This is a genomic window from Phenylobacterium sp., from assembly GCF_004297125.1.
Classification (GTDB): domain Bacteria; phylum Pseudomonadota; class Alphaproteobacteria; order Caulobacterales; family Caulobacteraceae; genus Phenylobacterium.
The window spans coordinates 168203-221971 of record NZ_SCVD01000025.1 but is presented as its reverse complement, the minus strand read 5'-3'; the positions used below and the strand labels follow the sequence as shown (position 1 = coordinate 221971).

The 53769-nt window shown below is 69.7% G+C and carries 56 protein-coding genes and 1 tRNA gene (2 of these 57 only partly in view); 31 read left to right on the top strand and 26 right to left on the bottom strand.

All coding sequences use genetic code 11. The annotated features are described in order from the left end of the window. Together EPO51_RS18725 and EPO51_RS18720 are read left to right on the top strand one after the other, a co-directional pair. Window positions 1-31, top strand: the 3' end of a protein-coding gene (locus EPO51_RS18725; protein WP_293353329.1) for a BON domain-containing protein. The gene continues 1040 nt to the left of window position 1, outside the view; 31 of the gene's 1071 nt are visible here — the last part of the coding sequence; its start codon lies beyond the left edge, outside the window; the stop codon is at window positions 29-31. Window positions 32-204: 173 nt separating this feature from the next. Further along, complete coding sequence (locus tag EPO51_RS18720) at window positions 205-750, top strand: two pore domain potassium channel family protein (RefSeq protein ID WP_293353327.1); 546 nt, start codon at window positions 205-207, stop codon at window positions 748-750. Here the strand turns inward: EPO51_RS18720 and msrB are convergent. After that, window positions 642-1139: a peptide-methionine (R)-S-oxide reductase MsrB gene (gene msrB / locus EPO51_RS18715; protein ID WP_293353325.1), complete on the bottom strand. Its 498-nt coding sequence runs from the start codon at window positions 1137-1139 to the stop codon at window positions 642-644. The two genes, EPO51_RS18720 and msrB, sit on opposite strands and share 109 nt — an antisense overlap. A 69-nt stretch (window positions 1140-1208) precedes the next feature. On the opposite strand from msrB, the gene EPO51_RS18710 reads away from it, so the two are divergent. Beyond that, a complete protein-coding gene (locus EPO51_RS18710; protein WP_293353323.1) occupies window positions 1209-3185 on the top strand; it encodes an acetyl-CoA carboxylase biotin carboxylase subunit in 1977 nt (658 codons plus the stop codon). 22 nt (window positions 3186-3207) lie between these two features. Next, entirely contained in the window at window positions 3208-3600 is a 393-nt protein-coding gene (locus EPO51_RS18705; RefSeq protein WP_293353321.1) for a DUF805 domain-containing protein, read from the top strand. On the opposite strand, the gene lipB is transcribed toward EPO51_RS18705, so the two are convergent. After that, window positions 3564-4316, bottom strand: coding sequence for a lipoyl(octanoyl) transferase LipB (gene lipB, locus EPO51_RS18700; RefSeq protein WP_293353320.1), 753 nt, complete (start codon window positions 4314-4316; stop codon window positions 3564-3566). The genes EPO51_RS18705 and lipB overlap by 37 nt on opposite strands. A 68-nt stretch (window positions 4317-4384) precedes the next feature. On the opposite strand from lipB, the gene EPO51_RS18695 reads away from it, so the two are divergent. The 6 genes from EPO51_RS18695 (at window position 4385) to EPO51_RS18670 (ending at window position 9321) form a co-directional block, all read left to right on the top strand. After that, window positions 4385-4636: a FliM/FliN family flagellar motor switch protein gene (locus EPO51_RS18695; protein WP_293353318.1), complete on the top strand. Its 252-nt coding sequence runs from the start codon at window positions 4385-4387 to the stop codon at window positions 4634-4636. Between the two features lie 51 nt (window positions 4637-4687). Next, a tRNA-Leu gene (locus tag EPO51_RS18690) sits at window positions 4688-4772 on the top strand. 158 nt (window positions 4773-4930) lie between these two features. Beyond that, on the top strand, window positions 4931-6346 hold the full coding sequence (gene mgtE / locus EPO51_RS18685; protein ID WP_293353316.1) for a magnesium transporter: 1416 nt from the start codon (window positions 4931-4933) through the stop codon (window positions 6344-6346). Between the two features lie 70 nt (window positions 6347-6416). Beyond that, a complete protein-coding gene (locus EPO51_RS18680; protein ID WP_293353314.1) occupies window positions 6417-7703 on the top strand; it encodes a lysozyme in 1287 nt (428 codons plus the stop codon). 41 nt (window positions 7704-7744) lie between these two features. Beyond that, window positions 7745-8911: an isovaleryl-CoA dehydrogenase gene (locus EPO51_RS18675; protein WP_293353312.1), complete on the top strand. Its 1167-nt coding sequence runs from the start codon at window positions 7745-7747 to the stop codon at window positions 8909-8911. Between the two features lie 62 nt (window positions 8912-8973). Next, window positions 8974-9321, top strand: a complete 348-nt coding sequence (locus EPO51_RS18670; protein ID WP_293353310.1) for a DUF3574 domain-containing protein — start codon at window positions 8974-8976, stop codon at window positions 9319-9321. 6 nt (window positions 9322-9327) lie between these two features. On the opposite strand, the gene EPO51_RS18665 is transcribed toward EPO51_RS18670, so the two are convergent. The 3 genes from EPO51_RS18665 to EPO51_RS18655 form a co-directional block, all read right to left on the bottom strand. Next, entirely contained in the window at window positions 9328-10137 is an 810-nt protein-coding gene (locus tag EPO51_RS18665; RefSeq protein WP_293353308.1) for a helix-turn-helix domain-containing protein, read from the bottom strand. Window positions 10138-10204: 67 nt separating this feature from the next. Next, complete coding sequence (locus EPO51_RS18660; RefSeq protein WP_293353306.1) at window positions 10205-10468, bottom strand: hypothetical protein; 264 nt, start codon at window positions 10466-10468, stop codon at window positions 10205-10207. Further along, window positions 10465-10740, bottom strand: coding sequence for a hypothetical protein (locus EPO51_RS18655; protein WP_293353304.1), 276 nt, complete (start codon window positions 10738-10740; stop codon window positions 10465-10467). The genes EPO51_RS18660 and EPO51_RS18655 overlap by 4 nt, the downstream gene beginning before the upstream one ends. 210 nt (window positions 10741-10950) lie before the next feature. On the opposite strand from EPO51_RS18655, the gene EPO51_RS18650 reads away from it, so the two are divergent. Further along, window positions 10951-11106, top strand: coding sequence for a hypothetical protein (locus EPO51_RS18650; protein WP_293353302.1), 156 nt, complete (start codon window positions 10951-10953; stop codon window positions 11104-11106). 215 nt (window positions 11107-11321) lie between these two features. On the opposite strand, the gene EPO51_RS18645 is transcribed toward EPO51_RS18650, so the two are convergent. Continuing rightward, entirely contained in the window at window positions 11322-13130 is a 1809-nt protein-coding gene (locus EPO51_RS18645; protein WP_293353300.1) for a patatin-like phospholipase family protein, read from the bottom strand. Between the two features lie 67 nt (window positions 13131-13197). Here EPO51_RS18645 and EPO51_RS18640 point away from each other — a divergent pair, with 67 nt between their 5' ends. The 4 genes from EPO51_RS18640 (at window position 13198) to EPO51_RS18625 (ending at window position 15871) form a co-directional block, all read left to right on the top strand. After that, on the top strand, window positions 13198-14037 hold the full coding sequence (locus EPO51_RS18640) for an enoyl-CoA hydratase-related protein (RefSeq protein WP_293353298.1): 840 nt from the start codon (window positions 13198-13200) through the stop codon (window positions 14035-14037). 41 nt (window positions 14038-14078) lie between these two features. Further along, on the top strand, window positions 14079-14489 hold the full coding sequence (locus EPO51_RS18635; protein WP_293353296.1) for a DUF1489 family protein: 411 nt from the start codon (window positions 14079-14081) through the stop codon (window positions 14487-14489). Between the two features lie 119 nt (window positions 14490-14608). After that, a complete protein-coding gene (locus EPO51_RS18630; RefSeq protein WP_293353294.1) occupies window positions 14609-15442 on the top strand; it encodes a division plane positioning ATPase MipZ in 834 nt (277 codons plus the stop codon). A 3-nt stretch (window positions 15443-15445) separates the two neighbouring features. Then, entirely contained in the window at window positions 15446-15871 is a 426-nt protein-coding gene (locus EPO51_RS18625; RefSeq protein WP_293353292.1) for a J domain-containing protein, read from the top strand. 57 nt (window positions 15872-15928) lie between these two features. Here the strand turns inward: EPO51_RS18625 and EPO51_RS18620 are convergent, their stop codons facing one another. Next, a complete protein-coding gene (locus EPO51_RS18620; protein ID WP_293353290.1) occupies window positions 15929-17236 on the bottom strand; it encodes a D-alanyl-D-alanine carboxypeptidase in 1308 nt (435 codons plus the stop codon). Window positions 17237-17512: 276 nt separating this feature from the next. Between EPO51_RS18620 and EPO51_RS18615 the strand changes: the two genes are divergently transcribed. The 4 genes from EPO51_RS18615 to EPO51_RS18600 all read left to right on the top strand — a co-directional run bounded on the left by EPO51_RS18615 (window position 17513) and on the right by EPO51_RS18600 (window position 20413). Further along, window positions 17513-17947 (top strand): phasin family protein, encoded by a 435-nt coding sequence (locus tag EPO51_RS18615; protein WP_293353288.1) that lies wholly within the window; start codon window positions 17513-17515, stop codon window positions 17945-17947. A gap of 86 nt (window positions 17948-18033) precedes the next feature. Next, a complete protein-coding gene (locus tag EPO51_RS18610) occupies window positions 18034-18495 on the top strand; it encodes a RidA family protein (RefSeq protein WP_293353286.1) in 462 nt (153 codons plus the stop codon). Next, window positions 18492-19253: a glycerophosphodiester phosphodiesterase gene (locus tag EPO51_RS18605; protein ID WP_293353284.1), complete on the top strand. Its 762-nt coding sequence runs from the start codon at window positions 18492-18494 to the stop codon at window positions 19251-19253. The genes EPO51_RS18610 and EPO51_RS18605 overlap by 4 nt, the downstream gene beginning before the upstream one ends. Next, window positions 19250-20413 (top strand): GNAT family N-acetyltransferase, encoded by a 1164-nt coding sequence (locus tag EPO51_RS18600; RefSeq protein ID WP_293353282.1) that lies wholly within the window; start codon window positions 19250-19252, stop codon window positions 20411-20413. The genes EPO51_RS18605 and EPO51_RS18600 overlap by 4 nt, the downstream gene beginning before the upstream one ends. Here the strand turns inward: EPO51_RS18600 and EPO51_RS18595 are convergent. After that, window positions 20410-20988 carry a DUF4287 domain-containing protein gene (locus tag EPO51_RS18595; RefSeq protein WP_293353280.1) on the bottom strand — a complete coding sequence of 193 codons (579 nt, stop codon included), beginning with the start codon at window positions 20986-20988 and terminating at the stop codon, window positions 20410-20412. The two genes, EPO51_RS18600 and EPO51_RS18595, sit on opposite strands and share 4 nt — an antisense overlap. A 54-nt stretch (window positions 20989-21042) precedes the next feature. Between EPO51_RS18595 and EPO51_RS18590 the strand changes: the two genes are divergently transcribed. Together EPO51_RS18590 and EPO51_RS18585 are read left to right on the top strand one after the other, a co-directional pair. Continuing rightward, the gene (locus tag EPO51_RS18590) at window positions 21043-21480 is read left to right on the top strand and encodes an HIT family protein (RefSeq protein ID WP_293353278.1); all 438 of its coding nucleotides are present in this window, start codon (window positions 21043-21045) and stop codon (window positions 21478-21480) included. A gap of 76 nt (window positions 21481-21556) precedes the next feature. Continuing rightward, window positions 21557-22486 carry a phytanoyl-CoA dioxygenase family protein gene (locus EPO51_RS18585; protein WP_293353276.1) on the top strand — a complete coding sequence of 310 codons (930 nt, stop codon included), beginning with the start codon at window positions 21557-21559 and terminating at the stop codon, window positions 22484-22486. A gap of 63 nt (window positions 22487-22549) precedes the next feature. On the opposite strand, the gene clpA is transcribed toward EPO51_RS18585, so the two are convergent. From clpA to EPO51_RS18565, 4 genes are all read right to left on the bottom strand, one after another. Further along, window positions 22550-24865, bottom strand: a complete 2316-nt coding sequence (gene clpA, locus EPO51_RS18580) for an ATP-dependent Clp protease ATP-binding subunit ClpA (RefSeq protein WP_293353274.1) — start codon at window positions 24863-24865, stop codon at window positions 22550-22552. Between the two features lie 6 nt (window positions 24866-24871). Beyond that, a complete protein-coding gene (gene clpS, locus EPO51_RS18575; protein WP_293353272.1) occupies window positions 24872-25201 on the bottom strand; it encodes an ATP-dependent Clp protease adapter ClpS in 330 nt (109 codons plus the stop codon). A 134-nt stretch (window positions 25202-25335) separates the two neighbouring features. Then, on the bottom strand, window positions 25336-26607 hold the full coding sequence (locus tag EPO51_RS18570) for a DNA polymerase IV (RefSeq protein ID WP_293353439.1): 1272 nt from the start codon (window positions 26605-26607) through the stop codon (window positions 25336-25338). Window positions 26608-26665: 58 nt separating this feature from the next. Next, window positions 26666-28186: a winged helix-turn-helix domain-containing protein gene (locus EPO51_RS18565; RefSeq protein ID WP_293353270.1), complete on the bottom strand. Its 1521-nt coding sequence runs from the start codon at window positions 28184-28186 to the stop codon at window positions 26666-26668. Between the two features lie 242 nt (window positions 28187-28428). On the opposite strand from EPO51_RS18565, the gene EPO51_RS18560 reads away from it, so the two are divergent. After that, the gene (locus EPO51_RS18560; RefSeq protein ID WP_293353268.1) at window positions 28429-28782 is read left to right on the top strand and encodes a UrcA family protein; all 354 of its coding nucleotides are present in this window, start codon (window positions 28429-28431) and stop codon (window positions 28780-28782) included. A gap of 22 nt (window positions 28783-28804) precedes the next feature. Here the strand turns inward: EPO51_RS18560 and EPO51_RS18555 are convergent, their stop codons facing one another. Continuing rightward, on the bottom strand, window positions 28805-29680 hold the full coding sequence (locus EPO51_RS18555) for an ROK family protein (RefSeq protein WP_293353437.1): 876 nt from the start codon (window positions 29678-29680) through the stop codon (window positions 28805-28807). Window positions 29681-29760: 80 nt separating this feature from the next. On the opposite strand from EPO51_RS18555, the gene EPO51_RS18550 reads away from it, so the two are divergent. Continuing rightward, window positions 29761-31215, top strand: a complete 1455-nt coding sequence (locus tag EPO51_RS18550; RefSeq protein ID WP_293353266.1) for a hypothetical protein — start codon at window positions 29761-29763, stop codon at window positions 31213-31215. A gap of 10 nt (window positions 31216-31225) precedes the next feature. On the opposite strand, the gene EPO51_RS18545 is transcribed toward EPO51_RS18550, so the two are convergent. Both EPO51_RS18545 and EPO51_RS18540 read right to left on the bottom strand, forming a co-directional pair. After that, entirely contained in the window at window positions 31226-33685 is a 2460-nt protein-coding gene (locus EPO51_RS18545) for a S9 family peptidase (RefSeq protein WP_465246613.1), read from the bottom strand. 70 nt (window positions 33686-33755) lie between these two features. Beyond that, entirely contained in the window at window positions 33756-34412 is a 657-nt protein-coding gene (locus EPO51_RS18540) for an HAD family hydrolase (protein WP_293353264.1), read from the bottom strand. Between the two features lie 106 nt (window positions 34413-34518). Between EPO51_RS18540 and divK the strand changes: the two genes are divergently transcribed. Both divK and EPO51_RS18530 read left to right on the top strand, forming a co-directional pair. Beyond that, window positions 34519-34884 (top strand): cell-cycle response regulator DivK, encoded by a 366-nt coding sequence (divK, locus tag EPO51_RS18535; protein ID WP_293353262.1) that lies wholly within the window; start codon window positions 34519-34521, stop codon window positions 34882-34884. A 2-nt stretch (window positions 34885-34886) separates the two neighbouring features. Further along, on the top strand, window positions 34887-36251 hold the full coding sequence (locus tag EPO51_RS18530; protein ID WP_293353260.1) for a PleD family two-component system response regulator: 1365 nt from the start codon (window positions 34887-34889) through the stop codon (window positions 36249-36251). A gap of 6 nt (window positions 36252-36257) precedes the next feature. Here the strand turns inward: EPO51_RS18530 and EPO51_RS18525 are convergent, their stop codons facing one another. From EPO51_RS18525 to rnr, 4 genes are all read right to left on the bottom strand, one after another. Beyond that, a complete protein-coding gene (locus tag EPO51_RS18525; RefSeq protein WP_293353258.1) occupies window positions 36258-36989 on the bottom strand; it encodes a phytanoyl-CoA dioxygenase family protein in 732 nt (243 codons plus the stop codon). Between the two features lie 74 nt (window positions 36990-37063). Beyond that, a complete protein-coding gene (gene rpmG / locus EPO51_RS18520; protein WP_293353256.1) occupies window positions 37064-37231 on the bottom strand; it encodes a 50S ribosomal protein L33 in 168 nt (55 codons plus the stop codon). A 121-nt stretch (window positions 37232-37352) separates the two neighbouring features. Further along, window positions 37353-38075, bottom strand: a complete 723-nt coding sequence (locus tag EPO51_RS18515) for an NUDIX hydrolase (protein ID WP_293353254.1) — start codon at window positions 38073-38075, stop codon at window positions 37353-37355. A gap of 58 nt (window positions 38076-38133) precedes the next feature. Beyond that, window positions 38134-40437, bottom strand: coding sequence for a ribonuclease R (rnr, locus tag EPO51_RS18510; RefSeq protein WP_293353252.1), 2304 nt, complete (start codon window positions 40435-40437; stop codon window positions 38134-38136). A 54-nt stretch (window positions 40438-40491) separates the two neighbouring features. On the opposite strand from rnr, the gene EPO51_RS18505 reads away from it, so the two are divergent. Beyond that, complete coding sequence (locus EPO51_RS18505; protein WP_293353250.1) at window positions 40492-41649, top strand: iron-containing alcohol dehydrogenase; 1158 nt, start codon at window positions 40492-40494, stop codon at window positions 41647-41649. A gap of 146 nt (window positions 41650-41795) precedes the next feature. On the opposite strand, the gene EPO51_RS18500 is transcribed toward EPO51_RS18505, so the two are convergent. From EPO51_RS18500 to plsY, 4 genes are all read right to left on the bottom strand, one after another. After that, the gene (locus EPO51_RS18500) at window positions 41796-42638 is read right to left on the bottom strand and encodes an alpha/beta fold hydrolase (RefSeq protein ID WP_293353248.1); all 843 of its coding nucleotides are present in this window, start codon (window positions 42636-42638) and stop codon (window positions 41796-41798) included. A gap of 38 nt (window positions 42639-42676) precedes the next feature. Next, window positions 42677-45334: a type I DNA topoisomerase gene (topA, locus tag EPO51_RS18495; RefSeq protein ID WP_293353246.1), complete on the bottom strand. Its 2658-nt coding sequence runs from the start codon at window positions 45332-45334 to the stop codon at window positions 42677-42679. A gap of 93 nt (window positions 45335-45427) precedes the next feature. Beyond that, the gene (gene dprA, locus EPO51_RS18490; protein ID WP_293353244.1) at window positions 45428-46528 is read right to left on the bottom strand and encodes a DNA-processing protein DprA; all 1101 of its coding nucleotides are present in this window, start codon (window positions 46526-46528) and stop codon (window positions 45428-45430) included. Further along, on the bottom strand, window positions 46525-47178 hold the full coding sequence (gene plsY, locus EPO51_RS18485; RefSeq protein WP_293353242.1) for a glycerol-3-phosphate 1-O-acyltransferase PlsY: 654 nt from the start codon (window positions 47176-47178) through the stop codon (window positions 46525-46527). The genes dprA and plsY overlap by 4 nt, the downstream gene beginning before the upstream one ends. Window positions 47179-47574: 396 nt before the next feature. On the opposite strand from plsY, the gene EPO51_RS18480 reads away from it, so the two are divergent. Both EPO51_RS18480 and EPO51_RS18475 read left to right on the top strand, forming a co-directional pair. After that, window positions 47575-49056 (top strand): methyl-accepting chemotaxis protein, encoded by a 1482-nt coding sequence (locus tag EPO51_RS18480; protein ID WP_293353240.1) that lies wholly within the window; start codon window positions 47575-47577, stop codon window positions 49054-49056. Then, on the top strand, window positions 49056-49520 hold the full coding sequence (locus EPO51_RS18475; protein ID WP_293353238.1) for a chemotaxis protein CheW: 465 nt from the start codon (window positions 49056-49058) through the stop codon (window positions 49518-49520). The genes EPO51_RS18480 and EPO51_RS18475 overlap by 1 nt, the downstream gene beginning before the upstream one ends. A gap of 22 nt (window positions 49521-49542) precedes the next feature. Here the strand turns inward: EPO51_RS18475 and pyrC are convergent, their stop codons facing one another. Together pyrC and EPO51_RS18465 are read right to left on the bottom strand one after the other, a co-directional pair. Continuing rightward, window positions 49543-50832, bottom strand: coding sequence for a dihydroorotase (gene pyrC / locus EPO51_RS18470; protein WP_293353237.1), 1290 nt, complete (start codon window positions 50830-50832; stop codon window positions 49543-49545). After that, on the bottom strand, window positions 50829-51809 hold the full coding sequence (locus EPO51_RS18465; protein ID WP_293353235.1) for an aspartate carbamoyltransferase catalytic subunit: 981 nt from the start codon (window positions 51807-51809) through the stop codon (window positions 50829-50831). Before EPO51_RS18465 ends, pyrC begins: the two co-directional genes overlap by 4 nt. A 139-nt stretch (window positions 51810-51948) precedes the next feature. Here EPO51_RS18465 and EPO51_RS18460 point away from each other — a divergent pair, with 139 nt between their 5' ends. Next, complete coding sequence (locus EPO51_RS18460; protein ID WP_293353233.1) at window positions 51949-52455, top strand: DUF1993 domain-containing protein; 507 nt, start codon at window positions 51949-51951, stop codon at window positions 52453-52455. Between the two features lie 39 nt (window positions 52456-52494). Here EPO51_RS18460 and ruvX read toward each other — a convergent pair whose 3' ends face one another. After that, window positions 52495-52968 carry a Holliday junction resolvase RuvX gene (gene ruvX, locus EPO51_RS18455; RefSeq protein ID WP_293353231.1) on the bottom strand — a complete coding sequence of 158 codons (474 nt, stop codon included), beginning with the start codon at window positions 52966-52968 and terminating at the stop codon, window positions 52495-52497. Window positions 52969-53041: 73 nt separating this feature from the next. On the opposite strand from ruvX, the gene gatC reads away from it, so the two are divergent. Both gatC and gatA read left to right on the top strand, forming a co-directional pair. Next, window positions 53042-53329, top strand: a complete 288-nt coding sequence (gene gatC, locus EPO51_RS18450) for an Asp-tRNA(Asn)/Glu-tRNA(Gln) amidotransferase subunit GatC (protein WP_293353229.1) — start codon at window positions 53042-53044, stop codon at window positions 53327-53329. 2 nt (window positions 53330-53331) lie between these two features. Further along, window positions 53332-53769: the start of an Asp-tRNA(Asn)/Glu-tRNA(Gln) amidotransferase subunit GatA gene (gene gatA / locus EPO51_RS18445; RefSeq protein ID WP_293353227.1), read on the top strand. It continues 1035 nt past the right edge of the window; 438 of the gene's 1473 nt are visible here — the first part of the coding sequence; it begins with the start codon at window positions 53332-53334; its stop codon lies beyond the right edge, outside the window.

Genomic DNA, 53769 nt, shown 5'->3' with positions numbered 1-53769 from the left:
CGCGACGCCGCCCGCGCAAAAGCGGAACTAGGTCGTCTTCGACTGCCACACGACGGCCGCCTCCCGGCCTCGCCAGGCCGGGGGGCGTCGCTGCGCAGGGCATCCGCGCCCATGGGTGCCCCTTAGGCGGTCGGGCGCATACGATGCGGATCGACTGCGTGAGTCGGGCCCTGGCCGCGCTCGCGCTTGGCCCCGGGGAGCGCCATGCCCGCAAGCCTGCTGCACGAGCTGATCGTCGCGACGGGGCTGGTGGCGGCCACGGTGGTGATCCATCTGGTCGGGCTGGACCTGCTGATGCGTCTCACCGGCCTGCACCTGCGGCGGTTCTTGAGCGCCTGGCTGAACCTCAACCGCCTGTTGGTGCCCCTGGGGATCGTCCTGGGGCTGTTCGTCCTGCACGGCGTGGAGATCTGGCTCTACGCGGTGGCCTATCGGCTGCTGGGCGCGATGCCGACGATCGAGCAGGCGCTCTACTTCTCGACCAGCGCCTATTCGACCCTGGGCGAGGCGGGCGCAGTCTTGCCGGTGGCGTGGCGCGTGGTCGGCGTGCTGGAGGCTGTCAACGGCATGCTGCTGCTGGGCTGGTCGACGGCCTTCCTGTTCCAGGTCCTGGATCGCCTGCTCCGGCCGTCAGACGAGGATCATCCGCTGCCGAGGGGCGCCATCGCCCGGTTGTCGCCGCGGCCGAGCGGATCGCGCAAGGGCGCGCCGTCCGGCACGAACTCCAGCGACACCGAATTGATGCAGTAGCGCAGCCGCGTGGGCGGCGGCCCGTCCGGGAACACGTGGCCCTGGTGGCTGCCGCAGCGGGCGCAGGTCGTCTCGATGCGGACCATGCCGTACGACGTGTCGCGGATCGCCGTCACATGCGCCTCGTCAACGGGCGCCCAGAACGAGGGCCAGCCCGTACCGCTCTCGAACTTGGTCTTGTGCTGGAAGAGCGGCAGGCCGCAGAGGCGGCAGCAGTAGACGCCGGAATCCTTCTGATCGAGCAGCCCGCCGCAGAACGGCGCCTCGGTGCCATGGTGCAGCAGCACCTCGGCCTCTTCGCGCGTGAGGTCTGCCTCCAGTCGCTTGCGTTCCTCAGCGTTAGGCGGCGAGAGAGAGAAACCGGAGGGGGAGACTGCTGGCGTGCTCATGGACGCCAATCTAAGGTCCCGCCCTTCGCGGCGGAAGACCGTCGTTGGAGCAATCGTTTAAGGGCCCGGATGTTCTCGAAGATCCTGATCGCCAACCGGGGCGAAATCGCCGTCCGGATCATCAAGACCTGCCGCCGCATGGGCATCGGGACGGTGGTGGTCTACTCGGAAGCTGACGCCGATTCGATGGCGGTGGAGATGGCCGACGAGACCGTCTTCATCGGCGGCGCGCCGGCGTCCGAAAGCTACCTGGTCGCCGACAAGATCGTCGACGCCGTGCGCGCCACGGGCGCCGAGGCGGTCCACCCGGGCTTCGGCTTCCTCTCGGAGAATGCGAGCTTCGCCCGGCGGCTGGCCGAGGAGGGCATCGTCTTCATCGGCCCGAACCCGTACGCCATCGAGGCGATGGGCGACAAGATCGAGTCCAAGAAGTTCGCGACCAAGGCCGGTGTCTCGGTCGTGCCGGGCCACGTCGGCGAGATCGACGACACGGCCCACGCCATCCGGATCTCCGAGGAGATCGGCTATCCGGTGATGATCAAGGCCTCCGCGGGCGGCGGCGGCAAGGGCATCCGCGTCGCCTGGAACCGCAAGGACGTGGAGGAGGGCTTCCCGGCCGTCCGGTCCGAGGCCAAGTCCAGCTTCGGCGACGACCGGATCTTCATCGAGAAGTTCATCGAGAGCCCGCGCCACGTCGAGATCCAGGTGCTGGGCGACAAGCATGGCAACGTGGTCCACCTGTTCGAGCGCGAGTGCTCGATCCAGCGCCGCAACCAGAAGGTCATCGAAGAGGCGCCCAGCCCGCTGCTCGACGAGAAGACCCGAAAGGCCATGGGCGACCAGGCCGTCGCCCTGGCCAAGGCCGTGCAGTACGACAGCGCCGGCACCGTCGAGTTCGTGGCCGGCCAGGACAGGAGCTTCTTCTTCCTGGAGATGAACACCCGCCTGCAGGTGGAGCATCCGGTCACCGAGATGATCACCGGCGTCGACCTGGTCGAGCAGATGATCCGCTCGGCCTACGGCGAGAAGCTGCCGTTCGCCCAGAAGGATCTGAAGATCAACGGCTGGGCCATGGAGAGCCGGATCTACGCCGAGGACCCGTACCGCGGCTTCCTGCCGTCGATCGGCCGGCTGGTGCGCTATTCGCCGCCGGCGGAGGGCGAGCTTCCTGGCGGCGGCTTCGTCCGCAACGACGCCGGGGTCCGCGAGGGCGACGAGATCTCGATGTTCTACGACCCGATGATCTCCAAGCTGTCGACCTGGGGGAAGACCCGCGAGGCGGCCATCGACGTCATGGGCCGGGCGCTTGAGGACTTCCACATCGAGGGCCTGGGCCAGAACATCCCGTTCCTGGCGGCGGTGATGGACCAGAAGCGGTTCCGCTCGGGCAAGCTTTCGACCAACTATATCAAGGACGAGTTCCCGGACGGCTTCCACGGCCTGCCGCCCACCAACGCCCAGCGCGACCTGATGAGCGCCGTCGCCCTGGCCATGCACCGGGCGCTGCTGGCGCGGTCCGCGCCGGACCAGGTGCGCACCGACTGGGTGGTGGTCTCGGGCCTGAAGAAGCTGGCCATGAGCGCCACCGCCGTGGACGGCGGGCTCAACATCCTGGCCGACGGGCGCAAGCTTAGGCTGGAGGATATCCAGTGGCGGCCGGGCCAGCCGGTGTTCCGGGCGAACCTCGACGGCCAGGACTTCACCGTGGCGGTGAAGCCGGCGGCCGAGGGCTTCACCATCCGCCACCGCGCCACGACCCTGCATGTCCTGGTCCTGACGCCCCGTTCGGCCGAGCTGCACGAGAAGCTGCCGCCGAAGAAGGCGGCCGACACCTCCAAGATGGTGCTGTCGCCCATGCCGGGCCTGGTGGTCTCCATCGACGTCCTGACGGGCCAGGAGGTGAAGACCGGCGAGGTGGTGGCGGTGCTCGAGGCCATGAAGATGCAGAACATCCTGCGGGCCGAGCGCGACGGCACGATCAAGGCCGTCAACGTCAAGTCCGGCGACAGCGTCGCGGCCGACGAGGTTCTGGTAGAGTTCGCCTGAGCACAGTCGCTCGGGGGATTCGATGGGCTTCGCGGAGCTCTTCTTCTCAGGCCAGGGCCGCGCGCCGCGGCTGCCGTCGCTGATCGCCGCCGCGACGCTGGTGGGCCTGGCGGCGCTGTACGAGGCGCTGGTGGGCTCGACGCTGCACTGGATCACCGGCTGGGCGGTCTATCCGGCCCTGTTCTACGCCGGCGCCTGCGTGCTCTCGAAGCGGCTGCACGACCGGGGCCGCTCAGGCTGGTGGGCGGCGCTGATCCTGGCCTCGGTCGTGGCGGTCTGGCCGCACCCGGAGAGCTTCCTGGACTTCCTGTTCTTCCTGGTCCTGGTCTGGGCGTTCGTGGAGCTGGCGGTCATGCCGGGCGAGCAGGGGGCCAACCGCTACGGGTTGAACCCGATGGGGCTGGCGGCGGTCTGAGGAGGTTCCACGGCTTCCACCGCGCCGAACACCCGCCGGAAGCTCGCCTTCAGCGCCGCGTCGACCTCGTCCATGGTCACGGGCAGGCCCAGGTCGACCAAGCTCGTGACGCCGTGCTCGGTGACGCCGCAGGGGACGATGCCGCCGAAGTGGCCGAGGTCCGGCTCGACGTTGAGCGAAATGCCGTGGAACGAGACCCATTTGCGCAACTTCACGCCGATGGCGGCGATCTTGTCTTCCCGGGGCAGGGCGCCGGGACTGCGCCGCTCGACCCAGACGCCCACCCGGCCATCGCGGATCTCGCCGGTGACGTTGAAGGCGTCCAGCGCGCCGATCACCCAGGTCTCCAGGGCGGCCACGAAAGCCCGAACGTCGCGGCCGCGCTTGGTAAGGTCCAGCATGACGTAGGCCACGCGCTGACCGGGGCCGTGGTAGGTGAACTGGCCGCCGCGCCCGCTCTGGAACACGGGGAATCGGTCGGGCTCTATGAGGTCCCCGGGCTTGGCCGAAACGCCGGCCGTGTAGAGCGGTGGATGCTCCAGCAGCCAAACCAACTCACCGGCGCTGCCCTCGGCGATGGCGGCGGCGCGGGCCTCCATGGCGGCGACCGCCTCGGGATAGGCCACCGGGCCGCGCGAAACCGCCCACCCGGCGGCCTGGCCGTCCGTGCGACCGAACAGCGCTTCGCCGGGGATATTTAACGTGCGGTCAAGCATGTCGGGCCAATGTGGGGCTCGGGCGTGCGTCGCGCAAAGCCCATGAGTGAAAAGTCGGGGTTTCCTTCGTGAGCCAGGTCAAGGCCGTCAATGTCGAAATCCAGGTGGTGCTGGGTCGCGCCACCCTGCCCATGCAGCAGCTGCTGCGCATGGGCCGGGGCGCGGTCATCCCGCTGGACACGACCGTGAACGAGGAAGTCTGGATCCTGGCCAACAACCATCCGGTGGCCCGCGGCGAGATCCAGATCAACGACGAACGCATCGCCATCACCGTCACCCGCGAAGCCAACGTTTACGACTACATGGCCGGCGCGGTCTAAGCGCACTTCACAAGGCGGGCGGGGTTTGATAGTTGCCGCGCCTCACCACGAGCGGTCGTGGCGGAATTGGTAGACGCGCAGCGTTGAGGTCGCTGTGGGGCAACCCGTGGAAGTTCGAGTCTTCTCGACCGCACCAGTGAATCAGGGTCTTCACCCCAGACCATTCGTTGTTCGGGGGCCCCGCTCTCAGCACGACGAATGGTCTAGACTTCAGCGAGAGTTGTGAGCGATCGGCGCTCGCCGATCGCGCAGGGAACGAGCAAAGCCGTCCACATATAGCCTGGGGAGGTCCGCATGGTACGCGAAACGGACGATCTCACCGCGGCTGCGGACGTTGAGGAAGACCTCGAAGACCTCGCCCTCGAAGACGACTATGCGCTGAATCCGGAATTCGTTTCGGACGTCGCCGACGCCCTGGACCGCGGCGACGCCGATCGGCTGCGGGAGCTGTTGGGGGCGCTGCACCCCGCGGATGTCGCCGACCTGATGGGTTTCCTGTCCGCCGACGCGCGGGAGGAGCTGGTCCCGCATCTCGATCCCCAGACCCTGGCTGAGATCCTGTCCGAACTGGACAGCGAGATCCGCGAAGAGGTGCTGGAGCACGTTCCCTCGGCGACCCTGGCGAAGGCAATCGGCGAGATGGAGTCGGACGACGCCGCCGACGTCGTCGACGACCTGGAGGACGACAAGCGCGCCGAGGTCATGGCCGCCATGCCCGAACAGGAGCGGGCGGCGATCGAGAGCACGCTGTCCTACGGCGAGGAGACCGCCGGCCGCCTGATGCAGCGCGAGGTGGTGGCCGCGCCGCAGTTCTGGACCGTGGGCCAGGCCATCGACCACTTCCGCAAGGAATCGGACGAACTGCCCGAGCTGTTCTTCGACGTCTATGTGGTCGATCCGGCCTACAAGCCTGTGGGCGCCGTACCGGTCAGCCACCTGCTGCGCACCGGCCGCCAGACCCCGCTGGCTCAGATCATGGAGCCGGTGACGGAGATCACCGTCGACCTCGACCAGGAAGAGGTCGCCTATATCTTCGACAAGTACCACCTGATCTCGGCTCCGGTCATCGACTCGGCCGGTCGGCTGGTGGGCCAGATCACCGTCGACGACATCGTGGGCGTCATCCAGGAGGAGGGCGAGGAGGACATCCTGGCCCTGGCCGGTGTGTCGGACGCCGGCCGCGACGCCGGCGTGCTGGACATCGTGAAGTCGCGCCTGCCGTGGCTGGTGCTGAACCTCGCGACCGAGGCCGTCGCGGTCCAGGCGATCAACGTCTACCAGGACGAGATCGCCAAGCTGGTCACCCTGGCCATCCTGATGCCGATCGTGGCCTCGGTGGGCGGCAACGCCGGCACCCAGGCGCTGGCCGTCGCCGTGCGCGCCCTGGCCAGCCGCGAGCTGACCGCCGCCAATTCGCTGCGCATCGTCATGCGCGAGATGACCGTGGGCCTGGCCAACGGGGCGGTCGTGGGCCTGATCATGGCCATCGCCACGTTCGCCTTCTTCCAGGACCTGCGCCTGTCGATCACCATCGCGCTGGCGCTGATCGTCAACATCTTCCTGGCCGCCGCCGCGGGGGTGCTGGCGCCGCTCACGCTGGAGCGCTTCGGCCGCGATCCTGCGGTTTCCTCGTCCGTGTTCGTAACTTTCGTCACGGACCTCATGGGTTTCCTGTCTTTTCTGGGGCTGGCGAGCCTCATCCTATTGTAACTGGCGTCAGGCTTGCGCCTGATCCTGTCAGGCGCCTGTCGCCTGTGCCGATTTGGGACGATTGGGAGCCATGCTCTCGCGCCACCGCGTTTCCCGGGCGGCCATCGAGCTGATCAAGCGGTTCGAAGGCTACCGCCGACACGCCGCCCAGCTGCCCGACGGGCGCTGGACGATCGGTCATGGCCATACGCTGACCGCGCGCGAGGGCGCCGAGGTTTCCGAGTCCGACGCCGAGGCCCTGCTGGTCTACGACCTGATCAGCGTCCAGCACGCCGTGAACGAGAACGTCTACGCCCCGCTGAGCCAGAACGAGTTCGACGCGCTGTGCAGCTTCGCGTTCAACATTGGCCTCGACAACTTCCGCCGCAGCCAGGTTCTGAAGCGCCTGAACGCCGGGGCGGCGGTGCAGGCGGCCTGCGCCATGGAGCTGTGGCGCAAGGCGGACTTCGAGGGCGAACGGATCGTCGTCGACACCCTGGTCCGCCGCCGCGCCGCCGAGAAGGCGCTGTTCCTCACGCCGCCGGACGGCGATTTCGCCCCGGCGCCGTCGCCGATCATCCGCCCGATCATCGACCTCGACGCCCTGGACCTCGTGCCCCTGCGCCGGCCGGTGGGGCTGGAGACTTCGTTCGAGGGCGACCGGGTGACGGTTCGCCGCGGGGCGGAGGCCCAGGACGACGCGCTGCCGGCCGCACCGCCTCCCGAGCCCACGCCTGAGCCCATTCCCGCGGTGACGGCCGCCGCCGAGGCGGTCAGCGCCCGGCTGGAGACCATCTTCCCCGACCCCGGCGAGGAGCCCGAGCCGCTGCCGGAGCCCGAATCGGAACTGGCGTCGGGGCCCGAACCGGAGGTCGAAGAGGTCGTCGCCGACGACGACCTCGAGCCGGCCCACGACCTGCGGCCCCAGGCCGATTTCGCGCCGCCGATCACGACCCATGTCGAGCCCGAGCTGGCGCTCGACGAGCCGCTCGTGGGTGACGCGCCGGCTTTCGAGCCCGAGCCGCCGTCCGTCCTGGACGCCGATCTCGACATCCCCCGGGCCCCGCCAGGTTCCGAGACCTTCGCCGACCCGGCCGTCCCGGAGACCGAGCCGCGTCAGTTCATCCCGGCCCGCGAACGCCCGCGGCCTCGGCCGCGTGAGATTTCGGTTGTCTGGGACCTGTTGCTGGCCCTGCTGGGCCTGGCCTTCTTCGGCTTCGGCATCTTCTGGGGACTCAACGCGCGGGCCGCGTCGACCGGCGGCCTGGTGACACCCTTGATGGTGGCCTGGCCGGCAGGTCTGGCCGGAGTCGGCTTCGTGGTGGTGGCCGTCTTCCGCCTGCTGCAGCGCCTGGGCCGGGAGGCCGAGGACGACTAGCGTTTTTGTCCGGCCGCGCGCTGCATGCTAACAGCCGCCGCATGATCCCGAACCACGGCCCCCAGATGGAATTCGGCCTCGGCGAGGCCGCCGACGCCATCCGCGAAACCACCGCCCGCTTCAGCGCCGACAAGATCGCGCCGCTGGCGGCCGAGATCGACGCTGCCAACACCTTCCCGCGCCAGCTCTGGCCGCAGATGGGCGACCTGGGCCTGCACGGCATCACGGTCGATGAGGAGTACGGCGGCCTGGGCCTGGGCTACCTCGAGCACGTGGTGGCCATGGAGGAGGTGAGCCGGGCCTCCGCCTCGGTGGGCCTGAGCTACGGCGCCCACTCCAACCTCTGTGTGAACCAGCTCCGCCGCTGGGGCACACCTGAGCAGAAGCAGCGCTACCTGCCCAAGCTGATCAGCGGCGAGCATGTCGGCTCCCTGGCGATGAGCGAAGCCGGTAGCGGCTCGGACGTGGTCTCGATGAAGCTGAAGGCCGAGAAGCGTGGCGACCGCTATGTGCTCAACGGCACGAAGTTCTGGATCACCAACGCGCCGCACGCCGACACCCTGGTGGTCTACGCCAAGACCGCGCCCGACGAGGCGTCGCGGGGCATCACCACCTTCATCGTCGAGAAGGGCTTCAAGGGCTTCAGCGTCTCGAACAAGCTCGACAAGATGGGCATGCGCGGCTCCGACACCGCCGAACTGGTGTTCGAGGACTGCGAGATCCCCGAAGAGAACGTCATGGGCCCCGAGAACGGCGGCGCGGGCGTGCTGATGAGCGGCCTGGACTATGAGCGCACGGTGCTGTCGGGCGGGCCGCTGGGGATCATGCAGGCCTGCCTGGACGTGGTCCTGCCCTACGTGCGCGAACGGAAGCAGTTCGGGAAGCCGATCGGCTCCTTCCAGCTCATGCAGGGCAAGATCGCCGACATGTACGTGGCCCTGAACTCGGCGCGGGCGTATGTCTACGCGGTCGCCAGGGCCTGCGATGCGGGCCAGACGACGCGGTTCGACGCGGCTGGGGCTATCCTGATGGCGAGCGAGAACGCCGTGAAGGTGTCGCTGGAGGCGATCCAGGCGCTCGGCGGCGCGGGCTACACCAAGGAGTTTCCGGTGGAGCGCCTGCTGCGCGACGCCAAGCTCTACGACATCGGCGCCGGGACGAACGAGATCCGACGCTTCCTGATCGGCCGCGAGCTCGTCGGCGGATGAGGCTGGCGGGGGCCTTGATTCTGGCGCTTGCCCCGACCCTGATTCTGGGTCTGGCGGGATGCATGAGCGCGCCGAAGCCCCAGGGCTGCCCGGCGGGTCAGGCCCAGCTTCGCACGGCCCAGCTGTTCCTCGGCGTCCAGGCGCCGGCGGGCGACCGCGACCTGCGCAGGTTCGTCGACCAGGAGGTCACCCCGCGCTTTCCAGACGGCGTGACCGTCGTGGACGGGGGCGGCCAGTGGAAGGGCTCCGAGAACCGCATGATCCGCGAGGCGTCCAAGATGGTGCTGGTGGTCCTGCCGGCCGGCGGCGACAGCCACCGCAAGGTCGAGGCCGTGCGCACGGCCTACCGCAGCAAGTTCAAGCGCGAGCCCGTCGTGATCCTGACGCCCCCGGCCTGCGTCACACTCTAGCGTCGTTCATGCGGCCCGGGCGTTCCGGGCCTCGTGGGCCAGGCGCAGGGCCTCGCCGGTGGCCGCGTCGGCGGGGAAGAAGGTCTCCAGGGTCAGCTCCGATAGCGTGATGTCGACCGGGGTGCCGAACACCGTCGTGGTTCCGAACAGCGACAGCACGGTGTCGCCTACCATCAGCTGGAACGGGATCACCACATTGCCGAAATCCTCAGGACGTCGGTCGGGCGCCGGGGGGCTGGGATAGCCGCGGATCTCCTCGATCAGCGTCAGCAGGCCCGGGTCGGCGGTCAGTTCCGCCTGTCGGCGCAGGCGCTCCAACGCATGGGCATGCCATTCGCCAAGGTTGGCGATCCGCGGCGCCAGGCCTTTCGGGTGCAGCGACACCCGCATGACGTTGAGCGGCGCCGCCAGGAGCTCGGGATCCACGCCGGCCAGCAGCGGCTCGATGGCGGCGTTGGCGGCCACCAGGTTCCATCTGAGGTCGACCACCAGGGCGGGGTAGGGCTCGTGCGCCTTCAGGATTACGTCGACCGCCCGCCGGGCCGCGGCGAGCTGGGGATCCTCCAGGCTGCGTTCTGGGAAGACGGGCGCGAAGCCGGCGGCCACCAGGATCACGTTCCGCTCGCGAAGCGGAATCTCCAACTGGTCGGAGAGATGCAGCAGCATCTCGCGGCTGGGCTGGGCCCGGCCGGTCTCCAGGAAACTCAGGTGCCGCGTGGAGATCTCGGCCTCCAGGGCGAGGTCCATCTGGCTCAAACGCCGGCGGGTGCGCCAGTCGCGCAGATGCTCGCCGACGGGCTTGTGGGTGCTGATCATGGGGGGAGCTTATCCGGCGGGCGAACCCGGTCCATGACCTGGGAGGTAATGGCCATTGCGCGTCAGCCTACCGCCACCCGCAAGCCACCGACCTCACCCCGGCGAGCCCCTGAAGCCGCGCGCGCAGGTGCTCGGCGCGCTGGGACGCCAGGCCGTCGGTCTCGACCTCCAGCCGGGCCAGGCCGTCGGCCGTCTGCAGGTCGACACGCGTGACCTCCGCTCCCTGGACTGGGAAAGGCGCCAGCGCGCGCAGCAGCAGGTCGGCGCCCGCCGCCATCTCCAGCACGAACACCCACCTGCGCCCAGGGAGGCTCCGTTTCTCCCCGCTCATGGCCGGCCTCGCAGGTGCTCGAGGCGCAGGGACTGCACGCCGACCTGGGCGGCCAGGCGGTCGGCCATGGCCTGGGCGGCGGCGACGCTGAGGCCGCGCAGGGTGAGGGTGGTCTCGACGATCCGGCCCACCGGCTTCAGCCGCAGCGCCGCCAGTTCGCCGGTCGAGCGGGCGAGGGCGTCGTCGATGGCGAACAGCGCCGCGCGGGGATGCGCGGCGGCGAAGACGAAGACCTGCAGGGCCTCGGCGACGGGGGCGTCAGCCTCTGACATCTGCGTCCCTCCCGGCAGGGCGGGGGCCGTCGGTCCGGGACACGGGCTTGGCGGAAATCGTTGGGCGGATGGTCATGGGCTGGTCCTCTTCGGTTTGGGACGGCCGCATATGAAAAAGCCCCGCGGCCTGGGGCGCGGGGCGTTCGATCTTTCGACCGTGGCGATCGTCCCTAGGACGTGCGCCGGCGCCCCGCGTGGCGGGTGATAATCATGGTCATTTTGATCATCGCAGGCGCGCAGCCGGCCGCGCCGATCCGGGGATCGGCGGCGAGCGATGCGGTCGTGGACAAGGTCGGGCTCATGGCCGGATCAGTCTCCTGCGCGCCTTCGATAGCCGATCGGCGCAGGTTTGGCATCCTGAAATAGCGAAAGGCCGCCCCATCGCTGGGACGGCCTTTCCATAGTCGGACCGCTGCGCGGTTCGCGACCGCTAACCCGAAGGCTAGGCGCGGACCCCGTTAACGGAGGTCCAGGTCACGGCTACCGCAGCGCGGCTTTCACTATGAGACACTGGGTCACCTCCTTTCAGTTGTTGAACACAGAAAGGAATATGGGGTGCGATTCACGCAGGCTTCAAGGCTTCATTCCGCCGCAGCATGCGCGGAGGCCATGAAGGGCGTGGCCGCGGCGCCGCCAGCCGCCTGTTCGCGCAGGGACGACCGTCGGCGCAGTTCGGGTATCGGTCGGGTGTGCTTGTCGAGGGCCGTGAGGGTGGCGCGGTAACCCGCCTCGACCGCCTCGTCGTAGGCGCCCCAGTCGCGGATTTCGATCTTGGACACGTCCGGCTGGATCAGCACGTCGGTGGCCTCTCGCGCGGCCGCGAGGTCGCGGCCGGTGGAGACGGTGGCGGTCCGCATCAGCAGCGAGACGATCGGCGGGCCCAGGCGCCACTGGCCGGAGCGGATCCAGCGCCAGACCGACGAAGGCCGCGCCACGTCCTTGGCGGTGATGCTGCGCGAGGTGGTGACGTCGACGCCGACGATCGGACCCAGGTGCGAGGATCGCATGATGTCCGCCGGGAAATTCTTCATCACCGCCCCGTCGACCAGCACGTTCTGCCCGTCCGTGGCCGGCGGCATGACGCCGGGCAGGGCGATGGAGGCGCGCAGCGCCTGGCGCAGCAGGCTGCGCCGATGGAGCTGGTAGGCGCCCGTGGTCAGGTTGGACGACAGGCAGAAGAACGGCAGCCACAGGTCGGCGATCTGGGTCTCGCCGAAATGCTGGGCCAGGCGGTCGCTCACCTTCACGCCGTGGGTCATGGCCAGCAGCGGCAGGGCGATGTCGTCGAGGGGGCTGGTGTCGACGAAGGCCTCGTGCAGCCGGGCGTCCATCTCTGCCTCGCCCCAGCCCATGGCCACGCCGGCGCCGACGATGGCGCCCATGGACGAGCCCCCCACGAAGTCGATGGGAACGTTGCGCTCGCGCAGCGCCTTGATCGCCCCCACGTGGGCATAGGCCCGCGCGCCGCCGCCCGACAGCACCAGGCCCACGGCCTGACCGGTGAGCACGCGGGCCATGCGCTGGAACTCGGGCGCAGCGCCGCGGCGAATGTGGAAGATGCGTGCGGCGCCGGTGGCGTCCAGCCAGGCCTCCGAGCCATGCGGGCGCACCGCATCGGCCGGCTGCATGAGGATCAGGTCGACCAGGCCCTGGTCCTGCAGCGTCGCCGCGCCCGCGGCCGGTCCTTCCGACTCGGCCGGCCGGTCGCCGCGGCCGACCCGGAACAGGCGGTCCACCTGCCGGGGCACGAAAGGCGCCCAGTTGGTCTCGTCCCGCTCGGCCACGTAGAGGACGAAGTCATGCACCCGCTCGACCTCGGAGAACCATTCGGTGGGGGCCTGCGCGGCCTCCGCCCCGACGGTGGTCACCGCGTAGCCCAGGGCGGCGATTTCGCGCTCCAGCCGCTCGACGATCGGACGCATCGGACCGGGACGCCCAACCGGCACGAAGCCGAACACCGAGGGCTCGCCCACCGGACCGCGCCGGGCCGTCTGGCGGCTGCGCAGGATCATCAGCTTGGCCAGTTCGATCATCACCGCCGGCTCGGCGTCGCAGGCCTCGAAGAACGCGTCCTTCGGCACCGCGAAGATCTCGGAATCGCGCAGGGCGTAGACGTCCGCCGAGTGCGGGATGCCCGCGATCAGCGCCATCTCGCCCGCCGGCTCCCCCGGGCGGATGATCCCCAGGAAGTTCGGTTCCTGGCCCTCTTCGCGCCGGAACGCGCCGAGGCGGCCGGTGCGGACGAAGTAGAGCTGGTCGGACGGGTCGCCCTGCCCGAAGAGCTTCGAGCCGCCGGGCAGCGAGAACCAGATCGTCCGATCGCGAGCACGCGGCTGCCTGAACAACCGCGCGAGCGCCGAATCGACCGGGATTTCGGGCAGGACAGCCACGGGCGAGAGGGTAGCGCCCCGGAACCGCGAGGGCTATGGCTGCGCTCCCAGCCGAAGGAGTCGCACCATGACCAACGAGATCGCCCATCCGCTGGTGGAGTTTCCCGACGTCAGCGCCACGACCGACCTGGTTCACATCTCGGCGACGCGGGCGGGCGCGGTCACGGTGACCATGAACCGTCCGGCGAAGAAGAACGCCTTCGACGAGGGGCTGATCTCGGCCCTGGCGGAAGCGTTCGACACCCTGGCCGGCGCCGAGGGGGTGCGGGTGGTGTTCGTGCGCGGGGCCGCCGGCGCGTTTTCGGCCGGCGCCGACCTCGACTGGATGCGGGCCGCGGTGGACCGGACCGAGGCGGACAACCGCGCCGACGCCATGGAACTGGCCAAGATGCTGAAGGCCCTGCGCGACCTGCCGGCGCTGACGGTCGCCCTGGTCGAGGGGCCGGCGTTCGGCGGCGGCGCGGGCCTGGCGGCGGCTTGCGACATCGCCATCGCCACCGCGGACGCGAAGTTCAGCTTCTCGGAGGTGAAGCTGGGGCTCGTGCCGGCCACGATCAGCCCCTACGTCATCGAGGCGATCGGGCCGCGCACCGCGCGGGCCCTGTTCGCAACGGCCCGCATCTTCGACGCCGCCTATGCGGAGAAGATCGGCCTGGTCACCCAGACGGTGGACGACGTGGCGGCGCTCCGCGTCGCCGCCCACGAGATCGCCCGCGACATCGTCGCCTGCGCGCCGGGCGCCGTGGAGGGCTCCAAGCGGCTGGTGGACGACGTGGCGGGCCGGGTGATCGACCGCGACCTGATGGAACTGACCGCCCATCGGATCGCCGCCGCCCGCGTAGGCGAGGAAGGGCAGGAGGGCGTCCGCGCCTTCCTGGAACGCCGCAAGCCGGCCTGGGCCGAGTAGCCGCACTTCCCAACCGGGGCGCCGCGCCCTAATCCAGCGCCATGGCCCTGCACATGATCAAGCTGGTGGTCGGCGCCGCGACCATCGAGGACCTGCTGGAATGGCGCGCGACCCATTCCGCGCCGGGCGAACCGTGGATCCTGCGCACCCGCATGACCCCCAAGCGCGGGGCGGAGATGATCGATGGCGGATCGATCTACCGGGTGTTCAAGGGCGTGATCCTCTGCCGCCAGAAGATCCTGGCCGTGAACAGCGTGGGCGAGGGGGTCACGGCCCGCTGCGAGATCACCCTGGACGAGACCGTCGTGCGCGTGGCGCCGACGCCGCGCCGCGCCTTCCAGGGCTGGCGCTACCTGGAACCCAAGGACGCTCCGCCGGATCTCGACGTCGAGGCGTTCGGCGACGTCCCCGACGCCCTGGCGCGCCAGCTGCGCGAGGTCGGGGCCTGGTAGCCGGCGCAAGTCCATCCACAGGCGGCGACGATACGCGCGTTGACGCTAAGGCGTCGCGCGCGCTCAGCTAAGCTGGGTTGAGTCGGCTCCGCGGGAGCCGTCCGGGGAGCTGAGAAGTCATGGGGCAGGCCAGCGTCATCGTGGTCGGCAACGAGAAGGGCGGGGCGGGCAAGTCCACGCTCGCCATTCATATCGTCACCGCCCTCCTGCACGGCGGCGCCAAGGTCGCGGTCCTGGACCTGGACCTGCGCCAGCAGACCCTGGGCCATTTCTTCGCCAACCGCGCCGCCTGGCTGGCGGCGAACGGGGTGGAGGCGCCGATGCCGATCCAGCATCCGATCAGCTCGGCCGGCGACGCCCTGGCCAAGGCTCCCGACGCCGAACAGCTCGAGCGCTTCGAGGGCGCCTTCGCCGCGGTCGCGAGCGAGGCGGACTTCGTCGTGATCGACACCCCGGGGGCCGACACCGCGATCATGCGCGCCGCCCATGTGAAGGCCGACCTGATCGTCACGCCCATGAACGACAGCTTCGTCGACTTCGACATGCTGGGTGTCGTCGACCCGGTCACCTTGGACCTGAAGCGCCACAGCCTCTATGCCGAGACGGTTTGGGCCTGCCGCAAGCAGCGCGCGACGGTGGAGCGCAAGCAGATCGACTGGGTCGTCCTGCGTAACCGTCTGGCGCCCACCGAGGCCCGCAACCGCCGACGCCTGGACGAGCGCGTCGAGGCGCTGTCGAAGAAGGTGGGCTTCCGCGTCGGCCCCGGCCTGCGCGACCGGGTGATCTATCGCGAACTGTTCCCGTTCGGCCTGACCGTCGCCGACCTGTCGCCGACCATCCGTCCGGTGGCCATGAGCCTGCAGCACGTGGCGGCGCGCCAGGAACTGCGGGCGGTGATGGTCGCCCTGGGCTTCAACGGGCTGGACGAGACCGAGCGGATGGCGGCTGAGTAGCCGATGCTCTACCTCGCCCTGGGCGGCGTGCTGCTCGTGGGCTACCTCTGGCTGACGGGCGGCAAGGCCCCGATCCTGAAACGCCGCGAATGGCGGGTGCTGACCGCCGCCATGGCCCTGGCGGCCTTCACCGCGGCGGTGTTCGTCGGCGTGCGCGGTTCGTGGGGCTCCACCATCGTGCTGACCGTGATCGGACTCTGGCTGGCCGCCTCCTCGCGTAAGACCACGTCGGCGGGCGCCCCGCCGACCGTGGCCCGCATGGGCGACGCCGAGGCCCGCCGCATCCTGGGGGTCGGACCCGACGCCACGCGAGACGAGATCCAGGCCGCCTACACCCGCCTCATGCGCGCGGTGCATCCCGATAAGGGCGGGACGGCGGGGCTGGCCGCCCAGCTCAACGCGGCGCGGGACCGGCTACTTGGGCGCTGAAAATGAAAAGGCCCCGGCGTGAACCGGGGCCCTTCCAAATTGATCTGAGGTGAAGCCTCAGCCGCGGCCGGGCGCGATCACGGCGCAGGGCTGCTTCTTCGCCTTGAGGCTCCGGCAGGCGTCCTTGGCGTCCTGTTCGGACATGCCCGAGAAGCGGGCCTTGTACTTGCCGCCATCCTTCTCGGCGGCGCCGCGGGCGTCGTCGACGTGCTTGCCGAACTTCTTCTCGACGATGGCGAGTTGTTCGCGGGCGTCGGAGCGGCTCTTGAAGGTGCCGACCTGGATGGTCCAGCGGCCGGCGGCGCCTTGCTTGCCCTTGCCGTTCAGCTTCGGGACGTTCCTGGGCTCGACGATCTGGATCTGCGAGGCGCGCGACGGCGGCGGCGAAGAGGCCAGCGCGATCTTGAGCCCAGCCTCGGTGTCGCCCTGCTGCATCGACGGCTGCGTCGCGTCGGCCAGTTGCGGCGGCTCGAAGAAGTTCTGGGCGACGGTGATCTGTTCGCCGTGCGCGCGGCGGTCCAGCACGTCGAAGCCGGTCAGCAGCAGGCCTTCGGCGACCTTGTTGCGGGTCGCGGCGGTGGGGCCGCCCATGACGATGGCGATCAGGCGGCGATTGTCACGCACCGCCGACACCGCGAGGTTGAAGCCGGACGCGTTGGTGAAGCCGGTCTTCAGGCCGTCCACGCCGTCCATGGTGTAGAGCAGCCCGTTGTGATTGCGGATGCTCTGGCCTCGGAACTCGAAGTTCTTGGTTGAGAACAGGCGATAATACTGCGGATAGTCGCGCATCACCGCACGCGACAGGATCGCCAGATCGCGGGCCGTGGAGATGTTGCGGCTGTCGGGCAGGCCGTGCGCATTGGCGAAGTGGCTGTTGACCATGCCCAGTTCCTGGGCGCGCAGGGTCATCAGGGTGGCGAAGCGCTGCTCGGTGCCGCCGAGCTTTTCGGCCATGGCCACTGCAGCGTCGTTGGCCGAGCGGGTGACCATGCCCTGCATGGCCTGCTGGACCGTGATCGAGTCGCCGGCGCGCACGCCCAGCTTGGTGGGCGCCTGGGCCGCCGCCCTGGGCGAGAACACCACCGGGTCGTCCAGCTGGATCTTGCCCGACGCCAGCGCCTCGAACGCCAGGTACAGCGTCATCACCTTCGTGATCGACGCGGGATACCGCGGCGCGTCGGCGCGTTTGGCGTACAGCACCTCACCCGATTTCGCGTCCACCACGATGGCCGCGTATTTGGACGAGTTCTGAGGGATGAGCTGGAAGTACGGGACCTGCGCCATCGCGGGCGTGGCGAGCCCGCCAAGGGCCGTGGCGGCGGCCAAACCGAGGGAAAGCAACAGGCGGCGAGCGTGCTGGATCATGCTTCGTCCGTCGAATCAAAGCGTTGAAGCGGCAACAGCGCCGCCCATGAAGTACCTATCATGCGTCCCGTACCCTTGCAGGAGAGTAAACAAGGATTGAACGGGCGCAATTGTCGCGGCGCCTCATGAACGGGCGCTGACGGGCGGCGTCGGGCTTATGTTGCACTGCACAAAAAGTGTTTGACTGCTGCACTGCAACATGAGACAAGGGGGTGTGATCCGAGGGGGCCTGCGCCCCGACCCGCCCTATCGTCCCAACGTTTCAGGAGCCCTCCCATGGCCGCCGCCGACGCCGCGAAGACCACCGTCGAACAGTTCACCGCCGCCTCCAACGTCGCCTTCAAGGAAGGCGTCGAAAAGGGTCTCGCCGCGATGAACGAGATGAACACCTACTCGAAGAAGAACCTGGAAGCGGTTGTCGCCTCGGCGACGGCTTCGGCCAAGGGCGCGGAAGCCCTGGGCGCCCAGGCGATGGCCTTCTCGAAGGCCGTCTTCGACACCCAGGTGAGCGCCGCCAAGTCGCTCGCCGGCGCCAAGAGCGTGCAGGAAGTGGTCGAACTCCAGACCGCCTTCGCCAAGACCGCTCTGGAAACCTACATGGCCCAGTTCGGCGCGATGTCCGAAACCGTCTCCTCGTCGGTGAAGGAATCCATGAAGCCGCTCAACGAACGCGTGACCGCGGTCGTCGAGAAGTTCCAAGCCGTCCGCTAGGCCTGAGTTCAGTAAGCGTAAGCGAGAGGGTCGGCCCGAAGGGCCGGCCCTTTTTCTTTGCCTCGGCGAGCGCTAGAGGTTCGCCTATGTCGCAAGTCGAAGATCGCCTCGCCGCCGCCGGCGTCGAGCTGCCCAAGCCCAACGCCCCGGTGGCCAACTACGTCCCCTTCGTGAGGGTGGGCGAGCTGGTCCACATCTCCGGCCAGGTGTCGCTGGACGCGTCCGGCGGCGTCCGCGGCGTGGTCGGCGAGGACGTCGACCTGGAGACCGCCAGGCGGGCCGCGCGCCTCTGTGGCCTCAGCCTGCTGGCCCAGATGAAGGCCGCCTGCGAAGGCGATCTCGACCGGGTTGTCCGCGTCGTGAAGCTGGGCGCCTTCGTCCAGGCCGGCCCGGGCTTCTTCGAGATCCCGCAGGTGGTGAACGGCTGCTCCGACCTGATGGTGGAGGCGTTCGGCGACGCGGGCCGCCACGCCCGGTCTGCCGTCGGCGTCTACCGCCTGCCGATGAATTTTGCGGTCGAGGTCGACGCCGTGGTGCAGGTCAAGTGAAGAACGGCTTCGGCCAAGCCTGGGAACTTCTCTTCCATCCCCCGATCGCGCATCGGGGGCTCTGGAGCCCGGGCGGCGCGCCGGAGAATTCGCTGAGCGCCTTCCAGGCGGCCTGCGCGGCCGGCTACGGCGTCGAGCTGGACGTCCAGCTCTCGGCCGACGGCGAGGCCATGGTCTTCCACGACGACAAGCTGGCGCGCATGACCGGCGCCGAGGGTCGCCTGCGCGACCGCAGTGCGGCAGAGCTGGCCGATCTGCGCCTGGTCGGCACGGACGAGAAGATCCCGACCCTGCTCGAAACCCTGGCGGTCGTCGGCCATCGGGCGATGGTTCACATCGAATTGAAGACGCCCTACGGCGAAGTGGGCCCGCTGGAGCAGCGGGTGCATGAGGTGATCGCCGACCACAACGGCCCACTCTGCGTGATCGGCTTCAACCCCTATTCCCATGCCTGGTTCGCCGACCGCTATCCAGGCGTGCTGCGCGGCCTCGACAGCTATTCCTACGCCAAGGCCGCGAACATGGCCGAGGCCCAGCGCCGGTCGTTCGCCGCCCTGGAGCACGTGGAGATCGCCCGGCCGCATTTCCTGGCCCTGGGTCTCGACATGCTTCCCAGCCCCAGGGCCCAGGCGCTGCGCGACAAGGGCATGCCCGTGGTCGCCTGGACCGTGCGCGAACCGGCCCAGTGGGACGCGGTCAAGGACGGCTGCGACAACCTGATCTTCGAAGGGTTCGCCCCCATGGAAGCCAAGGCGTGAGTCTGACGCCGGCGGTGAAGATTTCCCGCCGCATCTCCGAGATCGGCCGCGAAGCCTGGGACGCCTGCGCCGACAATCCCGCCTACGACGCCAATCCCTTCATCCGCTTCGACTTTCTGCACGCCCTGGAAGAGGCCAGCTGTGCGGTCGAGCGCACGGGCTGGGGGCCTCAGCACCTCTCGATCGAGGACGAGGCCGGCCAGGTCGCCGCGGTGATGCCCCTCTACCTGAAGAGCCACAGCCAGGGCGAATACGTCTTCGACCACGCCTGGGCCGACGCCTACGAGCGGGCAGGGGGCCGGTACTATCCGAAGCTGCTGTCGGCGGCGCCCTTCGTCCCGGCCACCGGCCCGCGGCTCCTGGCCCGCCCCGACGTGGACCAGACGGAGGCGTGGCGGCTGCTGCTGGGCGGCGGGTTGACGCTGTGCGAGCGCTATGGCGCGTCCGGCCTGAACCTGAACTTCCTCACCGAAGCGGAATGGCGCTGGATGGGCGAGCAGGGGCTGGGGCGGCGCGAGGGCCAGCAGTACCACTGGGAGAATCGCGGCTACCGCGACTTCGAGGACTTCCTCGGGGCCCTGTCCTCGGGCCGGCGCAAGACGATCCGCCGGGAACGGCGCGACGCCCAGGCGGGCGTCGAAGTCGCCTGCCTGACCGGCGCGGATATCACCGAGGATCACTGGGACGCCTTCTTCCGGTTCTACATGGACACCGGGTCGCGCAAGTGGGGCCGGCCCTACCTCACCCGCGGCTTCTTCTCGCTGCTGGGGGAGCGGATGGCCGACCGGGTGCTGCTGATCATGGCGCGCCGCGATGGCCAGTGGATCGCCGGCGCCCTGAACCTGATCGGCGGCGACTGCCTCTACGGCCGCCACTGGGGCTGCGTCGAGGACGTGCCCTTCCTGCATTTCGAACTCTGCTACTACCAGGCCATCGAATGGGCCATCGATCACGGACTGCCCCGGGTGGAGGCGGGCGCGCAGGGCCAGCACAAGATCGCCCGCGGCTACCTGCCCAAGCCGGTCTACAGCGCCCACTACATCGCCGACCCCGCGCTGCGCGGGCCCGTCGAGCGGTTCCTGGCGGAGGAGCGCGCCGGAGTGGAGCAGGAGATGGAGTGGCTGGAGGAGGAGTTTTCGCCGTTCAAGGCGGAGCTCTAGGACCGTTCCCAGGCCTGCTTCAGCAACGCCTTCACCGAGGTGTCGACCTCTGTCGGCGAGGACAACGGCAGCACGGCCTTGAGCCGTTCGCTCCAGCCCTCGTTCTTCGGGGGGGCGAGGCGGGGATCTGAGGCGGGTTCGACCGCCAGGCCCAGCCTGGCTCCTCCGCCCTTGACCGGCCGCACCGAGGCGAACTGGAATTCCCGCGAGAAGGCGGTGAAGCCCTTTCGCTGGGCGGACACCAGGCCGGGGAAGCCCGCGACGGCCGCCTCCACCGCCTCCAGGATCGCCGCCGACTTGGGGTCGGCCCACAGCTTCGCGCGCAGGTCGTCCGGCTCCGCCCAGTGAGAGGTCTCCGGGAACGCCTTGCCCAGGATGATGCTGGCCCGGTTCGTGCCGATCCCGTGGTGTTCCTTGAACCAGGCCTTGCGCTTGGCCGGCTTGGTCTCGGGGCAGGTGCGGGCGATGGCGACCCATTCGTCCAGGGTCTTGCCGGTCTCGCGCTCCATGCTCTCCAGGATCGAGGCGAACCATTTCTCCTGGCGCGCCGTCATGCTGGCCGGCTTGTCCGACATTCCCCCCTCCGAAGCGATTTGCTACGCGTGGCGCCACAGTTTGAGGAGCGCCGCATGAGCTTGGACGGGACCTACGACGCGGGCAACATCTTCGCGAAGATCCTGCGGGGCGAGGCGCCCTCGGTGCGCGTGTTCGAGGACGAGCACGTGATGGCGTTCATGGACGTCTTCCCGCAGGCCAGGGGCCACACCCTGGTGATCCCCAAGCATTCGACGGCGCGCAACTTCCTGGAGGAGGAGCCGCGGGTCATCGGGCCGCTGATGCTGGGCGTTCAGCGGGTGGCCAGGGCGGTGCGGGCGGCGCTCGAGCCCGACGGCCTGGTCATCACCCAGTTCAACGGCGCCGCGTCCGGCCAGACGGTCTACCACCTCCACTTCCACATCATCCCGCGCTGGGAGGGCCAGCCGCTGAAGGGTCACGGGGTCGGGGGCATGGCCGACATGGACGAGCTGAAGACCCTGGCGGCCCAGATCGCGGCGAAGATCAGCTGACCCGACCACTGGGCGCGGGGCCTTTGCAACCGGCTGAAAAGCCGTGACCCTGCATGCCGGATTCGGGGAGTTTCGCTTGACGCGGCCTGGCAGGGGAATCGGCACGGACCAGGTCTCGACGCCCTGGTTCGAGTCCGCGCAACTTGAGGCGTACCTCGCACAGTCGGCGTTCGATCCCGAGACTGAACGCTTCATCCGCGACTTCGCGCGGGACGGAATGGCACTTGTCGATCTCGGGGACGAGGCGCGCGGCCTCTGCGATCAGGCGGTGGCGGAAACCGACGGGTATTTCCTGAAGGGCGCGAGCCGGGTGCAGGACGCCTGGTATCGCTCGCCGGCCGTGCGACGGCTCGCGACGTGGCCGCGCATGAGCCAGCTACTGTACGAGGCCTACGGGCGCGAGCCGTTCGCCTTCCAGACGCTCAACTTTCGGCAAGGCACCCAGCAACCGATCCATTCCGACGCGATCCACTTCCATTCGGAGCCCGAGCGCTTCATGTGCGGCGTCTGGATCGCGCTGGAGGACGTGAGCGCGGACGCCGGGCCGCTGGTCTACTATCCCGGAAGCCACCGGCTGCCGGTGATGACGATGCGGGGCGCCGGGGTGAACACCGATCAGCCCGGCTATGACGATTACGAGTCCACCTATGTGCCGCGCTACGCCGAATCCCTGGAGCGCGCGGGCCTGTCGAGGCGCGAGGCGCTGGTGAAGAAGGGCTGGGCGTTCGTCTGGGCAGCGAACCTGGCCCACGGCGGCGCGCCCATCCAGACCGCCGGGACGACGCGGCGTAGCATCGTGGCGCACCACTACTTCGCCGACTGCCTCTACTACACGCCGATGTACTCGGACGTAGAGGCCGGGCGCCTGCGCCTGCGCCTGCCGCCGGATGTCCGCACCGGACGATGGCGCTGGCCAACGAAGAACGGCCGCCGCGCCCGGCTGCCGGCGAAGCTCGTCGTGGCGGCGTGGCTCCGGGACGTGCTGCGCCGACCGACGCCGATGTGAAGGCCTGATACGAAAAGAGCCCCGGACGTGGTCCGGGGCCCTCTGCCGTTGCGTCGCGTCCGATCAGTCGACCGGCTCGGCCTCTTCCGCCGGGCTTTCGACCACCGGGGCGCCGCGTTCGCGTTCCTCACCCTCGATCTCGAAGGCCAGCTTGCCGTCCTTGAGCACCACCTTCACGTGGCCGCCCTTGATCAGGCGACCGAAGAGGATCTCATCGGCGAGCGGCTTCTTGATGTTCTCCTGGATCACTCGGGCCAGCGGCCGGGCGCCGTAGAGTTCGTCGAAGCCGTTCTTGGCCAGCCAGTCGGCCGCCTCGTCCGTGCTCTCGATGGTCACGTGGCGATCCGCCAGCTGGGCTTCCAGCTGCATGACGAACTTCTGGACCACCAGGCGGATGATCTCGGGCGTCAGCGGCTTGAACTGGACCACGGCGTCGAGGCGGTTGCGGAACTCCGGGGTGAAGAGGCGCTTCAGGGCCTCCTCGACCTCGTCGTCCGCCTTGCCGCGACCGAAGCCGATCGAGTTCTTCTGGGCGTCGGAGGCGCCGGCGTTGGTGGTCATGATCAGGACCACGTTGCGGAAGTCGATCTTCTTGCCGTTCGAGTCGGTCAGCTGCCCGTGGTCCATGACCTGGAGCAGGATGTTGAAGACGTCCGGATGCGCCTTCTCGATCTCGTCCAGCAGCACCACCGAATGTGGATGCTGATCGACCGCGTCCGTCAGCAGGCCGCCCTGGTCGAAGCCGACATAGCCGGGAGGCGCGCCGATCAGGCGGCTGACCGTGTGGCGCTCCATGTACTCCGACATGTCGAACCGCAGGAGCTCGATGCCCAGGGTGGAGGCCAGTTGCCGGGCCGTTTCGGTCTTGCCGGTGCCGGTCGGGCCCGAGAACAGATAGCAGCCGATCGGCTTCTGGGCGTCGCGCAGACCGGCCCTGGCCATTTTCATGGCGGAGCTGAGCTGGTCGATGGCGTCGTCCTGCCCGTAGACCGCGCGCTTCAGGTCGCTTTCCAGTTGCTTCAGCGCCTCGGTGTCGGACTTGGAGACCGACTTCGGCGGGATGCGGGCGATCTTGGCGACGACGGCTTCGACCTCCTTCAGGCCGATGATCTTCTTCCGCTTGCCCTCGGCCAGCAGCATCTGCGAAGCGCCGGCCTCGTCGATGATGTCGATCGCCTTGTCGGGCAGCTTGCGGTCGTTGATGTACTTGGCCGACAGCTCCACCGCCGCCTTGATGGCGTCGTTGGTGTAGCGGAGCTTGTGGAACTCCTCGTAGTAGACCTTCAGGCCCTTCAGGATCTTGATCGTGTCCTCGATCGTGGGCTCGTTCACGTCGATCTTCTGGAAGCGCCGGACCAGGGCCCGATCCTTCTCGAAGTGCTGGCGGAACTCCTTGTAGGTCGTGGAGCCCATGCAGCGCAGGGTGCCCGAAGCGAGGGCCGGCTTCAGCAGATTGGAGGCGTCCATCGCCCCGCCCGAGGTCGCGCCCGCGCCGATCACCGTGTGGATTTCGTCGATGAACAGGACCGCGTCGGGGTGGTTCTCCAGTTCCTTGACCACCTGCTTCACGCGCTCTTCGAAGTCGCCGCGATAGCGGGTGCCGGCCAGCAGCGCGCCCATGTCGAGCGAGAAGATTGTCGAGTTGGCCAGGACCTCGGGGACCTGCTTGTTGACGATCTTGCGCGCCAGACCTTCCGCGATCGCGGTCTTGCCGACGCCCGGGTCGCCCACGAGCAGGGGATTGTTCTTGGTCCTGCGGCAGAGGATCTGGATGCAGCGTTCGACTTCCTGCATCCGGCCGATCAGCGGATCGACCTTACCCTGCTTGGCCTTCTCGTTGAGGTTCACGCAGTACGCTTCGAGGGCCTCGCCGCCCGTCTTCACCTGCGGCTTGTCCTCGTCCTCGGCGCCCTTCACGGGCTTGGCCTCGGCGGCGCCGGCCTTCTTGGCGATGCCGTGGGCGATGTAGTTCACCGCGTCGTACCGCGTCATGTCCTGCTCCTGCAGGAAGTAGGCGGCGTGGCTCTCGCGTTCCGAGAAGATGGCCACCAGCACATTGGCGCCGGTGACTTCCTCTCGACCCGAGGACTGGACGTGGATGACCGCGCGCTGGATCACGCGCTGGAAGCCGGCCGTGGGCTTGGCGTCCTCACCGTCATCGACGACCAGCGAGCGCAGCTCATTGTCCACGTAGTTCGTGAGCGTGGTGCGCAACGCGCCGAGTTCCACGTCGCAGGCGCGCATCACGCCGGCGGCGTCCTCGTCGTCGATCAGGCTGAGGAGCAAATGCTCCAGGGTGGCGTATTCGTGCTTGCGCTGATTGGCGTACGCCACGGCGCGATGCAGGGATTCTTCGAGTTGGCGGGAAAATGAAGGCAAGAGCCTTTAATCCTTCTCCATGGTGCACTGCAGCGGGTGCTGATGCCGCCGCGCCGTATCAACGACCTGGGCCACTTTTGTTTCCGCCACTTCGTATGTGTAGACCCCGCAAACGCCCACGCCGTGTTGATGGACATGAAGCATTATGCGAGTCGCATCTTCGCGCGACTTATTGAAGAATTGCTCAAGTACGTAGACGACGAATTCCATCGGCGTGTAGTCGTCATTGAGCAGCAGAACCCGATACATCGACGGTTTCTGCGTCTTCGGCTTGGTCTGTGTGATCACCGTCGAGCGAACGCCGGTGTCAGCTCCACCTTCCTTCCGTTCGCTCATGTTTCGGTTCTCCTGCGGCGGCGATGGTCGGCCGCCAACTCGATTAGATATGGAAGATAGCGCCTTTTGGAAGGGATGAATCGTCACGGCCACGATTGAGGCGCCCTCGGCGCGTATTTGATCAGGCGTTCCGGTCACTCCTCGTTGTACGCGCCCTTGGCCCGCAGGATGCGTCCGGAGGTCACCGCGCCGGCCCCGAATCGCGCGCGGATCGCATCCACCGACCGCTCGCTCGCCAGGGCCTTGCGCTCCCCTTCGGCGAAGAAGTCGTCGCTGGCCGTCTCGGCGTCGATCAGATCGGCGATCCCGATGCCGATCAAGCGCCATGGCCGACCGGTCGCTTCCTTGGCCAGCAGCTCGCGGCCGACCTTGAACAGGGTGTGCGCGGTCTGGGTGGCGACGGGCAGGGTGCGGCGCCGTGTCACGATCCGGAAATCGGTGGTTCGCAGCTTCAGGGTGACCACGCGGCCCGCCACGCCGCCCGAACGGGCCTGGCCGGCCACCCGCTCGCACAGCGGGGCCAGCTTGTCCTCCAGGGCGGGAATCGCGCTCAGGTCCTCGTTGAACGTCGTCTCGCAGCTGATCCCCTTGCGGGCCTCGTTGGGATTGACCGCGCGGGCGTCGCGGCCGTGGGACAGGTTGTGCAGCCGCAGGCCATAGGCGCCCCATCGTTCGGCCAGCGCCTTCACGTCGGCCCGCGCGAGGTCGCCGACGGTGCGATAGCCGGCCTTCTCCAGGCTGGCGACCATGGCCGGTCCCACGCCGGGCAGGATCCGCACCGGCTTCGGCGCCAGGAACGCCTGGGCCTCGTGGCCGATCACCGAAAAGCCCCGCGGCTTGTCCAGGTCGGAGGCCACCTTGGCCAGGAACTTGTTCGCCGCCAGGCCGATGGAGACGGTGAGCCCGGTCTCGGCCTCGATGCGCGCCTGCAGCTTCGCCAGGGTGATCGCCGGCGGCGCGCCGTGCAGGCGCTCGGTGCCCGACAGGTCCATCCAGGCCTCGTCCAGGCTGAGGTTCTGGATCAATGGGGTGAGTTCAGCCGCCATGCCCAGGATCTGCCGGCTCGCGGCCTTGTACTTGCTGAAGTCGGGCTTGATGACCACCGCCTCGGGACAGGCCTTCAGCGCCTTGAACATCGGCATCGCCGAACGCACGCCCTTGATGCGGGCGATGTAGCAGCAGGTGGTGACCACCCCCCGCTTGCCGCCGCCCACGATCACCGCCACGTCGCGCAACTCGGGCCGGTCGCGCTTCTCGACGCTGGCGTAGAAGGCGTCGCAGTCCATGTGGGCGATGGCGAGGCGGCCCAGCTCCTCGTGCGCCACGATCCGCGGCGATGCGCAGGTCGGGCAGCGGCGCACGGCGGCCTCGCCCTGCCAGAAGCAGTCGCGGCAGAAGGCCGTCATGCGCGCAACGGGGCTCATGGCTTCTACTTACCTGATTTGTTCCGGCGCGATGAGGGCGTCAGGCGCGGGCCCAGGCCGGATCGTCCGGGGGATGGCGCGAGGTCTGCCAGTAGTCGCTGAGGCCCAGGTCGCGCATCAGGCCGGGGAAGCGCGGATCGGCGCGCATCGCCTGGGTCGGCGGCAGGAAGAGGATGTGCGTGTGGCGTGTGCCCTCCACCGCGTAGATGGCCGTGGAGAACCGCTGTCCGGGGATCACGAATCCTTCGCTGAAGTACAGCGCCCGTGCGACCGCGAAGGCCTCGTCGAGGCGACCGAACGCGGAAAGGGCGGTGATGGCGTTCTCCGCGTAGCCAACCCCTTTGCGCGCGCGCTCGAGGTTCAGGTCGGCTGCGGCCCGGATGTCGCCCGGCGCGCCGCTGGCCAGCGCCCGGGCGACCGACAGACTGATCTCGACGTCGGCCGCGGGGATGTTCAGCGGGCGATTGGAGGGGTCCGCGCCCATGGCCGCCGCCCGGTCGGCGCGGCCGCTGAACATGAACATGCTGAGCTGCTGGAACCAGAGCGCGTAGTGGCCCGGCCAGCGCGCCAGCGCCTTGGCGACGACGGTGTCGGCTTCCTCCAGCCGGCCGGCGGCCCAAAGGGTCAGGGCCAGCATGTATTGGCGCCACACCGCGAACTCGTCCTCGACCACTGCGGCCTGCGCGTGGGTCACGGCGTCGCGCATCCGGCCCACGTCGCTCAGCAGGCGCGCGTAGACGAACTCCAGTTCGCCCTCGCGGGCATGCAGGGCGAGGGCGCGCAGGTACAGTCGCTCCGCCGGACCCCAGTTGCGGTAGATGGGCGCCAGCAGGGCCAGCGCTGCGCTGGCTTGCGGTTCCCGCGGGTCGAGGTCGAGGGCTCGGCGGGCCGCCGCCTCGGCCTGGGATCGGACTCCCGGTTGCTTCGCCGGTTCGGTGAAGCGCAGGCTGGCCTGGTAGGCGAGCGCCAGAGCGCCCCAGGCGTCGGGGAAGTTCGGGGCCTCGGCCACGGCCTCGCGCAGGAAACCGACGGACTGGGCGGTGCCTTCGCGCAGGCCGGGCCGCATCGCCTCGCGGCCCTTCTCGTAGAGGTCGCGGGCCTTGGGTGAGATCCGGCCCGGGCGCCACAGCCACCAGGCCCCTCCGCCCAAGACGGCGACGCCGGCCGCGCCGGTCGCCGCGAGGATCCGACGCCGGGCGGCCGGGGCGGCGGCTGGCGCCAGCGGGCTCGCCATCGGATCGTGCCCCGCGGGCAGCAGCCGGTAGCCGACCTTGGTGACCGTCTCCAGGGTCCAGCCGTCGCGGCCGACCCCTTCGGAGGCGCGCCGCAGGCGGGAGATGACGCGCGACAGCGCGTCCTCGCCGACGATCCGACCCTCCCAGCAGCTCTCGGTCAGGTCCTCGCGGGTCAGGATTTCGCCACGCGCACGCGCCAGGGCGACCAGCACTTGCATGACCCGCGGCTCCAGGACCTCGCGCCCGCCCGGACCGACCAGTTCGCGTGTCGCGGGGCGGACCTCGACCCCGCCCAGCCTGAACGGCTGCTCCCGGGCCAGGACCACGGGAGGGTTCCTCCCAGCGTCTTGAGTGACGGTCACCGCAATCGCCCTCGCTCCCTGCCGAATGATGGGCGCAGCTCGGCGCGGCGCGCAAGTCGCGCAGGCCGTCGGAGGCAGGCGGTCATCGGAGGAATGTCGGAACCTCATCGGAGGAACGTCGGGTGGGCGTCCTGGCGACCGATCGGAGCTCGGCGGTGGAATGGCGCATCGCCTCGCTGTGAGGCCTGAACGTCAGGAAGATCGACATGAAAATCGCTACCCTCAGCGCCCTCGCGCTTCTCGCCATAGCCGGCCCGGGCATGGCCCACGCCTCGCCGCAGAAGGAGCCCGCCCCGCCACGGGTCGTCATCAACTACGCGGACCTGAACCTGCGGAGCACCGCCGACGCCAATCTGATGCTGGGTCGGATCCGCAACGCCGCCGTCCAGGTCTGCCGCGCCTCGAAGCAGATGTCCGGAGTCTACTTCCAAGACGACTGCTACGGCGGCGCCATGCGCCGCGCGGTCAAGGATCTGAACGCGCCGGAGGTGACAGCCGCCTACGAGGCGCGCCTCGTCCCGTTCTGGATGCCCCGCTTCAAACTGGCCCGCCTCTGGTGACCGCCGACCCTGCCGCCGGGCGTCACTCCGGCGGCCACAACCAGGCGGCGCCGCGCACGCCGGAACTGTCCCCGTGCAGCGCCTGGCGGACCGGCGTCTCGAACACATCCGAGAACACGTGCGGCGCGATGGCGGCCGGCAGCCGCGCGTAGAGCAGGTCCAGGTTCGACATGCCCCCGCCCAGGACGATCACGTCGGGGTCCAGGATGTCGGCGACGACGCCCAGGGCGCGGGCCAGCCGGTCGATGTAGCGGGCCAGCGCCGCGTCGCCGGCGGGGTCGGGCTCGGCGACCACCGCCTCGGCGTGCCGGCCGGCGTCGCGGGCGAACCCTGTGCCGCTCAGCCACAGCTCCAGGCAGTTGACCCGGCCGCACCAGCACCTGATCCCCGGCAGTTCCTCCGGCCGCGGCCAGGGCAGGGGCGTGTGGCCCCACTCGCCGGCCACCAGGTTGCGGCCCTCGACCAGCCGCCCGTCCACGGCGATCCCACCGCCGCAGCCGGTGCCGACGATCACGGCGAAGACCACGCCTTCGCCGGCCGCCGCGCCGTCGCGGGCTTCCGACAGCGCCAGGCAGTTGGCGTCGTTGGCGTAGCGCACGTCGCGTTCCAGCACCCGCTGCAGATCGGCCGGGAAGGGCTTGCCGTTCAGCACGGTCGAGTTGGAATTGCGCATCAGTCCGGTGGCGGGGGATGGCGACCCCGGCCCGCCGACCCCGATCCGGCCCGGCCGGACGCCGGCCTGCCGCTCCGCTTCGGCGACGACCTCGCGGGTGGCCTCCAGGCGGTCCTCGTAGGCGGGCGGCGTCGGCCCGCGTACGCGGGCCTGGAAACGGCCCTCCGCGTCGAGCGCAGCCGCCTCGATCTTGGTGCCGCCGAAGTCCACGCCGATGCGGATCATCGCCACCGCAATAGCCCATCCGCGCCCGAAAGCCGACGCCGTAAACCCGGAGTTCACAGGCTTCGAACTAACCATCGGCCATGGTCGCCGCATCTCTGCCCACAGCCCGGCCCCGGCTCGCCCTGTCCCGACCCGACGCGGCCGGCTGGATGCAGGTCCTCGCCATGGCGGCGATCTTCGCAGTCGTGCTGTTCGCGCCGCCCGTCCTGCTGGATGGCGACACCTACTGGCATCTCGCCGCCGGCGACTGGATGATCGACCACCGCCGGGTGCTGGCGGTGGACGTGTTCTCCCACACCTACGCCGGCCGCCCCTGGCTCTCGCACGAATGGCTTTCAGAGGTGGCGATGGCCGGCGCCGTCCGGGCAGGAGGGTGGAGCGGCCTCCTTGTCCTGTGCGGCCTGGCCGCCGCCGCCACGCTCGGCGTCGTGGGCTCGCGCCTGCGCCAGTTCCTGAGCCCCGTCGCCGTGCTTGTCGCCCTGGTGCTGGTCATGGGGCTGATGGCGCCCAGCCTGCTGACCCGCCCGCACCTGATCGCCCTGCCGCTGCTGGCCGCCTGGACCGTCGAGCTGCTGCGCGCCCGCGACGCCGGGGTCGCGCCCCGGCTGTTCATGCCGCTGCTGATGCTGCTCTGGGCCAACCTGCACGCCAGCTACGCTCTGGGCGCCGCCGTGATGGGCGTGTTCGCCCTCGAAGCGCTCGTGGAAGGGCGCCGCGACCCGTGGCCGGTGATCCGCGCCTGGGCCCCTGTGGGTCTGCTGAGCCTCTTCGCGGCCATGCTCACGCCGCATGGCCCCGCGGGCCTGCTGTTCCCGTTCCAGACCAGCACCATGGCCACGCTGAACGCCATCACCGAGTGGCGGCCGGCCGATTTCGCCAAGCCCAGTCCGTTCGAACTCACCCTCCTGGCGACCCTATTCGTCTGCCTGAGGAACGGCGTGCGCCTCCCGGTCCTCCGCCTGGTGCTGCTGCTGCTCCTGCTGCACATGGGGCTCCAGCACGCCCGGCATCAGATCGTGCTGGCGGTGGTCGCCCCGCTGATCCTCGCGCCGGCCCTGGCCGAGGCCTGGGGCCGCGAGCGCATCGTCGAGGTCCGGTCGCGGGCGGTGGTCCTGGCCTTCGCCGTCCTGGCCGTCGGCCTGGTCGCCGCACGCTACGTGAAGCCCGTGGAGCGGCGCGACGACGCCGCCACGCCCGCCTCGGCGCTGGCGCACCTGCCGCCTGGCCTGGCCGAACGGCCGGTGTTCAACGCCTATCGTTTCGGCGGCTACCTGATCTACCGCGACGTTCGCCCGTTCATCGACGGCCGGGCCGACATGTACGGCGACGGCTTCTTCACGGCCTACCTGAAGGCCCGTGAGGGTGGGCCCGCGCTCGACCGCAGCCTGGCGCGGTACAAGGTCGACTGGACCCTGCTGGAGGCCGGCGAGCCGCTGATCCGCGAGATGGACGCCAAACCGGGCTGGCGGCGCGTCTGGAGCGACCGCTACGCCGTGGTCCACGTCCGGACGGCCGCCCTCGACGGCCGCCCCTGATCCCGGGGAGCTACTTGTCCGCCGCGGCGGGCTTGGCCTTCAGGTAGGTGTCGAGCCAAGTGGTCATCTCCCACAAGGTATGCTCCGAGGACTCCCGCGCCCGATAGCCGTGCGCCTCGTTGGGCAGCACCACGTAGCGCACCGTCGCGCCCGCGCCCTTCAGCGCCGCGTAGAACCGCTCGGTCTGGACCGGGAACGTGCCCGAGTTGTCGTCGGCCCCGCCATGGGTCAGCAGGATCGGCTCCTTGATCTGGGTCGCGTAGGTGAACGGGCTCATCTTCGTGTAGATGTCCGTCGCCTCCCAATAGGTCCGCTCCTCGGCCTGGAAGCCGAACGGCGTGAGCGTGCGGTTGTAGGCGCCCGAGCGCGCGATGCCGGTCCGGAAGAGGTCGGTGTGGGCCAGCAGGTTGGCCGTCATGAACGCGCCGTACGAGTGGCCGCCCACGGCGATCCGGTCGCGGCTGGCGACGCCCAGTTCCACCACCGCGTCCACGGCGGCCTTGGCGTCGGCGGTGAGCTGTTCGACGTAGGTGTCGTTGGCCTTGCCGGACGCGCCGACGATGGGGAAGGCGGGGTTGTCCAGCACGGCGTAGCCCTGGGTCACCAGCAGCAGGTGCGAGATCCCGCCAGGCCGCGAGAAGCGGTTCGCGGCCTGGTCCACGACCTGGCCGGCCATGGCCGGGTCGGTGAACTCCGCCGGATAGGCCCACATCAGCAGCGGAAGCGGCCCGTCACGCTTCGAATCGTAGCCGGCCGGCAGGTATAGCGTGCCCGACAGGGGCAGGCCGTCGGCGCGCTTGTAGGTGATCAGCCGCTTGGTCACGCCCGCGAATTGCGGCGCCGGGTCCGGGAAGGCGGTCAGCGCCTTGGGCGTCCTCGCGCCCAGCGTGCGCAGGTAGTAGTTCGGCGCCGCCGTCTGGCTCTCGCGGCGGGTCACCATCTTCGTGGCCTTCTCGTCGACGAACGACAAGGGGACCTCGTAGACGCCGGTCTCGCTGCGCCACAGCTCCTTGGTCTTGCCGTCGGCCAGCTCCAGGCGGCTGACGAAGGGGTATTCCCCCTTGGCCGTCGCGCCCGGGCCGCTCATCAACACGGCCTTGCGGTCGGCGGTGAACTGCATCACCGGCTCCCCCGCCGCGTTGGGCTCCATCAGCGGCTGGCCGGGATCGCCGTAACGGTCCTGCGAGCTGCGCGAGATCAGGACGCGGCCGGTCCCGGGGTTCGACGGGTCCACGGCGACCCGGGTCTCATGCCGGTCCAGCCACCAGCGGGTGGTGACGATGGCCGTGTCGGCGCGACCCCAGTGGATTTCGTCGTAGCGCTCCTTCAGATCGACAAGGGTGCGCGGGGCGGCGGTGAAGGGCGCGTCCAGCAGGACCAGCCGGTCGTGGTTGGCCACCTTGTTTCGCGGGTCGCCGCCGTCCTGGGCTTCGGCCCATAGCAGGGTGGCGGGTGCGTCGGCGCGCCATTCCACGTCGCGCGGCCCCTTCACCACCGCGTCGAACGGCGGCGGCACGTCGTCGGCCAGCGGACGATCGACAATGGGCTTCACGACCTTGCCGGTCATGTCCAGGACGGCGATCTCGGTGGGGAAGGCCCGTGCCGGGACCACGTAGCTGAAGGGCCGCTTCAGCTTGGCGGTCAGCAGCCAGCGGCCGTCCGGCGAGGCGGAGACCTGCGACCAGATCGCGGGGGCGCCGATCGGCGTCAAGGCGCCGGATGCTGCGTCCACCCGCGCGATCTGGCTGGTGAAATAGTGCTCGAACAGGGCTTCGTCCCGAGGATTGGTCAGCAAGTCCTGGTAGGTCCGCGACGGCGCTGTGCGGCCGATGTTCTCCTGGATCGTCGGGCCGTCGGGCGTCGTCGATTCCGCCGGCGCGGGGCCTCGGCCCGCGGGGACGACGCGGACGATCAGGCCCTTGGAGTCGGGCAGCCAGTCGTACGGCGCGCCGAAGGCGGCGTTCAGCACCGGTCCGGTCAGCTTGCGCGGCGCGCCGGTGGCCACGTCCACGACCCAGAGCTCCAGCCCCGTGGCGGCCTCCATGGCGATGGCCAGGGACCTGCCGTCCGGCGACCACTGCGGGCCGACGAAGCGGGCCTTGGCGGGCAGGGCGACGGCGATGGTCTTGCCCGACGCGATGTCCTTGAAGCTGAGGCCTGTACTCCAGGTGGTCCGCGCCTCGATCGGCCCGTTGGTGCGCGGATTGAGCCGGTAGCCGCCCAACCGCAGAATCGGCTCCGAGACTGCGGCGATGGAGGGCAGGCCCTCGCGGTTAAGGATCGCCAGGGTGCGACGGTCGCCCGAGAGCTGGACGGCCGGGGTCGGCGGGGCGTCGATGATCTGGGCGATGGGGGCGGGGGGAACCTTGTAGCCCCCCTCGACGGCGGCCTGGCCGGCGGCCGGCAGGCAGAACAGGCTCGCCGCCATGGCGGTCGAGAGGAGGCCGCGAAGGCCCGTACGGATCAGCATGGAGACGCCCCGATGTAACAACTATGGCGAGAAGACGCGCCGCTGGGCCGACCGTCAACGGGGGGGCCGCCTAGTCGCGGATCGCGGCCTCGATAGCGTCGGCCAGTTCGGCCCAGTCGTCGATCCGGGGGTGCCGGTCCGAGCGGGGGGCGAGGGGGCGCAGGCGCAGGTCGGCCACGTGCTGGAACGTGGCGGTGGGAGGCGAATGGTCCTGGACCGAGTCCAGGTTGGGCAGCAGGTCGTCGACGAAGGCGGTCTTCTGCGGCGTCTGGGCGATAAGGCCGGCCGCGATCGGCCCCTTGGGGCCCGAGTTCAGGATCAGCGGATGCGACAGGCCATGCTTGCGCAGCCACTGCGTCCGCAGGCGCTCGGCCTCGGCCGGCGCGTTCGAGAGGATGAGGATTTCCGCCGATCCGGCCAGGCGGTTCAGAGCCTCGATCCCGCCCGGCGCGGGCTCGATCTCATGGCAATGACCCGCGAAAAAGGCGTCGAACAGCTTCTTGCCCTCGGCGATGTCCAGATGCTCGGTCGCGCCTGGCCGGTAGATGTTCTGGAAGAGGGCGAACCGGTCGATTCGCATCTCCAGCCCGCGGCCGGCTAGGAAATCGCCGAAGCCCTGCATGAACAGGCCCAGCACCTCGTCCACGTCCACCAGCACCAGCGGCCGCTCGTGGGAAAGGCCCAGGGAAGCGAGGCTGGGTGCGACGATATGCGGAGGCTCGGCCAACGGTGTTCCAGCGCGGATAACGAAGTTTAAGGATATGCGGCCCGATAAGCTCCGGAAGGGTGGGGTGGGCCGAGCATCGGCCGTGCCTCCAACAGTCGGGTCCTCAATGGCCAAGAAGGTCCTCATCGTCGAGGATAACGAGCTGAACATGAAGCTATTTCATGATCTGCTCGAAGCCCAAGGGTATGAGACCCTGGAGACCCGCGAGGGTCTGGCTGCGCTGTCGCTTGCCCGCGAACATCGCCCCGACTTGATCCTGATGGATATCCAGCTGCCGGAGATCTCGGGACTCGAGGTCACCAAGTGGCTGAAGGAAGACGACGACCTGGCGCATATCCCGGTCGTGGCCGTCACCGCCTTCGCCATGAAGGGCGACGAGGAACGGATCCGGGAGGGCGGCTGCGAGGCCTACATCTCAAAGCCGATCTCGGTCAGCCACTTCCTCGAAACCATCAAGCGCCTGCTGAACTAGTCATGTCAGCGCGCATCCTGGTCGTCGACGACATCGAATCGAACGTGCGCCTGCTCGAGGCCAAGCTCTCGGCGGAGTACTACGATGTCCTGACCGCGGGCGACGGGCCGACCGCGCTCGCCATCGCCGCGTCGGAACTGCCCGACATCGTCCTGCTGGACGTGATGATGCCCGGCATGGACGGCTTCCAGGTCTGCCGCCGCCTCAAGGACGATCCGGCCACCCGTCACGTGCCCGTGGTGTTGGTCACCGCCCTGGACGGCCGCGCCGACCGCGTGGCCGGGCTTGAGGCCGGCGCCGACGATTTCCTGACCAAGCCCATCGACGACGTCATGCTGTTCGCCCGCGTGCGCAGCCTGGTGCGCCTGAAGGCCGTGATCGACGAGCTGCGGGCCCGCGAGGCCTCTGGCCGCCGCATGGGCGTGATCGCCGGCGCCGCGTCGCGCCTCGGCGGCTCGGGCGGCCGCATCCTCATCGTGGACGACAATGTCCGCCAGGCCGAGCGCGTGGCCGCCGAGCTTTCCGTCGAGCACCGCCCCGTGGTCGAGACCGAGGCCTACAAGGCGGTGTTGACCGCCCGCGGGCCGGTCGATCTGGTGATCGTCAACGCCAACGCCAAGGCCTTCGACGGCCTGCGTTTCGCCGCCCAGCTTCGCTCCGACGAGGCGACCCGCAGCCTGCCGATCCTGGCCATCGCCGACTTCGACGAGCGCCAGAAGGCGGTCAAGGCGCTGGAGATCGGGGTCAACGACATCCTGGCCCGCCCGATCGATCCGGGCGAGCTGGCCGCCCGCGTGCGCACCCAGATCCGCCGCAAGCGCTACACCGACTACCTGCGCTCGAACCTGGACCATTCGCTGGAGCTGGCCGTCACCGACCAGCTCACCGGCCTGCACAACCGCCGCTACATGGCCGGCCAGCTCGAGGCGCTGATGCGCCGCGCCAACCAGGGCGGCGAACCCGTCTCCCTGCTGGTCATCGACATCGACCACTTCAAGAAGGTCAACGACAGCTTCGGCCACGACGTGGGCGACGAAGTGCTTGCCGAGTTCGCGGTGCGCCTGGCTTCCAACGTCCGCGCCATCGACCTTCCGGTGCGCCTCGGCGGCGAGGAGTTCGTGGTGGTCATGCCGGACACCGAGCTCGAGGACGCCAGGCGGATCGCCGAGCGCATCCGGCTGCACGCCGCCGGCGCGCCGTTCCGTGTGATGGGCGGCCAGGAACTGCTGTCGGTGACCATCTCCATCGGCGTCGCCTGCAGCGCTGGCGCTGAGGACACGCCCACCGCGCTCCTGAAGCGCGCCGACGAGGCCGTCTACGAGGCCAAGTCCCGCGGCCGCAACCGGGTCATCGCCAGGGCGGCCTGAGGTCGCCTAAGGCCGCCCGTAAACGAACTGCGTCAGCATCATGCGTGGCGTCGACAGCACGTTGGGCATGGGCGCGTGCAGCATCAGCGGATGCATCAGGATCACGTCGCCCGGCTCGCCCAGCATCTCGCAGACGCGGACCTCGACCCCGCCCACCTCGGCGCCGTCACGCATGAAGCGCTGGATGCGGTCCTCGCCGGGGCGTGTGGACGACAACTCGCCGAACCAGGGCGCGTGCGCGATCAACCTTCGGCGCGCCTCGGCCGACGAGCGAAGGCGGCCCTCACGCTCGGCGATGGCCGTGAACAACCGGTGCGAGCCAGCGACATAGCCCGTGCCGCCGCCGCCCGGCCGCGATGGCTCCAGGATCACGAAGAACCGCGCGAGGGAATATTCCCCGGGCAGACCGCCGAGATCGACGTGCCAGTTCCGGTGCGGCACGTCCCAGGCCTCCTCGCCCGTATGGAAGGCCACCAGCGGCAGGCCCCATCGCACAGGCTCGTCCCACTCGCCCAGGAGGCTGTCCAGCAGGGCGCGGATGGCGGGACTGCCGATGGCGTCGAACTCGCCCTCGCGCGCCGTGAGCTTCGACGGGCGCGCCGCGCGCTCCGGCCGCGCATCCAGCTTGCGCCAGACGGCGTTGCGCATTGTCTCGATGTCAGGGGTGGGGATCAGTCCGGACAGGCGCACGACGCCATCACGGGCGTAGGCGCGGGCCTGTTCGGTGGTGAGGGGCATCCCTGGGCTCCGCAACGCAAAACGCCCGGCGGTGAGGCCGGGCGCTTGCCAACAAAATCAGAGGCGTCGCCAGCCTACTTGATCTTGCCTTCCTTGAACTCGACGTGCTTGCGCACGACGGGGTCGTACTTCCGCACGACCATCTTCTCGGTCTTGGTGCGGGCGTTCTTCTTGGCCACGTAGAAGAAGCCGGTGTCCGCCGACGAATTGAGGCGGATCTTGATTGAGGCGGGCTTCGCCATGGGTGTTGTCCTTGCGGGGCCAAGCGGGATCGCACCGCCGGCGGGTATTCAGGAGGCGCGGAAAATACGAATCCGCGGCCGGAAGTCAATGGCGCTTAGAAGAGGGCGCTTAGAAGGGGCGCTACAGCGCCGTCGGCCGCATGCCCTTGTCCTTGTAGCGCAGGAAGGGCTTCGGGCGTCCGGGGTCCTCCATGCGCGCCACGGCTTCCTTGATCATCATGCGTGTCACGGCCGGCAGCGGCAGTCCCATCGCGTCGTCGAAGTCGATCCAGTCGATCTCTTCCAGCTCGCCGCAGTCGGGCTGGCGCTCCAGGCTGGTCAGGCGCTCGGCGTCGGCCAGCAGGAACCAGGTGTCGAAACGCTTGCCCACCGCCGGTGGGGTGATGGCGCGCGCAATCACGTCCAGGGCCTCGAGGTCGGGCAGGACGCCCTGGGCGGCGAAGGTCTTCCAGGGGCCCGTGGCGCGCGCCTGGCCGGGCTTGGCCAGCAGCAGGCCGGCTTCCTCCCAGGTTTCCCGAATGGCGGCCAGGGCCAGCGCGCGACCGCGTCCGGCGGGCAGATAGCGGTCGAACAGGCCGCCCACGTCGGCGCGCAGATCGGTGGCGAAGGGGGCGCGGTAGTCGGCACGGTCGATCCGGCCGCCGGGGAAGACCCAGCGGTCGGGCATGAAGCTGTGGCCGCCGTGGCGCTTGCCCATCAGCACCCGCGGCTTCTTCGCGTCGCGGCGGATGATCATCACCGTGGCCGCGTTCTTGGGCCGCACGGCGCGCTGTCCGGGGACGCGCGGCGGACCCTCGGGCTTGTGGACCCCGTCCTGGGCTTTCGGGGGTTCGGCTTCACTCATGCGAACAACTGTATGGCGTCGCGACAGGCCGAGGGAAGGGCGCCGTGGCGGAAGGCCGCTACCGCCGCTTCTTGCCGCCCATCTTCTGCTTGCGGCCGGTGCGGATGCCCGGCGGCCGCCCGGTGGGCGGCTTGCCGCCGGGCCGCCGGTCGCCGCGGGCGCGCATGCCCAGGCGGGGGCGAGGGGCCGTCCGGTCCGGCGGCGCGGGCTCGCTCAGCATGTGGAACAGCAGGCCGCCGGTGATCGGTGTGGCCTCCTCCAGCCGCACCTCCACCGTCATGCCCAGCGGCCACCGCGCGCCGGAGCGCTCCCCCACAAGGGCGTGGGAGCGGTCGTCGTGGATGAAGAACTCGCCGCCCAGCTTGGACACCGGCACCAGCCCGTCCGCCCCGGTCTCGGCCAGCCGCACGAACAGGCCGAAGCGGGTGACGCCGGTGATCCGGCCCTCGAACGTCGCGCCCACCCGGTCGGCCAGGAAGGCGGCGACGTAGCGGTCGGTGGCGTCGCGCTCGGCCGCCATGGCCCGGCGCTCGGCGTGGGTGATCAGCTCGGCCGTGTCCTTCATCTTCGAGATGTCCCAGTCCGACAGCCCGTCGCTCCCCAGCCCCAGCCCCGTCACCAGCGCCCGGTGGACGATCAGGTCGGCGTAGCGGCGGATCGGCGAAGTGAAGTGGGCGTACTTGGCCAGGTTCAGGCCGTAGTGGCCGATGTTCTCAGTGGAATAGACCGCCTGCATCTGGGTGCGCAGGACCACCTCGTTGACGATGTCGGCGTGCGGCCCCTCGCGGGTCTCGAGCAGCAGCTTGTTGAACCGTTCGGTGCGCGGCGCCTCGCCCTTGGTCCAGGGCAGGCCCAGCGTGCCCAGGAAGTCCACCAGGGCGGCGATCTTCTCGGGGCTGGGCTGGTCGTGGATGCGGTAGATCAGCGGGGTCTTCTTCTGCTCCAGGGTCTCGGCGGCGCTGACGTTCGCCTGGATCATGAACTCTTCGATCAGCTTGTGCGCCTCCAGGCTGGCGCGCGGTGTGATCTGGGCGATCTCGCCCTCGGTGTTGAAGGCGATCTTCCGCTCCAGGCTCTCGATGGCCAGGGGCGAGCGGGCGTCGCGGCCCTTCTTCATGCAGGCATAGGCGGCCCACAGCGGCTTCAGCACCGCTTCCAGCAGCGGGCCGGTCTTGTCGTCGGGCGTCCCGTCGATGGCGGCCTGGGCCTGCTCGTACGACAGCTTGGCGGCCGAACGCATCAGTCCGCGGACGAACTTGTGGCTGCGCTTGCGGCCGTCGGCGCCGAAGACCATGCGCACGGCCATGGTGGCGCGGTTCTCGCCCTCCCGCAGGCTGCAGAGGCCGTTGGAGAGCCGTTCGGGCAGCATCGGCTCCACCCGGTCGGGGAAATAGACGCTGTTGCCCTTGTCGCGGGCGGTGCGGTCCAGTTCTGAGCCCGGACGGACGTAGGCCGCCACGTCGGCGATGGCGACCCAGCAGATCCAGCCGCCGGGGTTCTTCGGGTCGGTGTCGGGCTCCGCATAGACCGCATCGTCATGGTCGCGGGCGTCCATCGGGTCGATGGTGATCAGCGGGACGTCGCGCAGGTCCTCGCGCCCGCTGAGCGTCGGCGGCTCGGCCGCCTCGGCCTCGGCTTCGGCGCCCTCCGGGAAGCCCATGGGGATGCCGTGGGTGTGGATGGCGATCAGCGAATAGGCGCGGGGCTCGTCCTCGCGGCCGACGATCTCCAGCAGCTTGCCGTGCTTGGGGCCGTAGCGGCTGCCGTGGCTCTCGATCTGCGCCAGCACCAGGTCGCCGTCGCGGACGTTCTCGCCCTGCGGCAGCAGCAGGGTGTCCTTGGTCTTGCGGTCGACGGGCTCGACGCGGACCTCCCGGTTCGACTTGCGCACCACGCCCAGGATGCGGTGCGCGCTCTGGCCCAGCCGCTTGATCAACCGGGCCTCGGTCTCGCCGCTCTCCAGCGTCACGAACCGCACCAGCAGGCGGTCGCCCATGCCCGGCGCGCCGCCCTTGGCGTCGCCGCCGGGGGCCAGCGGCACGAGCGGGGCGTCGTCGCCTTTTGTCAGCTTCACCAGCAGGTCGCCGTCGGTCGAGCGCTCGACCACGTCGGCCACGCCGACCTCGGGCAGGGCTCCCGCCGCGGCGACGCCCTTGCGGCCGCGCTTGCCCAGCAGGCCCTCGGCTTCCAGCGTCTGCAGCAGGCTGCGCACGACGCGGCGGTCCTCACCCTTCAGGCCGAAGGCGCGGGCGATGGCGGCCTTGTCGGTCTCGCCGCTCTCGCGGATGAACTTCAGGAGGGTTTCGCGGTCGGGCACGCCTTTGGCAAAGCGTGTGGACTTCGGCATCTTGGATCGGGCCATCGGTCGTGCTTACCACTGAAGGCGGCCGCTAGGCTCGCGGCCGAGGAGAAAAAGATGCTCAGCGGCGCGCACAGGTTCCCGAAGCAGGACCAGGTGGTCTACGGCCGGCCCGCCGCCGAGGTGGCGGCGGAACTGGCGAAAAGCTGGGGCGCGGGCCGAATCCTCCTGACGACCACCCGCTCGCTGGCCGGCGGCCTGGCCGCCGAGTTCGCGACGGCGCTGGGCGATCTTTGCGTCGGCATCTACGCCGAGATCGGCGCCCACTCGCCGCGCGAGGGCGTGATCGGTGGCGCCGCGGAAGCCCGCCGGACGAGCGCCGACCTGATCGTGGCCCTGGGCGGCGGCTCGGTGATCGACGCCACCAAGGTGATGCAGCTCTGCCTCTGGGCCGGGCTGGAGCGCGCGGAGCAGCTCGACGCCTATCGCGCTGGTCGCGGCGCGGACCGCGTGGACGTGACGAAGATCCCCGCCGGAATCCGCTTCATCGCCGTCCCCACCACGCTGTCGGCCGCCGAGTTCACGCCGTTCGCCGGAGTCAGCGACGCCGCCCAGCACGTGAAGGAAGGCTACGCCCATCCCATGCTGGCGCCGCGCGCGGTGGTCCTCGACCCGGCCATGACGCTGGCGACCCCGCCGAACCTCTGGGCCTCCACCGGCATGAAGGCCGTCGACCACGCGGTGGAGCAGCTCTGCCACCCGGTCCGCGCGCCCTATGCGGACGCTCTGGCGGCCGATGGGCTGAAGCGGCTGGCCCAGGGGCTGTCAGCGACCAGGGGCCGTCCTGAGGACCTCGAGGCCCGGCTGCAGTGTCAGTTCGGCATGTGGCTGGCGATCAGCGGCGTCGGCTCCGGGCGCGGCATGGGCGTCAGCCACGCCATCGGCCACACCCTGGGCGGCAGCTATGGCGTGCCGCACGGGATCACCTCGTGCGTCACCCTGCCGGCGGTGCTGCAGTGGAGCGCCCCGGACGCCATCGCGCCCCAGGCCCAGATCAGCGAACTGCTGGACTATCCCGGCCCGGCCGCCAGCGCGGTGCGCGAACTGGTGGCCGGCCTGGGCCTGCCCACGGACCTCCGGAGCGTCGGCATCCTGCCCAAGGACTTCCAGGCCATCGCCGAGCACACCATGCACGACGCCGGCGTCCGCTCGAACCCGCGGCCGATCCGGGGGCCGGAGGACATCGTGGAGATCCTGGAGCTGGCGGCGGGATGAATCTTACCTCCCCCGCGCAGCGGCGGGAGGGGGACCGCGCCCCGCAGAGGGCGTGGTGGAGGGGGCGAACTTCAGGCTCTGCGGATCGGCCAGGCTGTCCTAGATTCAGGAGGTGGGGCTCGCCCCCTCCACCCCCCGCTCTTCGCCTACGGCTCGGCGGGCGGTCCCCCTCCCGCCGTCGCTGCCGCGACGGGGGAGGTAAGGAACGCGATCATCGCCGGATAGGCCGCCCGGTCCTGCAGCATGAACAGGTGGCCGCCCTCGAAGAAGCGCAGCTGTGCACCAGGAATGCGCTCGGCCATCTTCTCCTGGGTGGCGGGGAGGGCGATGCCGTCGTAGCGGCCGGCGGCGACCATTGTCGGGCAGGCGATCTGCGGGAGGCGGTCCCAGGTGTCGTGCTTTTCCCGCGCCTCCAGTTGCCGGTGCGCGCCTTCGGCCCGGCCAGGTTCCGCGGCGAACGGATCGGCGGCGCCCATCTCGACCAGCTTCTCGTACTCGTCGCTATGCGCCGCGGCCCAGGCGGCGTCGCGGCGGGTGTCGCTGATGGGCAGCAGGAAGCGGGCGCGCGCCTCGCCCTTCAGGTGCTCGATCTCGTGGAAAGGATAGGAGGCGCCGCCCGCGCCGCCCGGCGAGGTGCAGGCCAGGACCAGCCGCTCCACGCGTCGGGGATGCCGCAGCGCCAGCTCCTGGGCCACCATCCCGCCGAACGAGACGCCCAGCACCAGGGCCTCGTCCCAGCCGACGTGGTCCAGGAGCGCGGCCGCGTCATCGGCGTAGTCGGCCATGGAATAGGGGACGTCCGGCTTGTCCGTCCGCCCCAAGCCCCGCTGGTCGTAGGCCAGCAGGTCGAAGGCCTTGGCCAGGGGCGAGGCGAACACGTTCGGCGTCACCCGCAGGTCGCTTCCGGTGCCGGAGATGAACAGCAGCGGCGGACCGGAGCCCGCGCGCTCGTAGTGGAAGTTTAGGCCGTTGAGGGTCGCGCTGGGCATGACGCGACCCTAGCGCGGCCCGCGCCCAGCGCTACGTCTTAGAACGGCGTCTCGTCGTCGCTGATCGCGGCAGCGGACGCCTTCTTCACGGCCGCAGGCTTCTTCGCAGCCGCCTTCTTCTTCGCCGCCGGCTTCTTCTTGGCCGTGGTCTTGGCCTCTCCGTCGACCTTGGCCTTCGCCACGCGGGCCGGCTTCTTGGCCTTCTTGCCGCCACCCTTGGCCTCGCGCTCGGCGATCAGCGCCACCGCCTGCTCCAGCGTCACCGACAGCGGGTCGGAACCTCGCGGCACGTTGGCGTTGGTGGAGCCGTGCTTGATGTAGGGGCCGTAGCGGCCGGACAGCACGCGGATCGGCTGGCCGTCCACCGGGTGCGCGCCCAGGTCCTTGAGCGCCGCGGCCTCCGCCCCGCCGCGACGCCCGGCGCGCTTGGTGGCGATCAGGTCGACGGCGCGGTTCACGCCCACGTCGAACACCTCGTCGGCGTTCGGCAGGTTGGCGTAGGTGCCCTCGTGCAGCACGAACGGGCCGAAGCGGCCAATGCCGGCCAGGATCGGCTTGCCGTCCTCCGGATGCTTGCCGACCTCGCGCGGCAGGCGCAGCAGGCGCAGGCCCTTCTCCAGGTCCATGTCGGGCGCCGACCAGCCCTTGGGCAGGCTGGAGCGCTTGGGCTTCTCGCCTTCGCCCAGCTGGACGTAGACGCCGAAGCGGCCGGTCTTCAGGAACACGGTCTCGCCGGTCACCGGGTCGATCCCCAGCTCGCGGTCGCCCGTCGGGCCGTCCTCGCCCTCTTCGGCGACGGTCAGCGGGCGGGTGTGGCGGCATTCCGGATAGTTGGAGCAGCCGAGGAACGGACCGTACTTGCTGCTCTTCAGCCCCATGCGGCCGGTGTTGCAGACCGGGCAGGCGCGCGGGTCGCTGCCGTCCGGCTTCTCCGGGAACAGGTGCGGGCCCAGCGTCTTGTCCAGCGCGGTGAGCACGTCGCTCATCCGCAGCTCGGCGGTCTCGCCGATCTTGGCGTTGAACTCGTTCCAGAATTCGCGGAGCAGCACCTTCCAGTCGAGGTCGCCGGCCGAGACCAGGTCGAGGCGCTCCTCCAGCCCGGCGGTGAAGTCGTACTCGACGTAGCGAAGGAAATACTCCTCCAGGAAGGCGATCAGCAGCCGGCCCTTGTCCTCGGGCACGAACCGCTGCTTCTCCATCCGCACATAGGCGCGGTCACGCAGCACGGTCAGGATCGAGGCGTAGGTCGAGGGCCGGCCGATGCCCAGCTCCTCCAGCTTCTTGACCAGGCTGGCTTCGGAATAGCGCGGCGGCGGCTCAGTGAAGTGCTGGTCGGCCTTCGCCCCGCGGACCTGGGCGTCGGCGCCCTCGGCGACCTGCGGCAGGCGGCCGCCTTCCTCGTCGTCCGGATCGTCGCGGCCTTCCTCATAGACCGCGAGGTAGCCGTCGAAGGTCACCACCACGCCCGAGGCGCGCAGGCCGGTCTGGCCGTCGGAGGACTCCAGGTCGATCGTCGTCCGTTCGACCCTCGCGCTCTCCATTTGCGAGGCGATCATCCGCTTCCAGATCAGCTCGTAGAGCCGGCCCAGGTCGCCTTCGAGGTGCAGCTTGCCGGGGTTGCGGGCCAGGCTGGTCGGGCGGATGGCCTCGTGGGCCTCCTGGGCGTTCTTGGCCTTGGTGGAATAGATGCGCGCCTTCTCCGGCACATATTCCTTGCCGTAGAGCCCGCCGATCACGCCGCGCGCCTCGTCCAGCGCCTCGGGCGCGGTCTGCACGCCGTCGGTCCGCATATAGGTGATGAGACCCACGGTCTCGCCGCCGATGTCGATGCCTTCGTACAGCTTCTGGGCGGCCTGCATGGTCCGCTGGGCGTTGAAGCCCAGCTTGCGCGAGGCTTCCTGTTGCAGGCTGGAGGTGGTGAAGGGCGGGGGCGGGGAGCGCTTGCCCGGCTTGCGCTCCAGGGTCGCCACCTTGAACGTCGCCGCCTTCACCGCGTCGCGGGCCGCGAAGGCGCTGGCCTCGTCGCCCAGGTCGAACTTGGTCAGCCGCTTGCCCTGGTGCTTGGCCAGGCGGGCCGTGAAGGGGTCGCTGTTGGCGCTGACCTCGGCCTCGACCGTCCAGTATTCCTGGGTCCTGAAGCGCTCGATCTCCAGCTCGCGGTCGACGACGATGCGCAGGGCCACCGACTGCACGCGGCCGGCCGAGCGGGCCCCCGGCAGCTTGCGCCACAGCACCGGCGAGAGCGTGAAGCCCACCAGATAGTCCAGGGCGCGGCGGGCCAGGTAGGCCTCGACCAGCTCCATGTCGAGCTGGCGCGGGTTGGCCATGGCCTCGGTCACGGCGGTCTTGGTGATGGCGTTGAACACCACCCGCTCGACGGCCAGGTCCTTCAGGCCACGCTTCTTGTTGAGGATCTCCAGCACGTGCCAGGAGATGGCCTCACCCTCGCGGTCGGGGTCGGTGGCCAGGATCAGGCGGTCCGCGCCCTTGGCCGCGTCGGCGATCTCGGACAGCCGCTTGGCGGCCTTGCCGTCGACTTCCCAGGACATGTCGAAGTCCTCGTCCGGGCGCACCGAACCGTCCTTCGCGGGAAGGTCGCGGACGTGGCCGTACGAGGCGAGCACCTTGAAGTCCGAGCCAAGGTACTTGTTGATGGTCTTGGCCTTGGCGGGGCTCTCGACGATGACGAGCTTCATCTAGGGTTACGTCTATCCAAAAAAGAGCGCGGAACGTGGGGGCGGTCCCTGCGGCGTGTCAACGGGCCGGATTCGCACAGTCGAGGCAGCCCCTTAAGGGGCTATTCCTTTCACGACCATGCCGCCCGGCAGCAAATCGGCCCTTCCGGCCAGCGCCAGCTCCATCAGGGCGGCGAAAACCGCGGGCGCGGGAGCCTGCGCGGCGCGCACCAGCTCGTCCCGTGAAACCGGGGTCGGCGACAGCAGTTCGGCCAGGCGTTCGCGCAAGGCCTCGTCGGCCTCGACGGGCTCATGGCGGAACGGCGTCCGCTCCGGTTCGCGGAATCCGCCGATGCCCTCCAGGGCGCGAAGTACGTCCTCGGCGCCCTCGCAGATCGCCGCCCCCTGGCGGATCAGGTCGTTGGTCCCCTTGGCGCGGGGATCCAGCGGCGAGCCGGGCACGGCCAGCACTTCGCGGCCCTGCTCGTTGGCCAGGCGCGCGGTGATCAGCGAGCCGGAGCGGAACTCGGCCTCGACCACCACCACGGCGCGGGACAGGCCGGCGATGATGCGGTTGCGGCGCGGGAAGTCGCGGGCCACCGCCGTGCGGCCGGGCTCGCTCTCCGACACCACGCAGCCCTGGGCGACGATCCGGGCGTAGAGGTCGCGGTGCTCGGGCGGATAGATGTCGTCGATCCCGCCCCCCAGGACGGCCACGGTCCCGGTGGGCAGGGAACCCTCGTGCGCGGCGGCGTCGATGCCGCGCGCCAGGCCCGAGACGATCACGTGCCCGGACTGCCCCAGCTCGGCGGCAAGGCCGCGGGCGAAGCGCTGGCCGGCGGCGGAGGCGACCCGCGCGCCCACGATCGCCACCGTCTGGCGGTCCAGGAGCCCGGGGTCGCCTCGCACCCAGATCAGCGGAGGGGGCGGATCCAGGGCCGCCAGCGCCTGGGGGAACTGCGGCTCGCACGCGCAGATCAGGCGCGCGCCCAGCGCGGCGCCATCCGCCAGCTCCTTTTCCGCCTGGGCCTCGGAAGGGATCCTGACGCCGCCCATCCGCCCGCCGCGCCGGGCCAGGTCGGGCAGGGCGGCCAGCGCCAGGGCCGCCTCGCCGAAGCGGGCGATGAGCTGGTCGAAGGTGACGGCGCCCACGTTCTCGGTGCGGGCCAGCCGCAGCCAGTCGCGCCGCTGGGCGTCGGAAAGCTCGCGGATCACGCCTCGGCGCTCTCCGCGGGCGTCTTGGACCCGCCGATCTTCGGCTCCTGGCCCTTGAGCAGGCGCCGCACGTTCTCGGAATGCCGCACCAGGACCAGCAGCGCCATGAACAGCGCCAGCAGCGCGATGGCTCCAGGCCGGCCTAGCCACAGCGCCACGAGCGGCGCCAGCGCCACGGCCACCAGCGCTGCGAGGGACGAGATGCGGAACAGGAAGGCCACGATCAGCCAGGTCGCCGCCGCCGCCAGGCCCACCGGCCAGGCGGCCGCCAGCATGGTCCCGAAGAAGGTCGCCACGCCCTTGCCGCCCTTGAAGCGCAGCCAGACGGGGAACAGGTGGCCCAGGAACGCCGCGCCGGCCGCCAGCGAGGTCAGCACCGCCTGCTGCTCCGCCGTGCCGTCACGCGTCGCCAGCCAGGCCAGCAGCACGGCCACCGCGCCCTTGCCGCCGTCGCCCAGCAGGGTGATCGCCGCCAGGTCCTTGCGGCCGGTCCGCAGCACGTTGGTCGCCCCGATGTTGCCGGAGCCGATCGAGCGCACGTCGCCCGCGCCGCCCAGCCGGGTGGCGATCACCCCGAAGGGGATGGACCCCAGCAGATAGCCGCCGACCAGCGCGGCGGCGATCATCGTGGCGCTCAAGGACTCGGACATGGACCCTCCTGTTGGGCGAGTCCTAGCGCGGCTCACGGGGCGCGTCAGCGCTCCTGGCGCCTTGGTCGGTCCCGCACCGCACGGACAGGCTAACGCGCCGAACATCTCTGCTCAAGAACAAAAAGTGAACCATCGCGGCGGCTCGACGCTCGCCCCTGGCATGCGCTGCCGGGATGTGGCGTATCGCGGGTTGTAGTAGAGCGGCGTACGACATTTGACCTATATCAATTCGGCGCGGCAATTTGTCCGGTTTCGCAGGTAAAACCGCGAAACGACCCAAAATGGGCAAGTACAATTCCCACAATTCAGTCCTGGTTAAAGGGTTGTGGGTGAACCCTGTTCGCACAACGAGGGCATCTCTCCGTCAGCTCTGGCGGGGAACCAGGAGGATTGACGATGAAGCTGTTTGGGGGGGCGTCGGACGCCAGGAAGGCGGAGGCGGCCCACGTTCGCAGCCTCGAAGGCATGGTCGCGGCGATCGAACGGTCGCAGGCCGTGATCGAGTTCGAACTCGACGGCACGATCATCCGCGCCAACAAGAACTTCCTGGACGCCCTGGGATATGTGGAGAGCGAAGTCGTCGGCCGCCGGCACGCCATATTCGTCGACCCGCAGGAAGCGAGCGGCCCCGCCTATCGCGAGTTCTGGCAGACCCTGAACCGGGGCGAGTTCGTCGCCACCAAGTTCCGCCGCATCGGCAAGGGTGGCCGCGAGGTCTGGATCCAGGCGTCGTACAACCCTGTCCTGGATCCGGCGGGCAAGCCCGTGCGGGTCGTGAAGTTCGCCACCGACATCACCGCCACCGAGCATGAGCGCATGCAGAACGACGCCGACCGGGCGGCGACCGAGAAGGAACAGTCCACCGTCGTTTCCACCCTGGGCGACGGACTGAAGCGTCTCTCCGAGGGCGACCTCACCGCCAGCATCACCGCCGACTTCCAGGGGTCCTACGCGCGGATCAAGGAGGACTTCAACAGCACGGCGTCCAGCCTGCGTTCCGCCATGGCGTCGGTCCTCAGCACCACCGCGGCGATCCGCAGCGGGGCCGACGAGATCTCGACGGCCTCGGACGACCTGTCGCGCCGCACCGAGCAGCAGGCGGCCAGCCTGGAGGAGACCGCCGCGGCGCTGGACGAGATCACCGCCACCGTCAAACGCAGCGCCGAGGGCGCGAAGGAGGCCTCCGAGGTAGCGTCCGGGGCGCGGACGGAAGCCGAGCGGTCGGGCGACGTCGTCCGCGACGCGGTCTCCGCGATCCACGACATCCAGCAGAGCTCGGCCAAGATCTCCAACATCATCGGGGTGATCGACGAGATCGCCTTCCAGACCAATCTTCTGGCGCTGAACGCCGGCGTCGAAGCGGCGCGGGCCGGGGAAGCGGGCAGGGGTTTCGCCGTCGTCGCCCAGGAAGTCCGGGCTCTGGCCCAGCGCTCGGCCGAGGCGGCCAAGGAGATCAAGACCCTCATCTCGTCGTCCGGCGCCCAGGTCGACCGGGGCGTGAAGCTGGTGACCGACACCGGCCACGCGCTGACGGCTATCGTCGAGCGGGTCGCCACCATCGACGGGCTGGTGTCGGAGATCGCCCAGTCGGCCCGGGAGCAGTCGACCGGCCTTGGTGAGGTGAACACGGCCGTCAATCAGATGGACCAGGTGACGCAGCAGAACGCCGCCATGGTCGAGGAAGCCACGGCGGCCTCGGCTCAGCTCAGGCGTGAAGCCGTCGAACTCGGCCAGCTGGTGGCGCGCTTCGATGTGGGTGACCGGGCCGCGGCGCCGGCCCGGCCCTCCGCGAGCGAACGCCCGCGCGCCGATGCGCCGGCCCTGCAGCGCAAGCTCCGCGCGGCGGTGGGCGGCCAGGGCGACTGGAACGAGTTCTGATGTCGGCGGCCCTGCAACGCCAGAGCGCGATCGAACTCATCCTGGTGGAGGTCGCGGGACACGAGTTCTGCATCGACATCCGGTCCGTTCGGGAGATCCGCGGCTACACGGCCTCCACGCCGCTGCCGCAGGCGCCGGAGTTCGTCCTGGGCGTGATCAACCTGCGCGGCGCGGTCATGCCGGTCATGGACCTGCGTGCGCGGCTGGGCCTCGGCCGGACCGAAGCCTCGGGGCGGCACGTGATCGTGGTCGTGCATCACGCGGACCGGCCTGCGGGCCTGCTGGTCGACGCCGTGCAGGAGACCATGATCTTCGACGAGGCCCAGCTGCAGTCGCCGCCCCGGTACGAGGGCGGTCCGACCGAGGCGTTCGTGGACGCCCTGATCCCGCTGGAAGGCCGTATCCTCGGTCGGCTGAACGTCCCGTCGCTGCTTCCGCAAGACGTGATGGACGCCGCCGCCTGACCGGGCGGCGCCGGGCCGGCGGCTAGGCTGAATACACCGTCCGCCCGTCCACGACCGTCCGCAGCACCTTGCCCTGCAGCCTGCGCCCGTCGAAGGGCGAGTTCTTCGACTTCGAGATCAGCTTGTCGGCGTCGATCACCACCGGCGCGTTCAGGTCGCACAGCACCAGGTCGGCCGGGGCGCCCTTGGCGATCCGCCCGGCCGGCAGCCCCAGCAGGTCAGCCGGCGCGCAGGTCACGGCGCGGATCAGGTCCATCAGCGGGATCTGGCCGTCGTGGTGGAAGGCGAGCAGGGCGGCCAGCAGGGTCTGCAGGCCCACCGCGCCGGGCGCCGCCTCGTCGTAGGGCAGGCGCTTGTCCTCGGCCGGGGCGGGCGCGTGGGCCGACACGATCACCTGGATCAGGCCCGACGCCACCGCCTCGATCACCGCCTGGCGGTCGTCCTCGGACCGGAGCGGCGGGTCCAGCTTGCAGAACGTGCGGTAGTCGCCGATGTCGATCTCGTTGAACGACAGGTGGTTGATCGAGGTGGTGGCCGTCACCGGCAGGCCGCGTTCGCGGCCGCGCCTCAGGCTCTCCAGGGCGCCGGCGGTGGTCACCTGGTCGACGATCAGCTGGGCGCCGGTCAGCTCTACCAGCGCCAGGTCGCGCTCCAGCATGATCTTCTCGGCGATGGCCGGCGCGGCGGGCAGGCCCATGCGGGCCGCGAACTCGCCCTCGCTGGCCGCGGTTCCGGCCGACAGCCACGGGTCGGCCGGCCGGTGCGCCACCGGAACCCCGAACGCCTTGGCGTAGCTCAGCACGCGCCGGAACACCTTGGAGTCCACGATCGGCCGGTCGGCGTCGGTCACATAGAGGCAGCCCGCCTCGTGCATCAGGCCGATCTCGGCCATCCGCTTGCCCTCGCAGCCCTTGGTGGCGGCGCCGGCGGGGTAGACGTTGACCAGCTCGATGTCGCGGGCCCGGCGCAGGATGAAATCCACCACCGACGGCTCGTCCATCACCGGATGGGTGTCCGGCTGCACCACGATGGTGGTGACCCCGCCGGCCGCGGCGGCCAGGGCGGCCGACTTCAGCGTCTCCTTGGGCTCCGAGCCCGGCTCGCCGGTCTTCACGCGGAGGTCGATCAGGCCCGGGATCAGCAGCGCGCCGCCGGCGTCGATCACCTCCACGTCGGCCGACAGCGAACCCAGCCCGCCGCCCTTGGCCACATCGGCGATCACGCCCTCGGTGACGATCACGGCCCCGGGGCCGTCGTAGCCGCTGGCCGGGTCGACGATCCGGGCGTTGGTGAAGGCGACCGGGCGGCTCATCGGTCGTTCTCCAGCCGGGCCGCCAGCGAAGTCAGGACGGCCATGCGCGCGGCCACGCCCATCTCCACCTGGTCCTGGATCAGGCTGACCGACAGGTCGTCGGCCACCTCGGAATCGATCTCCACCCCGCGGTTCATCGGCCCCGGGTGCATCACCCGCACGCCGGGCGAGGCCAGGGCCAGCTTCTCGCGGTCCAGGCCGTAGAAGCGGAAGTACTCGCGCTGCGACGGCGCCATCACCCCGTCCATCCGCTCGAGCTGCAGGCGCAGCATCATCACCACGTCGCAGCCGGCTATGCCCTTGCGCATGTCGTGGAAGACCTCGACGTTCCAGCGCTCGGCGGCGGCGGGGATCAGGGTGGGCGGGCCCACCAGCCGCACGTTGGCGCCCAGCATCTGCAGCATGGCGATGTTCGAGCGCGCCACGCGGCTGTGCAGGACGTCGCCGCAGATCGCCACCTGCAGGCCAGCGATGTAGCCGAAGGCGCGGCGCATGGAGAGCGCGTCCAGCAGCGCCTGCGTCGGGTGCTCGTGCTGGCCGTCGCCGGCGTTGACCACCGAACAGCCCACCTTCTGCGACAGCAGGCTGGCCGCCCCGGACGACGAATGGCGCACCACCAGCAGGTCCGGCTGCATGGCGTTCAGCGTCACCGCCGTGTCGATCAGGGTCTCCCCTTTGGAGATCGACGAACTGCGCGGGGACATGTTCACGACGTCGGCGCCCAGCCGCTTGCCGGCCAGCTCGAACGAGCTCTGGGTCCGGGTGGAGTTCTCGAAGAACAGGTTCATCAGCGTCCTGCCCTTGAGCAGGTCCAGCTTCTTCGAGGTCTGCCGGTTCAGGCTGACGAATCCGTCGGCCAGGTCCAGCAGATTGGCCACCTCGACCTCGTTGAGATCGGTGGCCGAAAGGAAATGCTTCTTGGGGAACGAGAAGGTCCGCTGCAGGACCTCGTTCAGACCGGGGGGCGCGGCGCTCATTAAAGCGCGGTCTTAGAGCGGCGAGGGCGGCAAGGGAAGCGAGCGCAACAGGTGATCCCCAACTTCGTGCTGCGCGAGCGTTGCGAAGCTTGGGCGGGCGTCCCTACATCGACCCCAACGACATCACCCAGGGGAAACCATGACCGTCTGCCTCTTCACCTTCGTCGACCTCTATTCCAAGGGCCTCGGCACGCTCGATCACCTGCTGACCAAGGGCGCCGAGTTCGCCAGGTCCAGGGGCGGGTCGGAGGCCGACATCCTGGATTGGCGGCTGATCGACGACATGAACCCGCTGCGCTTCCAGGCGATGGTGGTGATCAACTTCGCCAAGCAATGGCCGGCCCGCGCCGCCGGCCTGTCCGTCCCCGAGGCCATCGCCGAGGATCTCGACCTGGCCGGGTTCAAGGCGGCCATCGCCGAGGCCAAGGCCTATCTGGCGTCCCTGAAGGCCGAGCAGTTCGAGGGCCGCGACCAGGCGCCGATCACCTTCAACCTGGGCCAGTTCGAGCCGACCCTGCCGGCCGGGCAGTGGCTGTCCAGCTTCGCCACCACCAACTTCTATTTCCACCTGTCCACCGCCTACGGGATCCTCCGTCACAAGGGCGTCCAGATCGGCAAGCCCGACCTCTTCGCCGGCGGGCTGTGATCGCTCCTCCGCCGCACCGAAGAGTGGGGGAGGAGCGCGCTAGCCGCTCGCGTTCCTGAGGCGATCCAGCGCCCCCTGGAGGATCCACGCGGCGGCCGCCTTGTCGACCACCTCGGCGCGGCGCGCGCGGGTGGTGTCCGCCTCGTCGATCAGCATCCGGTTGACCGCCATCGACGACATGCGCTCGTCCCAGAAGGCGATCGGCAGGTCCTTCACCCGCAGGACGTTGCGGGCGAAGGCGCGGCAGGACTGCGCGCGCGCCCCCTCGGTGCCGTCCATGTTCACCGGCAGGCCGATGACGATCGCCTGCGCCTCGCGGCTCTCCATCAGCTTGGAGAGCGCCGCGAAGTCGTCGGTGAACTTGGTCTTGCGGATCAGGCTGAGCGGGCTCGCGATCGACCGACCGGCGTCCGAGACCGCCACGCCGATGGTCTTCTCGCCCAGGTCCAGGCCCACGACGGCGGCGTAGCGGGGCAGCAGGGCGGGCAGCTCAAGGAGATCAACGACAGCCATCGACCGCCTATAGCTTGCAAAGCAGGCCCTCGCACGGCTAACCCACGCCCTCTGGATTTATGGAGGGATGGTCATGGCCATCGACGCCGCGACCGTGCGCAAGGTCGCGAGGCTGGCGCGCATCGCCGAGCCCGAGGAAAAGCTGGAGCCGCTGGCCAGGGAGCTGAGCGGCATCATGAACTGGATCGAGCAGCTTTCCGAGGTGGATACCGACGGGGTCGAGCCCATGACCACCTCCGTGGCCATGAGCCTGCCCATGCGCGACGACGTCGTCACCGAGGGTGGCGACCCGGAAAAGGTGCTGCGCAACGCGCCGAAGACCGCCAAGGGCTTCTTCATCGTGCCGAAGGTGGTGGAATAGCCATGTCCGAACTCACCGGGCTCACGCTCAAGGCCGCCCTCGACGGGCTGGCGGACAAGAGTTTCTCCGCCGAGGAGATCACCAAGGCGCACCTCGGCGCCATCGAGGCGGCCAGCGCGCTGAACGCCTTCGTGGTCAACACCCCGGACAAGGCCGTCGAGATGGCCAGGGCCTCCGACGCCCGCCGGGCGAAGGGCGAGGCCGGTCCGCTGGACGGCGCGCCGCTGGGCATCAAGGACCTGTTCTGCACCGAGGGCGTCGAGTCGACCGCGGGCTCGATGATCCTGCGCGGCTTCAAGCCGGTCTACGAAAGCACCGTCACCTCGAACCTGTGGCGCGACGGCGCCGTCATGCTGGGCAAGCTCAACATGGACGAGTTCGCCATGGGCTCGTCCAACGAGACCTCGGCCTGGGGACCGGTAGTGAACCCCTGGCGCGCC

What these genes read in the sequence shown, in the direction of transcription:
- rpmG (WP_293353256.1), bottom strand. Translation starts at nt 37,231, where the DNA reads ATGGCGAAGCCCGCCTCAATCAAGATCCGCCTCAATTCGTCGGCGGAC.
- divK (WP_293353262.1), top strand. Translation starts at nt 34,519, where the DNA reads ATGGCCAAGAAGGTCCTCATCGTCGAGGATAACGAGCTGAACATGAAG.
- EPO51_RS18505 (WP_293353250.1), top strand. Translation starts at nt 40,492, where the DNA reads ATGCTCAGCGGCGCGCACAGGTTCCCGAAGCAGGACCAGGTGGTCTAC.
- msrB (WP_293353325.1), bottom strand. Translation starts at nt 1,139, where the DNA reads ATGAGCACGCCAGCAGTCTCCCCCTCCGGTTTCTCTCTCTCGCCGCCT.
- EPO51_RS18660 (WP_293353306.1), bottom strand. Translation starts at nt 10,468, where the DNA reads ATGAGCGGGGAGAAACGGAGCCTCCCTGGGCGCAGGTGGGTGTTCGTG.
- gatC (WP_293353229.1), top strand. Translation starts at nt 53,042, where the DNA reads ATGGCCATCGACGCCGCGACCGTGCGCAAGGTCGCGAGGCTGGCGCGC.
- ruvX (WP_293353231.1), bottom strand. Translation starts at nt 52,968, where the DNA reads ATGGCTGTCGTTGATCTCCTTGAGCTGCCCGCCCTGCTGCCCCGCTAC.
- EPO51_RS18550 (WP_293353266.1), top strand. Translation starts at nt 29,761, where the DNA reads ATGGTCGCCGCATCTCTGCCCACAGCCCGGCCCCGGCTCGCCCTGTCC.
- EPO51_RS18655 (WP_293353304.1), bottom strand. Translation starts at nt 10,740, where the DNA reads ATGTCAGAGGCTGACGCCCCCGTCGCCGAGGCCCTGCAGGTCTTCGTC.
- EPO51_RS18625 (WP_293353292.1), top strand. Translation starts at nt 15,446, where the DNA reads ATGCTCTACCTCGCCCTGGGCGGCGTGCTGCTCGTGGGCTACCTCTGG.
- EPO51_RS18525 (WP_293353258.1), bottom strand. Translation starts at nt 36,989, where the DNA reads ATGCCCCTCACCACCGAACAGGCCCGCGCCTACGCCCGTGATGGCGTC.
- EPO51_RS18670 (WP_293353310.1), top strand. Translation starts at nt 8,974, where the DNA reads ATGAGCGCGCCGAAGCCCCAGGGCTGCCCGGCGGGTCAGGCCCAGCTT.
- mgtE (WP_293353316.1), top strand. Translation starts at nt 4,931, where the DNA reads ATGGTACGCGAAACGGACGATCTCACCGCGGCTGCGGACGTTGAGGAA.
- pyrC (WP_293353237.1), bottom strand. Translation starts at nt 50,832, where the DNA reads ATGAGCCGCCCGGTCGCCTTCACCAACGCCCGGATCGTCGACCCGGCC.
- EPO51_RS18545 (WP_465246613.1), bottom strand. Translation starts at nt 33,685, where the DNA reads ATGCTGATCCGTACGGGCCTTCGCGGCCTCCTCTCGACCGCCATGGCG.
- EPO51_RS18665 (WP_293353308.1), bottom strand. Translation starts at nt 10,137, where the DNA reads ATGATCAGCACCCACAAGCCCGTCGGCGAGCATCTGCGCGACTGGCGC.
- EPO51_RS18460 (WP_293353233.1), top strand. Translation starts at nt 51,949, where the DNA reads ATGACCGTCTGCCTCTTCACCTTCGTCGACCTCTATTCCAAGGGCCTC.
- EPO51_RS18620 (WP_293353290.1), bottom strand. Translation starts at nt 17,236, where the DNA reads ATGATCCAGCACGCTCGCCGCCTGTTGCTTTCCCTCGGTTTGGCCGCC.
- EPO51_RS18480 (WP_293353240.1), top strand. Translation starts at nt 47,575, where the DNA reads ATGAAGCTGTTTGGGGGGGCGTCGGACGCCAGGAAGGCGGAGGCGGCC.
- EPO51_RS18650 (WP_293353302.1), top strand. Translation starts at nt 10,951, where the DNA reads ATGGTCATTTTGATCATCGCAGGCGCGCAGCCGGCCGCGCCGATCCGG.
- EPO51_RS18630 (WP_293353294.1), top strand. Translation starts at nt 14,609, where the DNA reads ATGGGGCAGGCCAGCGTCATCGTGGTCGGCAACGAGAAGGGCGGGGCG.
- EPO51_RS18560 (WP_293353268.1), top strand. Translation starts at nt 28,429, where the DNA reads ATGAAAATCGCTACCCTCAGCGCCCTCGCGCTTCTCGCCATAGCCGGC.
- EPO51_RS18590 (WP_293353278.1), top strand. Translation starts at nt 21,043, where the DNA reads ATGAGCTTGGACGGGACCTACGACGCGGGCAACATCTTCGCGAAGATC.
- EPO51_RS18675 (WP_293353312.1), top strand. Translation starts at nt 7,745, where the DNA reads ATGATCCCGAACCACGGCCCCCAGATGGAATTCGGCCTCGGCGAGGCC.
- EPO51_RS18500 (WP_293353248.1), bottom strand. Translation starts at nt 42,638, where the DNA reads ATGCCCAGCGCGACCCTCAACGGCCTAAACTTCCACTACGAGCGCGCG.
- EPO51_RS18720 (WP_293353327.1), top strand. Translation starts at nt 205, where the DNA reads ATGCCCGCAAGCCTGCTGCACGAGCTGATCGTCGCGACGGGGCTGGTG.
- EPO51_RS18555 (WP_293353437.1), bottom strand. Translation starts at nt 29,680, where the DNA reads ATGATCCGCATCGGCGTGGACTTCGGCGGCACCAAGATCGAGGCGGCT.
- EPO51_RS18705 (WP_293353321.1), top strand. Translation starts at nt 3,208, where the DNA reads ATGGGCTTCGCGGAGCTCTTCTTCTCAGGCCAGGGCCGCGCGCCGCGG.
- topA (WP_293353246.1), bottom strand. Translation starts at nt 45,334, where the DNA reads ATGAAGCTCGTCATCGTCGAGAGCCCCGCCAAGGCCAAGACCATCAAC.
- EPO51_RS18640 (WP_293353298.1), top strand. Translation starts at nt 13,198, where the DNA reads ATGACCAACGAGATCGCCCATCCGCTGGTGGAGTTTCCCGACGTCAGC.
- rnr (WP_293353252.1), bottom strand. Translation starts at nt 40,437, where the DNA reads ATGGCCCGATCCAAGATGCCGAAGTCCACACGCTTTGCCAAAGGCGTG.
- EPO51_RS18615 (WP_293353288.1), top strand. Translation starts at nt 17,513, where the DNA reads ATGGCCGCCGCCGACGCCGCGAAGACCACCGTCGAACAGTTCACCGCC.
- EPO51_RS18680 (WP_293353314.1), top strand. Translation starts at nt 6,417, where the DNA reads ATGCTCTCGCGCCACCGCGTTTCCCGGGCGGCCATCGAGCTGATCAAG.
- clpS (WP_293353272.1), bottom strand. Translation starts at nt 25,201, where the DNA reads ATGAGCGAACGGAAGGAAGGTGGAGCTGACACCGGCGTTCGCTCGACG.
- EPO51_RS18530 (WP_293353260.1), top strand. Translation starts at nt 34,887, where the DNA reads ATGTCAGCGCGCATCCTGGTCGTCGACGACATCGAATCGAACGTGCGC.
- EPO51_RS18610 (WP_293353286.1), top strand. Translation starts at nt 18,034, where the DNA reads ATGTCGCAAGTCGAAGATCGCCTCGCCGCCGCCGGCGTCGAGCTGCCC.
- EPO51_RS18635 (WP_293353296.1), top strand. Translation starts at nt 14,079, where the DNA reads ATGGCCCTGCACATGATCAAGCTGGTGGTCGGCGCCGCGACCATCGAG.
- EPO51_RS18465 (WP_293353235.1), bottom strand. Translation starts at nt 51,809, where the DNA reads ATGAGCGCCGCGCCCCCCGGTCTGAACGAGGTCCTGCAGCGGACCTTC.
- lipB (WP_293353320.1), bottom strand. Translation starts at nt 4,316, where the DNA reads ATGCTTGACCGCACGTTAAATATCCCCGGCGAAGCGCTGTTCGGTCGC.
- plsY (WP_293353242.1), bottom strand. Translation starts at nt 47,178, where the DNA reads ATGTCCGAGTCCTTGAGCGCCACGATGATCGCCGCCGCGCTGGTCGGC.
- EPO51_RS18475 (WP_293353238.1), top strand. Translation starts at nt 49,056, where the DNA reads ATGTCGGCGGCCCTGCAACGCCAGAGCGCGATCGAACTCATCCTGGTG.
- EPO51_RS18570 (WP_293353439.1), bottom strand. Translation starts at nt 26,607, where the DNA reads ATGACGGCCTTCTGCCGCGACTGCTTCTGGCAGGGCGAGGCCGCCGTG.
- EPO51_RS18710 (WP_293353323.1), top strand. Translation starts at nt 1,209, where the DNA reads ATGTTCTCGAAGATCCTGATCGCCAACCGGGGCGAAATCGCCGTCCGG.
- EPO51_RS18515 (WP_293353254.1), bottom strand. Translation starts at nt 38,075, where the DNA reads ATGAGTGAAGCCGAACCCCCGAAAGCCCAGGACGGGGTCCACAAGCCC.
- EPO51_RS18595 (WP_293353280.1), bottom strand. Translation starts at nt 20,988, where the DNA reads ATGTCGGACAAGCCGGCCAGCATGACGGCGCGCCAGGAGAAATGGTTC.